The sequence below is a fragment of the Nocardioides sp. GCM10027114 genome (assembly GCF_042659625.1).
In the GTDB taxonomy this organism is placed as follows: Bacteria; Actinomycetota; Actinomycetes; order Propionibacteriales; family Nocardioidaceae; genus Nocardioides.
In genome coordinates, this window is the sequence record NZ_JBHSSS010000025.1 from 190,235 (window position 1) to 247,502 (window position 57,268).

At 73.2% G+C, this 57,268-nt stretch carries 49 protein-coding genes (1 of these 49 only partly in view); 30 read left to right on the forward strand and 19 right to left on the reverse strand.

Annotated elements, in window-relative coordinates; genetic code table 11:
• Positions 1-429 precede the first annotated feature (429 nt).
• The 10 genes from ACFP2E_RS14030 (at position 430) to ACFP2E_RS14075 (ending at position 11,772) form a co-directional block, all read left to right on the forward strand.
• Positions 430-1,686, forward strand: coding sequence for a DUF6986 family protein (locus ACFP2E_RS14030; protein ID WP_378524104.1), 1,257 nt, complete (start codon positions 430-432; stop codon positions 1,684-1,686).
• A 1-nt stretch (position 1,687) separates the two neighbouring features.
• Positions 1,688-2,578, forward strand: coding sequence for a factor-independent urate hydroxylase (pucL, locus tag ACFP2E_RS14035; RefSeq protein ID WP_378524105.1), 891 nt, complete (start codon positions 1,688-1,690; stop codon positions 2,576-2,578).
• A complete protein-coding gene (gene uraD, locus ACFP2E_RS14040) occupies positions 2,578-3,081 on the forward strand; it encodes a 2-oxo-4-hydroxy-4-carboxy-5-ureidoimidazoline decarboxylase (RefSeq protein WP_378524106.1) in 504 nt (167 codons plus the stop codon). The genes pucL and uraD overlap by 1 nt, the downstream gene beginning before the upstream one ends.
• Entirely contained in the window at positions 3,081-3,404 is a 324-nt protein-coding gene (uraH, locus tag ACFP2E_RS14045) for a hydroxyisourate hydrolase (RefSeq protein ID WP_378524107.1), read from the forward strand. Before uraD ends, uraH begins: the two co-directional genes overlap by 1 nt.
• Positions 3,394-4,761: an allantoinase AllB gene (gene allB / locus ACFP2E_RS14050; protein ID WP_378524108.1), complete on the forward strand. Its 1,368-nt coding sequence runs from the start codon at positions 3,394-3,396 to the stop codon at positions 4,759-4,761. Before uraH ends, allB begins: the two co-directional genes overlap by 11 nt.
• Positions 4,758-5,603, forward strand: coding sequence for a bifunctional allantoicase/(S)-ureidoglycine aminohydrolase (locus tag ACFP2E_RS14055; protein ID WP_378524109.1), 846 nt, complete (start codon positions 4,758-4,760; stop codon positions 5,601-5,603). Before allB ends, ACFP2E_RS14055 begins: the two co-directional genes overlap by 4 nt.
• 157 nt (positions 5,604-5,760) lie before the next feature.
• Positions 5,761-7,263 (forward strand): xanthine dehydrogenase small subunit, encoded by a 1,503-nt coding sequence (locus ACFP2E_RS14060; protein ID WP_378524110.1) that lies wholly within the window; start codon positions 5,761-5,763, stop codon positions 7,261-7,263.
• The gene (xdhB, locus tag ACFP2E_RS14065; RefSeq protein ID WP_378524111.1) at positions 7,260-9,653 is read left to right on the forward strand and encodes a xanthine dehydrogenase molybdopterin binding subunit; all 2,394 of its coding nucleotides are present in this window, start codon (positions 7,260-7,262) and stop codon (positions 9,651-9,653) included. The genes ACFP2E_RS14060 and xdhB overlap by 4 nt, the downstream gene beginning before the upstream one ends.
• Positions 9,650-10,477 (forward strand): xanthine dehydrogenase accessory protein XdhC, encoded by an 828-nt coding sequence (gene xdhC / locus ACFP2E_RS14070; RefSeq protein WP_378524112.1) that lies wholly within the window; start codon positions 9,650-9,652, stop codon positions 10,475-10,477. Before xdhB ends, xdhC begins: the two co-directional genes overlap by 4 nt.
• The gene (locus ACFP2E_RS14075) at positions 10,474-11,772 is read left to right on the forward strand and encodes a guanine deaminase (protein ID WP_378524113.1); all 1,299 of its coding nucleotides are present in this window, start codon (positions 10,474-10,476) and stop codon (positions 11,770-11,772) included. The genes xdhC and ACFP2E_RS14075 overlap by 4 nt, the downstream gene beginning before the upstream one ends.
• 147 nt (positions 11,773-11,919) lie before the next feature.
• On the opposite strand, the gene aceB is transcribed toward ACFP2E_RS14075, so the two are convergent.
• The 7 genes from aceB to ACFP2E_RS14110 all read right to left on the reverse strand — a co-directional run bounded on the left by aceB (position 11,920) and on the right by ACFP2E_RS14110 (position 21,941).
• A complete protein-coding gene (gene aceB / locus ACFP2E_RS14080; protein ID WP_378524114.1) occupies positions 11,920-13,518 on the reverse strand; it encodes a malate synthase A in 1,599 nt (532 codons plus the stop codon).
• 62 nt (positions 13,519-13,580) lie between these two features.
• Positions 13,581-13,865: a hypothetical protein gene (locus tag ACFP2E_RS14085; RefSeq protein WP_378524115.1), complete on the reverse strand. Its 285-nt coding sequence runs from the start codon at positions 13,863-13,865 to the stop codon at positions 13,581-13,583.
• A 139-nt stretch (positions 13,866-14,004) separates the two neighbouring features.
• The gene (locus tag ACFP2E_RS14090) at positions 14,005-16,575 is read right to left on the reverse strand and encodes a bifunctional FO biosynthesis protein CofGH (RefSeq protein WP_378524116.1); all 2,571 of its coding nucleotides are present in this window, start codon (positions 16,573-16,575) and stop codon (positions 14,005-14,007) included.
• A gap of 26 nt (positions 16,576-16,601) precedes the next feature.
• Entirely contained in the window at positions 16,602-18,728 is a 2,127-nt protein-coding gene (locus tag ACFP2E_RS14095) for an MMPL family transporter (protein ID WP_378524117.1), read from the reverse strand.
• A gap of 135 nt (positions 18,729-18,863) precedes the next feature.
• Positions 18,864-20,006 (reverse strand): acyl-CoA dehydrogenase family protein, encoded by a 1,143-nt coding sequence (locus ACFP2E_RS14100; RefSeq protein WP_378524118.1) that lies wholly within the window; start codon positions 20,004-20,006, stop codon positions 18,864-18,866.
• A 4-nt stretch (positions 20,007-20,010) separates the two neighbouring features.
• The gene (locus ACFP2E_RS14105; RefSeq protein WP_378524119.1) at positions 20,011-20,925 is read right to left on the reverse strand and encodes an oxygenase MpaB family protein; all 915 of its coding nucleotides are present in this window, start codon (positions 20,923-20,925) and stop codon (positions 20,011-20,013) included.
• A complete protein-coding gene (locus ACFP2E_RS14110) occupies positions 20,913-21,941 on the reverse strand; it encodes an LLM class F420-dependent oxidoreductase (protein ID WP_378524120.1) in 1,029 nt (342 codons plus the stop codon). The genes ACFP2E_RS14105 and ACFP2E_RS14110 overlap by 13 nt, the downstream gene beginning before the upstream one ends.
• A gap of 137 nt (positions 21,942-22,078) precedes the next feature.
• On the opposite strand from ACFP2E_RS14110, the gene npdG reads away from it, so the two are divergent.
• Entirely contained in the window at positions 22,079-22,765 is a 687-nt protein-coding gene (gene npdG / locus ACFP2E_RS14115; RefSeq protein WP_378524121.1) for an NADPH-dependent F420 reductase, read from the forward strand.
• Positions 22,766-23,408: 643 nt separating this feature from the next.
• Positions 23,409-24,809 (forward strand): DUF222 domain-containing protein, encoded by a 1,401-nt coding sequence (locus tag ACFP2E_RS14120; protein WP_378524122.1) that lies wholly within the window; start codon positions 23,409-23,411, stop codon positions 24,807-24,809.
• Positions 24,810-24,911: 102 nt separating this feature from the next.
• Here ACFP2E_RS14120 and ACFP2E_RS14125 read toward each other — a convergent pair whose 3' ends face one another.
• The 4 genes from ACFP2E_RS14125 to ACFP2E_RS14140 all read right to left on the reverse strand — a co-directional run bounded on the left by ACFP2E_RS14125 (position 24,912) and on the right by ACFP2E_RS14140 (position 26,991).
• Positions 24,912-25,565, reverse strand: a complete 654-nt coding sequence (locus tag ACFP2E_RS14125; protein WP_378524124.1) for a potassium channel family protein — start codon at positions 25,563-25,565, stop codon at positions 24,912-24,914.
• Between the two features lie 65 nt (positions 25,566-25,630).
• The gene (locus tag ACFP2E_RS14130) at positions 25,631-26,095 is read right to left on the reverse strand and encodes a DUF6328 family protein (RefSeq protein WP_378524125.1); all 465 of its coding nucleotides are present in this window, start codon (positions 26,093-26,095) and stop codon (positions 25,631-25,633) included.
• A gap of 30 nt (positions 26,096-26,125) precedes the next feature.
• The gene (locus tag ACFP2E_RS14135; protein ID WP_378524126.1) at positions 26,126-26,341 is read right to left on the reverse strand and encodes a hypothetical protein; all 216 of its coding nucleotides are present in this window, start codon (positions 26,339-26,341) and stop codon (positions 26,126-26,128) included.
• A 95-nt stretch (positions 26,342-26,436) separates the two neighbouring features.
• Positions 26,437-26,991, reverse strand: coding sequence for a YbaK/EbsC family protein (locus ACFP2E_RS14140; protein WP_378524127.1), 555 nt, complete (start codon positions 26,989-26,991; stop codon positions 26,437-26,439).
• Positions 26,992-27,145: 154 nt separating this feature from the next.
• Here ACFP2E_RS14140 and ACFP2E_RS14145 point away from each other — a divergent pair, with 154 nt between their 5' ends.
• Complete coding sequence (locus ACFP2E_RS14145) at positions 27,146-28,258, forward strand: glycerophosphodiester phosphodiesterase (RefSeq protein WP_378524128.1); 1,113 nt, start codon at positions 27,146-27,148, stop codon at positions 28,256-28,258.
• A gap of 4 nt (positions 28,259-28,262) precedes the next feature.
• Here ACFP2E_RS14145 and ACFP2E_RS14150 read toward each other — a convergent pair whose 3' ends face one another.
• Both ACFP2E_RS14150 and ACFP2E_RS14155 read right to left on the reverse strand, forming a co-directional pair.
• The gene (locus ACFP2E_RS14150; RefSeq protein ID WP_378524129.1) at positions 28,263-28,547 is read right to left on the reverse strand and encodes a hypothetical protein; all 285 of its coding nucleotides are present in this window, start codon (positions 28,545-28,547) and stop codon (positions 28,263-28,265) included.
• Between the two features lie 10 nt (positions 28,548-28,557).
• On the reverse strand, positions 28,558-29,808 hold the full coding sequence (locus tag ACFP2E_RS14155; protein WP_378524130.1) for a PspC domain-containing protein: 1,251 nt from the start codon (positions 29,806-29,808) through the stop codon (positions 28,558-28,560).
• A gap of 154 nt (positions 29,809-29,962) precedes the next feature.
• Between ACFP2E_RS14155 and ACFP2E_RS14160 the strand changes: the two genes are divergently transcribed.
• The 6 genes from ACFP2E_RS14160 to pcrA all read left to right on the forward strand — a co-directional run bounded on the left by ACFP2E_RS14160 (position 29,963) and on the right by pcrA (position 38,641).
• Positions 29,963-31,288: a PspC domain-containing protein gene (locus ACFP2E_RS14160; RefSeq protein WP_378524131.1), complete on the forward strand. Its 1,326-nt coding sequence runs from the start codon at positions 29,963-29,965 to the stop codon at positions 31,286-31,288.
• Complete coding sequence (locus ACFP2E_RS14165; protein WP_378524132.1) at positions 31,281-31,946, forward strand: LuxR C-terminal-related transcriptional regulator; 666 nt, start codon at positions 31,281-31,283, stop codon at positions 31,944-31,946. The genes ACFP2E_RS14160 and ACFP2E_RS14165 overlap by 8 nt, the downstream gene beginning before the upstream one ends.
• Before the next feature lie 107 nt (positions 31,947-32,053).
• Entirely contained in the window at positions 32,054-33,502 is a 1,449-nt protein-coding gene (locus tag ACFP2E_RS14170) for an APC family permease (RefSeq protein WP_378524133.1), read from the forward strand.
• Positions 33,503-33,545: 43 nt separating this feature from the next.
• Positions 33,546-33,905 carry a hypothetical protein gene (locus tag ACFP2E_RS14175; RefSeq protein WP_378524134.1) on the forward strand — a complete coding sequence of 120 codons (360 nt, stop codon included), beginning with the start codon at positions 33,546-33,548 and terminating at the stop codon, positions 33,903-33,905.
• Positions 33,906-34,080: 175 nt separating this feature from the next.
• Positions 34,081-36,135, forward strand: coding sequence for a choline BCCT transporter BetT (gene betT, locus ACFP2E_RS14180; RefSeq protein WP_378524135.1), 2,055 nt, complete (start codon positions 34,081-34,083; stop codon positions 36,133-36,135).
• A 40-nt stretch (positions 36,136-36,175) separates the two neighbouring features.
• A complete protein-coding gene (pcrA, locus tag ACFP2E_RS14185) occupies positions 36,176-38,641 on the forward strand; it encodes a DNA helicase PcrA (RefSeq protein WP_378524136.1) in 2,466 nt (821 codons plus the stop codon).
• A 176-nt stretch (positions 38,642-38,817) separates the two neighbouring features.
• On the opposite strand, the gene ACFP2E_RS14190 is transcribed toward pcrA, so the two are convergent.
• Positions 38,818-39,675, reverse strand: coding sequence for a M23 family metallopeptidase (locus tag ACFP2E_RS14190; RefSeq protein WP_378524137.1), 858 nt, complete (start codon positions 39,673-39,675; stop codon positions 38,818-38,820).
• 222 nt (positions 39,676-39,897) lie between these two features.
• Here ACFP2E_RS14190 and ACFP2E_RS14195 point away from each other — a divergent pair, with 222 nt between their 5' ends.
• The 3 genes from ACFP2E_RS14195 to sucD all read left to right on the forward strand — a co-directional run bounded on the left by ACFP2E_RS14195 (position 39,898) and on the right by sucD (position 42,575).
• A complete protein-coding gene (locus ACFP2E_RS14195) occupies positions 39,898-40,323 on the forward strand; it encodes a cobalamin B12-binding domain-containing protein (RefSeq protein ID WP_378524138.1) in 426 nt (141 codons plus the stop codon).
• A 189-nt stretch (positions 40,324-40,512) separates the two neighbouring features.
• The gene (gene sucC, locus ACFP2E_RS14200) at positions 40,513-41,679 is read left to right on the forward strand and encodes an ADP-forming succinate--CoA ligase subunit beta (RefSeq protein ID WP_378524139.1); all 1,167 of its coding nucleotides are present in this window, start codon (positions 40,513-40,515) and stop codon (positions 41,677-41,679) included.
• Between the two features lie 14 nt (positions 41,680-41,693).
• A complete protein-coding gene (sucD, locus tag ACFP2E_RS14205; RefSeq protein ID WP_378524140.1) occupies positions 41,694-42,575 on the forward strand; it encodes a succinate--CoA ligase subunit alpha in 882 nt (293 codons plus the stop codon).
• A 260-nt stretch (positions 42,576-42,835) separates the two neighbouring features.
• Here sucD and ACFP2E_RS14210 read toward each other — a convergent pair whose 3' ends face one another.
• Positions 42,836-44,683, reverse strand: coding sequence for a hypothetical protein (locus ACFP2E_RS14210; protein ID WP_378524141.1), 1,848 nt, complete (start codon positions 44,681-44,683; stop codon positions 42,836-42,838).
• A 150-nt stretch (positions 44,684-44,833) separates the two neighbouring features.
• On the opposite strand from ACFP2E_RS14210, the gene ACFP2E_RS14215 reads away from it, so the two are divergent.
• From ACFP2E_RS14215 to ACFP2E_RS14235, 5 genes are all read left to right on the forward strand, one after another.
• Complete coding sequence (locus ACFP2E_RS14215) at positions 44,834-46,117, forward strand: DUF6350 family protein (RefSeq protein ID WP_378524142.1); 1,284 nt, start codon at positions 44,834-44,836, stop codon at positions 46,115-46,117.
• 9 nt (positions 46,118-46,126) lie between these two features.
• Entirely contained in the window at positions 46,127-46,750 is a 624-nt protein-coding gene (gene purN / locus ACFP2E_RS14220; protein WP_378524143.1) for a phosphoribosylglycinamide formyltransferase, read from the forward strand.
• A 121-nt stretch (positions 46,751-46,871) separates the two neighbouring features.
• Positions 46,872-48,455 (forward strand): bifunctional phosphoribosylaminoimidazolecarboxamide formyltransferase/IMP cyclohydrolase, encoded by a 1,584-nt coding sequence (purH, locus tag ACFP2E_RS14225; RefSeq protein WP_378524144.1) that lies wholly within the window; start codon positions 46,872-46,874, stop codon positions 48,453-48,455.
• Positions 48,456-48,478: 23 nt separating this feature from the next.
• Positions 48,479-49,366 carry a bifunctional methylenetetrahydrofolate dehydrogenase/methenyltetrahydrofolate cyclohydrolase gene (locus ACFP2E_RS14230; protein WP_378524145.1) on the forward strand — a complete coding sequence of 296 codons (888 nt, stop codon included), beginning with the start codon at positions 48,479-48,481 and terminating at the stop codon, positions 49,364-49,366.
• A gap of 1 nt (position 49,367) precedes the next feature.
• On the forward strand, positions 49,368-49,778 hold the full coding sequence (locus ACFP2E_RS14235) for a DUF3017 domain-containing protein (RefSeq protein ID WP_378524146.1): 411 nt from the start codon (positions 49,368-49,370) through the stop codon (positions 49,776-49,778).
• Positions 49,779-49,793: 15 nt separating this feature from the next.
• Here ACFP2E_RS14235 and ACFP2E_RS14240 read toward each other — a convergent pair whose 3' ends face one another.
• From ACFP2E_RS14240 to ACFP2E_RS14250, 3 genes are all read right to left on the reverse strand, one after another.
• Positions 49,794-50,345: a TetR/AcrR family transcriptional regulator gene (locus ACFP2E_RS14240; RefSeq protein ID WP_378524147.1), complete on the reverse strand. Its 552-nt coding sequence runs from the start codon at positions 50,343-50,345 to the stop codon at positions 49,794-49,796.
• Between the two features lie 4 nt (positions 50,346-50,349).
• Positions 50,350-50,931 (reverse strand): sugar O-acetyltransferase, encoded by a 582-nt coding sequence (locus ACFP2E_RS14245; RefSeq protein ID WP_378524148.1) that lies wholly within the window; start codon positions 50,929-50,931, stop codon positions 50,350-50,352.
• Between the two features lie 124 nt (positions 50,932-51,055).
• Positions 51,056-52,033: a malate dehydrogenase gene (locus ACFP2E_RS14250; protein WP_378524149.1), complete on the reverse strand. Its 978-nt coding sequence runs from the start codon at positions 52,031-52,033 to the stop codon at positions 51,056-51,058.
• 114 nt (positions 52,034-52,147) lie between these two features.
• Between ACFP2E_RS14250 and ACFP2E_RS14255 the strand changes: the two genes are divergently transcribed.
• Both ACFP2E_RS14255 and ACFP2E_RS14260 read left to right on the forward strand, forming a co-directional pair.
• Complete coding sequence (locus tag ACFP2E_RS14255; protein WP_378524150.1) at positions 52,148-52,906, forward strand: hypothetical protein; 759 nt, start codon at positions 52,148-52,150, stop codon at positions 52,904-52,906.
• A 114-nt stretch (positions 52,907-53,020) separates the two neighbouring features.
• Complete coding sequence (locus ACFP2E_RS14260; RefSeq protein ID WP_378524151.1) at positions 53,021-55,237, forward strand: NADP-dependent isocitrate dehydrogenase; 2,217 nt, start codon at positions 53,021-53,023, stop codon at positions 55,235-55,237.
• Between the two features lie 136 nt (positions 55,238-55,373).
• On the opposite strand, the gene ACFP2E_RS14265 is transcribed toward ACFP2E_RS14260, so the two are convergent.
• Complete coding sequence (locus ACFP2E_RS14265; protein WP_378524152.1) at positions 55,374-56,030, reverse strand: DUF402 domain-containing protein; 657 nt, start codon at positions 56,028-56,030, stop codon at positions 55,374-55,376.
• Between the two features lie 92 nt (positions 56,031-56,122).
• Here ACFP2E_RS14265 and ACFP2E_RS14270 point away from each other — a divergent pair, with 92 nt between their 5' ends.
• Positions 56,123-57,268 carry the 5' portion of an MFS transporter gene (locus tag ACFP2E_RS14270; protein ID WP_378524153.1) on the forward strand. Its footprint extends 114 nt past the window's final position, so only the first 1,146 of its 1,260 coding nucleotides appear in the window; the start codon lies at positions 56,123-56,125; the stop codon falls past the right edge of the window.

A 57,268-nucleotide genomic window follows, 5' to 3' on the forward strand; every position in this document is an offset into this window, starting at 1 on the left:
ATGGGTACGGCGTACCCAGCGCGCCGGATCCACCGCACAGGCGTCCGGTTGCTGCCCTGCCTCGCTCACGGGGTTTCGAGGCTCGGCGCTGGCGCGCCTCGCACCTCAACCACCGGTGCCACGCGGCCACGAGCCGGTGGCCACGGCCTGGGGAACCGGTGGTCGAGTAGCGAGCGCAGCGAGCGTGTCGAGACCCGCGCACGAGTGCAGGGCGGTGACCCACGCCGGTCGAGCTCGTCGAGACCTCGCCGGGAACAGCGCGGTGGGTACGGCGTACCCAGCGCGCCGGATCCACCGCACAGGCGTCGGGTTGCTGCCCTGCCTCGCTCACGGGGTTTCGAGGCTCGGCGCTGGGGGGCCTCGCACCTCAACCACCGGCGGCGTGTCGCGTGGCGGGTGGGGGGTCGACAGGGCCACTAGGGTGCCGACATGGCGGACGTGGACCTCGCGGGGCTGACGCGCGACATCGACGCGCACCTCGAGGGCGCGGACGCCGACCTGGCGCGGCACTACCCCGGCGAGCGGGCCGGCCGGCAGCCGGTGCACACCGCCTACGTGCCGGCGGACCGGTTCACGGCCCGCACCGCCAAGTCTTACGGCGACGAGGCGCAGCGGGTCGTGCTCGAGCACGCGGGGCTGCTGCTCGAGCTGCTCGACGGTGACGACGACCTGCTCGACCGGCTTCTGGAGAAGCTGGGCAGCGAACCGGTCGAGGACGTGCGGATCGATTTCGAGGACGGCTACGGGACCAGGCCGGACGACGAGGAGGACGAGGCCGCGACAGCGGCGGCGACCGCCCTGCGCGCCGCGATCGCCGAGGGCACCGCGACCCCGTTCCACGGCATCCGCGTCAAGAGTCTCGAGCCCGCCACCCGCCACCGTGGGCTGCGCACCCTCGTCCGGTTCGTCGAGACGCTGACCGACGGCGGGCCGCTGCCGGACGGCTTCGTGGTGACCCTGCCCAAGGTGACCTCGGTGGAGCAGGTCGAGGCCATGGTGCTGGCGCTCGCCCACCTCGAGTCCGCGCTCTCCCTCGGCGACGGCGTCCTCCGCTTCGAGATCCAGGTCGAGACGCCGCAGTCGGTCCTCGGCGCTGACGGCACCGTCCCGGTGGCCCGCATGATCCGCGCCGCCGAGGGTCGCTGCACCGGCCTGCACTACGGCACCTACGACTACAGCGCCGCGTGCGCGATCGCCGCGCCCTTCCAGAGCCTCGAGCACCCCGCCGCCGACCACGCCAAGGCGGTGATGCAGGCCGCCGCGGCCGGTACCGGCGTACGCCTCTCCGACGGCTCCACGAACGTGCTTCCCGTCGGAGACACCGACGCGGTGCGACGTGGGTGGGAGACCCACCTGCGGCTGGTGCGCCGCTCGCTGGAGCGTGGCTTCTACCAGGGTTGGGACCTGCACCCCGCGCAGCTGCCGACCCGGTACGCCGCGACGTTCCGCTTCTACCGCGACGGGTTCGCCGACGCGGCGGAGCGGCTGAGCGCGTACTCCGCGGCCGATTCGGACAGGGCCGACGGTTCCGTGCTGGACGAGCCCGCCACCGCGCGTGCGCTGGCCGACTTCCTGCTGCGCGGCCTCGACTGCGGCGCGCTGGGGCAGGACGAGACCGCGGAGGCCACCGGCCTCGACGCCGACCGGCTCGCCGACCTGGCGCGCCGGCCCCGACGGGAGGAGTGACGTGGGCACGACGGGGGAGGCCCCCGGAGCCGTCCGGCTCGGGAGCAACCAGTACGGCAAGGCGGAGAACCGGGTGGTGCGGATCCACCGCGACACCCCGCGCCACGAGATCCGCGACCTCAATGTCTCGACGGCGCTGCGCGGCGACTTCACCGCCGCCCACGTCGACGGCGACCAGGCGCACGTCCTGCCGACCGACACCCAGAAGAACACCGCGTTCGCCTGGGCGAAGCGGCACGGCGTGAGCTCGCCCGAGGACTACGCCCTCGCGCTCGGCCGCCGTCTGCTCGAGGCGACCCCGGCCGCGACCGGGTGCCTGGTCACCGTCGAGGAGCAGGCGTGGGCCCGGATCGAGGTCGACGGCGCCGGCCACGACCACGCCTTCGTGCGTCGTGGCGAGGAGGTCCGCACCGTCGTCGCCGACGTGACCCGCGACGGCGCGACGGTCGAGTCCGGGCTGCGCGACCTGGTCGTGCTGAAGTCGACCGGCTCGGAGTTCAAGGGGTTCCTGCACGACGAGTACACCACGCTGCAGGACACCGACGACCGTGTCCTCGCGACCTCGCTCACCGCCCGCTGGCGGCACGCATCGGAGCCCGCCGCCGACGACCCGCCGTTCGACTGGGACGCGTCGTACGCCGATGTGCGGAGGCTGCTCGTCGAGGCCTTCGCGACGACGTACAGCCGGGCGCTGCAGGAGACGCTGTGGGCGATGGGGAAGGCGGTCCTGGAGGCCCACGACGGCCTGGCCGAGGTCTCCTTCGTGGCGCCCAACAAGCACCACCACCTCGTCGACCTGACGCCCTTCGGGCTCGACAACCCCGGCGAGGTGTTCATCGCCGCCGACCGCCCCTACGGCCTCATCGAGGCCACCGTCACCCGGGAGCCCTGATGGCCGCGCCGACGTCCGCCGCGCTGGAGGAGTTCAACGCGCTGCCCGAGGCCGAGGCGCGCGAGCGGCTCACCCGCTGCCTCGCCGTGCCGCGGTGGGTCGACTCCGTCGTCGCCGGCCGCCCGTACGCCGACCGCGAGGCGCTGCTGACCGTCGCGGAGACCGCCGCGACGCTCAGCGACGACGAGCTGCAGGAAGCGCTTGCCGGCCACCCGCGGATCGGGGAGCGCGCCGGGGCGGGCCACGACGCCGCCTTCTCGGAGCGTGAGCAGTCCGGGGTCGACCGGCAGGACGCCGACGTCGCGGCCCGGCTGGCCGCCGGCAACCGGGCCTACGAGGAGCGCTTCGACCGGGTCTTCCTGATCCGGGCCGCCGGCCGCGACGCGACCGAGATCCTGGCCGAGCTCGAGCGCCGGCTCGGCAACGACGACGACACCGAACGGACCGAGACCGAGGAGCAGCTGCGCCAGATCGCGCTGCTCCGGCTGGAGCAGCTGACCTGATGGCCACCCTGAGCACCCACGTCCTCGACACCAGTCGCGGCCGCCCGGCCGAGGGGGTCCGCGTCGAGCTCCTCTCCGCCGACGGCGAGGTCCTCGGCGCCGGGGTCACCGACGCCGACGGCCGGGTCGGCCGGCTCGGCCCGGACGACCTGGACCTCGGCGACTACGTCGTCCGCTTCGACACCGGCAGCTGGTTCGCCGGCCTCGGGGTCGACGCCTTCTACCCGGAGGTGCGGGTGGCGTTCGTGGTCGCCGCCGACGAGCACTTCCACGTGCCGCTGCTGCTCAACCCCTACGGCTACTCCACCTACCGTGGCAGCTGACCCGCCGTCCCGGGGCGCCCGGCCCGACCGGCTCGACGTGCTGCTGCGGGCACCGCGGGCGGTCGTCGGTGGCCGGGAGGAGCCGGTCGAGGTCGGCATCAAGGACGGCGTCGTCGTCGACCTCGCGCCGTACGGCGCCCGGGCCGACGCCGACCTGGTCGTCGACCTCGCCGACGACGAGGTGCTGCTGCCCGGCCTCGTCGACACCCACGTGCACGTCAACGAGCCCGGCCGCACCGAGTGGGAGGGGTTCGCCTCCGCCACTCGCGCGGCGGCGGCCGGCGGCGTCACCACGATCGTCGACATGCCCCTCAACAGCATCCCGGCCACGACGACCGTGGCGGCGCTGGAGGAGAAGCGGGCGGCCGCGCGCGACCAGGCCTTCGTCGACGTGGGCTTCTGGGGCGGCGCCGTGCCCGGCAACCTCGACGACCTCGGCCCGCTCCACGACGAGGGGGTCTTCGGCTTCAAGTGCTTCCTGCTCGACTCCGGGGTGCCGGAGTTCCCGCACCTCGAGCCGGCGGACTTCCGCGCAGCGATGGCCGAGACCGCGCGGCTCGGGGCGCTGATGATCGTGCACGCCGAGGACCCGACGTCGATCGGGCCGTGCGAGCACGGCACGGCGTACGCCGGCTTCCTGGCGTCCCGGCCGCCTGCGGCGGAGGAGCGCGCGATCGACCTGGTGATCGACGCGGCGCGGGCCACCGGCGCCCGTGCGCACGTGGTGCACCTCAGTGCGGCGGGTGCGATCCCCGGGCTGCGCGAGGCCCGCCGGGACGGGGTCGACGTGTCGGTCGAGACCTGCCCGCACTACCTCTACTTCGACGCCGGCGAGGTCCCCGACGGTGCCACCGAGCTCAAGTGCTGCCCGCCCATCCGCGACGCCGACAACCGGTCGGCCCTCTGGGACGGCCTGGCCGACGGCGACCTCGACCTGGTCGTCAGCGACCACTCGCCGTGCACGGCCGAGCTGAAGCGCCGCGACACCGGCGACTTCGCCGAGGCCTGGGGCGGCATCGCGTCGCTGCAGCTGTCGCTGCCGGTGGTGTGGACCGCCGCCCGCGAGCGCGGCCTCGGCCTCGCCGACGTCGTCCGCTGGATGGCCACCGCCCCCGCCCGCCGGGTGGGGCTCACGGACCGGGGCGAGATCGCGGTCGGCAGCGCCGCCGACCTGTGCGTGCTCGCCCCCGACGAGACCTTCGTGGTGGATCCCGCGCGGCTCCACCACAAGAACGCCCTCTCGGCCTACGCCGGGCGTACGCTCACCGGCACCGTGCGCCAGACCTGGCTGCGCGGCACACCCGTCGACCTGGCCGCCGCCCCGCGCGGCCGGCTGCTGAGGAGGGGGAGGCAGTGACCCCGGAGAGTCCGGAGAGCCCGCAGTACTGGACGCCCCGCGGCGGCCTGCCCGGCCAGACGGAGCTGACCACCGACCGCGCCGTCTTCACCGAGGCGTACGCCGTGCTGCCGCGCGGCACCATGCGCGACATCGTGACCAGCCGGCTGCCGCACTGGGACGACACCCGGCTGTGGGTGCTGGCGCGGCCGCTGTCGGGCTTCGCCGAGACCTTCTCGCAGTACGTCGTCGAGGTCGCCCCGGGCGGCGGCAGCGACCGCCCCGAGCCGGACCCGGACGCCGAGGCGGTGCTCTTCGTGGTCGACGGCCGGGTCTCACTGACCGTGGCCGGGTCGTCGTACGACCTGGAGCGCGGCGGCTACGCCTACCTCCCGCCCGGCGCCGGCTGGACGCTGCGCAACACCTCCGGAGCGACCGCGACCTTCCACTGGATCCGCAAGGCCTACGAGCGCGTCGACGGCGTCGAGCTGCCGGAGGCGTTCGTGACCCGCGAGCAGGACGTCGCGCTCCAGCCGATGCCCGACACCGACGGTGCCTGGGCCACGCAGCGGTTCGTCGACCCCGACGACGTCCGCCACGACATGCACGTCAACATCGTCACCTTCGAGCCGGGCGGGGCCATCCCGTTCCCGGAGACCCACGTCATGGAGCACGGCCTCTACGTGCTGGAGGGCAAAGCGGTCTACCTGCTCAACCGCGACTGGGTCGAGGTGCAGGCGGGCGACTTCATGTGGCTGCGCGCGTTCTGCCCGCAGGCCTGCTACGCCGGTGGCCCGGGTCGGTTCCGCTACCTGCTCTACAAGGACGTCCACCGCCACCCGCGGCTGCGCCTCCACCCCTGAGTCCGCCCGTTCGCGGCGGTGTCGACGGGGGACGGATGTGACCGCGGTCACGTAGAGTGGGAGCGCGGGCGTCGTTCGGCATGGACAACCGGCGGCCGCAGGGCTCTCGAAACCATGCACGCGGCAACGGCCGCGGACGACCACGCGCGGAGACGAGATGCCCGAGATCCCACAGATCGCACAGATCCCACAGATCACCGTCAACGGGACGCCCCGTGAGCTCGCCGGCGTGCCCGTGCACACCACCGCCCTCGACTTCCTCCGCGGGCTCGGGCTCACCGGCGCCAAGGAGGGCTGCGCCGAGGGGGAGTGCGGCGCCTGCTCGGTGCTGGTGGCCCGCCCCGACGTCGGCTCGGGCACGCCCGACGGTGAGGGCGGGGCGACGCGGTGGACCGCCGTCAACGCCTGCCTGGTGCCGGCCGCGGCCCTCGACGGGCAGGAGGTCGTCACTTCCGAGGGGCTCGGCACCCCCGACTCCCTGCACCCGGTCCAGCGCGAGCTCGCGGTCCGCGGCGGGTCGCAGTGCGGCTACTGCACCCCCGGCTTCGTCTGCTCGATGGCCGCGGAGTTCTACCGCGCCGGCCGGTCCGCGATGACCGACGGCCACCACGGGCATGTGCACGAGGACGCGGAGCACGGCCCCAACGGCTTCGACCTCCACGCCCTCAGCGGCAACCTCTGCCGCTGCACCGGCTACCGACCGATCCGCGACGCGGCCTGGGCGCTCGGCGACCCCGACCCGGCCGACCCGGTCGCCACCCGCCGCGCCGCTCCGCCCCCCGCCCCGGCCGCCACCCGGCTCGCCGACGACGACGGTGACTTCGTCCGGCCGACCGACCTTGCCGAGGCGCTGCGGCTGCTCGCCGACCACCCCGGCGCCACCGTCCTGGCCGGCGCCACAGACCTCGGCGTCGAGGTCAACCTGCGCGGCGCGCGACCGGCCTACGTCGTCGCGGTCGACCGGCTGCCCGAGCTGCGCGGGCTGACGACCGGCGACGGCCACGTCGAGATCGGCGCCGCGCTCACGCTGAGCGAGGCCGAGGAGCTGCTGGCGGGGTCGGTGCCGCTGCTCGACGAGGTGTGGCCGCAGTTCGCCTCCCGGCTGATCCGCAACGGCGCCACCATCGGCGGCAACCTCGCCACCGCCTCGCCGATCGGCGACCTGCCACCGGCGCTGCTCGCGCTGGACGCGACGCTGCTGCTGGCCTCCGCCGACGGCGAGCGCGAGGTCGCGCTCGAGGACTTCTGGACCGGCTACCGCGAGACCGTGCTCGGTCCCGGCGAGCTGATCCGCGCGGTCCGGCTCCCCGCCCGGACGCCCACCCTCACAGCGTTCCACAAGATCGCCAAGCGCCGGTACGACGACATCTCCAGCGTCGCCGTCGGCTTCGCCCTCGACCTCGACGGGGGCTCCGTCAGTCGGGCCCGGATCGGCCTCGGCGGCGTCGCCGCCACCCCTCTCCGCGCGCGGGCGACCGAGGCCGCGCTCGAGGGCCGGCCGTGGGCCGCGGAGACCGTCGACGAGGCAGCGGACGCGCTCGCCGGTGAGGGCACCCCCATGGACGACCACCGCGCCAGCGCCGCCTACCGCAGCGCGATGCTCGGGCAGGCGCTGCGCCGGCTCTGGTGGACCACGACCGGCGAGGAGGTGCCGGCATGACCAGCTCGACCGGCAGCCCGCTGTCCCGCCGCCCCGACGGCGCCGTCGTCGGCGAGGACCTGCCCCACGAGAGCGCCGCGCTCCACGTCACCGGCGCCGCGCTGTACACCGACGACCTCGTCGTGCGGACCCCGCGCGTCCTGCACGCCCACCCGGTCCAGGCGCCCCACGCCCACGCCCGGGTCACCCGGCTCCACGTCGACCCGGCCTACGCCGTGCCCGGCGTCGTGCGGGTGCTCACCGCCGACGACGTGCCCGGCGTCAACGACGCGGGCGTGAAGCACGACGAGCCGCTGTTCCCGTCCGAGGTGATGTACGTCGGTCACGCGGTCTGCTGGGTGTTCGGCGAGACCCTCGAGGCGGCCCGGCGCGGAGCCGCGGCCGTCGAGGTCGACTACGAGCCGCTGCCGGCGCTCGTCAGCGTCCGGGAGGCGATCGAGGCGGGCAGCTTCCAGGGCGGCCGGCCCACCGTCGAGCGCGGCGACGTCGAGGCGGCGCTCGCCGGCTCGACGCACGTCTTCAGCGGCGTCACCGAGATGGCCGGCCAGGAGCACTTCTACCTCGAGACCCACTGCTCGCTGGCGATGCTCGACGAGGCGGGCCAGGTGTTCGTGCAGTCCAGCACGCAGCACCCCTCCGAGACGCAGGAGATCGTGGCCCACGTCCTCGGGCTCCACAACCACGACGTGACCGTGCAGTGCCTGCGGATGGGCGGCGGCTTCGGCGGCAAGGAGATGCAGCCCCACGGGTACGCCGCGATCGCGGCGCTGGGCGCCACCCTGACCGGCCGCCCGGTGCGGCTGCGGCTGAGCCGGGCGCAGGACATGACCATGACCGGCAAGCGGCACGGCTTCCACGCCCAGTGGCGGGTCGGCTTCGACGACGACGGTCGGCTGCAGGCGCTCGACGCGACGCTCACCAGCGACGGCGGCTGGAGCCTCGACCTGTCCGAGCCGGTGCTCGCCCGGGCGCTGTGCCACGTCGACAACGCCTACTGGATCCCGCACGTCCGGGTGAACGGCCGCGTCGCGCGGACCAACAAGACCTCGCAGACCGCCTTCCGCGGCTTCGGCGGGCCGCAGGGGATGCTGGTGATCGAGGACGTGCTCGGACGCTGCGCCCCGCTTCTCGGCGTCGACCCGGTGGAGCTGCGCCGCCGCAACCTCTACGCCGACGGCCAGTCCACGCCGTACGGCCAGCCGGTGCGGCACCCCGAGCGCGCCGTCGCCGCGTGGGAGCAGGTCCTCGCCGAGGGGCGGGTCGCCGAGCGGCGCGCGGAGGTCGAGGCGTTCAACGCCGCCCACCCGCACATTAAGCGGGCGATCGCGGTGACGCCGGTGAAGTTCGGGATCTCCTTCAACTTCACCGCCTTCAACCAGGCCGGGGCGCTGGTGCACGTCTACAAGGACGGCTCGGTCCTCATCAACCACGGCGGCACCGAGATGGGGCAGGGCCTCCACACCAAGATGCTGCAGGTCGCGGCGACCGCGCTCGGCGTACCCCTCGCGCGGGTCCGGCTCGCGCCGACCCGGACCGACAAGGTGCCCAACACCTCCGCGACGGCGGCGAGCTCGGGGGCCGACCTCAACGGCGGCGCGGTCAAGCACGCCTGCGAGCAGATCCTGGAGCGACTGCGCGAGGTCGACGCCGGCCGCGGGCTGCCGTGGGAGGAGCTGGTCCGCGAGGCGTACTTCAGCCGCGTGCAGCTGTGGGCGGCCGGCTACTACCGCACCGAGGGGCTCCACTGGGACTCCACGGTGATGCACGGCCACCCGTTCAAGTACTTCGCCTACGGCGTCGCCGCGGCCGAGGTCGAGGTGGACGGCTTCACCGGTGCCTACACGCTGCGCCGCGTGGACATCGTCCACGACGTCGGCGACAGCCTCTCGCCGCTGGTCGACCTCGGCCAGATCGAGGGCGGCTTCGTGCAGGGCGCCGGCTGGCTGACGCTGGAGGACCTGCGCTGGGACGAGTCCGACGGCCCCGGCCGGGGCCGGCTCACCACCCAGGCCGCCAGCACCTACAAGCTCCCGAGCTTCAGCGAGATGCCGCCCGACTTCCGGGTCAGCCTGCTGCCGCGGGCGCACGAGGACGGCGCTGTCTACGGCTCCAAGGCGGTGGGGGAGCCGCCGCTGATGCTGGCCTTCTCGGTGCGTGAGGCGCTGCGCGAGGCGGCCGCCGCCTTCGGCCCGCCCGGCACCAGCGTCGACCTCGCCTCGCCCGCGACGCCCGAGGCGGTCTACTGGGCGCTCGACCGGGCCCGCCGCGGCGATCGCGCCGGCAGCCGGCACGGCCACGTCGCCGACGGCCTGCCCGGCCTCGTCCCCGACCAGCCGCCGGTCGACGCGGAGCGGCTCCACCCGCGCTCGGAGGAGGTGACACGGCGATGAGCTGGGTCGACGAGTTGGCCCGGCTGCGCCGGGAGCGGGTGCCCGGAGTGCTGGTCACCGTCGCGGGAGTGCGCGGCCACGCACCCCGCGACGCCGGCGCCAAGCTGGTCGTCACGGCCGAGGGGACCTGGGGCACCGTCGGCGGCGGCAACCTCGAGGAGACCGCGATCGCCCGGGCCCGCGCGCTGCTGGCCGGCGGGCTCGTCGACGGGCCCGAGACACTGACGGTCTCGCTGAGCGACAAGGCCCGCACCGAGCACGGTCGCCAGTGCTGCGGCGGCGAGGTGTCGCTGCTGCTGGAGCCGCTGCGGGTGGTGCCGTCGGTCGCCGTCTTCGGCGTCGGCCACGTCGGGCTGGAGCTGGCGCGGGTGCTGGCCCGCCACGACCTCGAGCTCCACCTCGTCGACTCGCGCGCCGACCAGCTCACGGATGAGCGGCTGGCCTGCCTCGCCGACGCGGTCGCCGGCGTGCACGTCCACCACGCGCCGCTGCCCGAGCTCGCGCTCGGCGCGGTGCCGGCCGGCACCCACGTGCTGGTGATGACCCACGACCACGCCGAGGACTTCGCGCTCTGCGACGCGGCGCTGCGCTGCGGCCACCTCGGCAGCGTCGGGCTGATCGGCTCGGCTGCGAAGTGGGCCCGCTTCCGCGGCGGGCTGCTGACCGAGGGCCACGACCCGGTCGCCGTCGACCGGGTCCGCTGCCCGATCGGCGACCCCGCGATCGTGGGCAAGGAGCCTGCGACGGTGGCGCTCTCGGTGGCGACTGCGCTGCTGCGCGAGACGGCCTACCGGACCGCGCGGACGAGCCCGGGGGGCCCGTGACCCTGGTCCGGGCGCGGGTGCTGGACACGCCCGACGACCCGTTCACCGGCGGGGTGCTGCGGCACGACGAGGACGCCGGGCTGCTGGTCCGTGACGGCGTCGTGGCCGGCCGCGGATCCTTCGCCTCGCTCCGCGCGGAGCACCCCGACGAGGAGGTCCTCGACCTCTCCGACGGGCTGCTGCTGCCCGGGTTCGTCGACACCCACGTCCACTACCCGCAGGTCCGGATCGTCGGGACCCTCGGGATGCCGCTGCTCGACTGGCTCGACCGCTGCGCGCTGCCGGAGGAGTGCCGGCTCGAGGACCCGGCGTACGCCGCCGTGATCGCGCGGGAGTTCGTCGCCGGGCTCGTCTCCGCCGGGACCACGGCCGCGCTGGTGTTCGGCTCCCACTTCGCGCCCGCCGTCGACGCGTTCTTCGAGGAGGCGACCCGGGTCGGGCTGCGGGTGACCGCCGGCCTGGTCGTCAGCGACCGGGCGCTGCCCGCGCCGCTGCTCACGACCCCCGAGCGAGCCTACGACGAGGCGCGCGGGCTCGCCGCCCGCTGGCACGGCCGCGGCCGCACCCGGTACGCCGTCACCCCGCGCTTCTCCTACTCCGCCAGCGAGGCGGTGCTCGAGGCGTGCGCGGCGGTGCTGAAGGACGAGCCCGGCACGTGGTTCACCAGTCACGTCAACGAGAACCCCCGCGAGGTGGCCGAGGTCGGCCGGCTCTTCGCCGAGGCCGCCCACTACGTCGGCACCTACGACTGCCACGGCCTGGTGGGGGAGCGCTCGGTGCTCGCCCACGACGTGCACCCCACCGATGACGAGCTCGCGGTGCTGGCCGGTCGCGGCGCCTCGGTCGCGCACTGCCCGACCAGCAACGCCGCCCTCGGCAGCGGGCTCTTCCCGCTGCGTCGTCACGTCGACCACGGCGTCCGGGTCGCGCTCGGCTCCGACGTCGGCGCCGGCACCGGCTTCTGCCTGCTCAAGGAGGGCCTGCAGGCGACCTTCACCCAGTCGCTGCTCGGCCGCGAGGGCCTGCCGCTGACCTCGACCCACCTGCTCCACCTCGCGACCCGCGCCGGCGCGCTCGCGCTGGGACTGGGCGACCAGGTCGGGGACCTCGGCGAGGGCCGCCAGTTCGACGCCGTCCGGGTGCGCCCGGCCCCCGGCACCCCGCTCGACCTCGCCCTGCGCCACGCCGACTCGCCCGAGCAGGCCCTGGCCCGGGTCTTTGCCCTCGGCACCCCCGCCGACCTCGCCGGCATCTGGATCGCCGGCCAGGAAGTCACGCGAGCTGCCGCCAGTTGACCCCGGAACCACGCCGAGCTGCCACCAGTTGACGCCCGTACGACGCCGAGCTGCCACCAGTTGCCCGGGAGCGTGACCGGAAGTCCCGAGTGGACCGGCAGAACTCGGGACTCGAGCGTCAGAAGTGTCGACTCAACGGTGTGCGGGTCAGTGGCCGGCGGCGAGGATCGAGCGGTAGGCGGGCAGGGTCAGGAAGTCGGGGAAGTCCTCGGCGAGGGCGGCCTGCTCGAAGAGCCGGCGCGCCTCGGCCAGCACCTCGGTGTCCCCGCCCGCGGCGGCCTCGACGAGCGCGGCGTGCTCCTCCTCGACGACCCGCTCGACGAGGTCGTGGGTGACGGTCTCGCCGGTGTCGAGGGTGGCGCCGCTGTTGATCCACTGCCACACCTGCGACCGCGAGATCTCGGCGGTGGCGGCGTCCTCCATGAGGTTGTCGATGCCGGCGGCGCCGTTGCCGGAGAGCCAGGCGGCGACGTACTGCATGCCGATCCGCACGTTGCCGCGCAGCCCCGCCTCGGTGCGCTCGCCGGGCGTCCGGTCGACGGCCAGCAGGTCGTCGGGCCCGACCGTGACGTCCTCGCGCAGGACGTCGAGCTGGTTCGGCCGCTCGCCCAGCACCTCGCCGAACACCTCCGCGCACAGCGGCACCAGGTCGGGGTGGGCGACCCACGACCCGTCGAACCCGGCCGCGGCCTCGCGCGTCTTGTCCTCGCGCACCTTCGCGAACGCCCGCTCGTTGACCTCCGGGTCGCGCCGGCTCGGGATGAACGCCGCCATCCCGCCGATCGCGAACGCTCCCCGCCGGTGGCAGGTGCGGACCAGCAGGTCGCTGTAGGCCCGCATCATCGGCGCCGCCATGGTGACCGCGTTGCGGTCCGGGAGGGTGTACGCCGACCCGGCGTCGCGGAAGTTCTTGATGATGCTGAACAGGTAGTCCCAGCGCCCCGCGTTGAGCCCGGCCACGTGGTCGCGCAGCTCGTTGAGGATCTCGTCCATCTCGAACGCCGCGGTGATCGTCTCGATGAGCACCGTGGCCCGGACCGTGCCGTGCGGGATGCCGAGCGCCTGCTGCGCGTGGGTGAAGACGTCGTTCCAGAGCTGCGCCTCGAGGTGCGACTCCATCTTCGGCAGGTAGAAGTACGGGCCGCTGCCGCGCGCCAGCACCTCGCGGGCGTTGTGGAAGAAGTAGAGGCCGAAGTCCACGAGCGCGGCGACGACCGGCGCGCCGTCGACGCGCAGGTGCTCCTCGTCGAAGTGCCAACCACGCGGCCGCGGCACGATCACCGGGATCCGGTCGGGGTCGGTGAGCGCGTAGTGCTTGCCCTCCGGGGTGGTCAGCTCGATGGTGCGGCGGACGGCGTCCATCAGGGTCACCTGGCCGCCGACGACGTTGCGCCAGTGCGGGGTGTTGGCGTCCTCGAGGTCGGCCAGCCACACCTTCGCGCCCGAGTTGAGCGCGTTGATGGCCATCTTCCGCTCGGTCGGGCCGGTGATCTCGACCCGGCGGTCCTGCAGGTCGGCGGGCACCGGCGCGACCGTCCAGTCGCCCTCGCGCACCTCGGCCGTGTCCGGCTGGAAGTCGAGCCCGTGCTTCGCGACCTGCTCGCGCCGCCGCTGCCGTGCGGCGAGCAGTGCGTCGCGCCGCTCGCCGAACCGGCGGTGCAGGTCGGCGACGAAGTCGAGTGCCTCCGGCGTCAGCACCTCCTCGGCGCGCTCGACCTCGGGACCGGTGACCTCGATGGCTGCCATGGTCGCACGCTAGCGCGGTCACCGATGGTCGGCGGAGCAGCCGGCGGGGACGCCGCGGGAGATCACGGCAGCGAGTCGAGCCCGGGGCGGGTCCACGCGTGGCTGGGCAGGTGGCTGGGCAGGGGGAGGTCCCCGCCGTGGAGCGCACATCGGGGGAGAGGCCCGTCCAACGCCTCGTTCCAGCGTGGGGGCTCGATGAAGCAAGGCCGGGTCTGCGGGTCGGACCGGTCGTGCGCGGCCCCGGCGAGGCCGGGGGCGCCGGCCGCGGGACCGACCAGCGTGGCGAGGCCACACGCCACCGCAGCCAACGGCGCGAGGGCGATCCGGGAATGCATTCGCAGATACATGGGACTCCTCCTCGGGTGTGCGTGCCCTCGGAGACGCCGGGCGACGGGTCCCCGTTGACAGGGGCGCCCAAAGGGCCCGAACTGGCGGCGGTGGTCTGGACCCGGAGGAAGGGGTGTCCTGGCCGAGCGACGAGCGGGTTCAGCGGCTGCGCGCAGGCACGTCGTACGTCGTGGTGCGCTCGCGCACCGGGCGGCCGATACCGCCGGCGATCCCGGTGAGCTCGGCGACCGTCTTCGCCGAGCCGTGCTCGGAGCCGGCCATCCGGCTGATCGTCTCCTCCATGAGCGTGCCGCCGAGGTCGTCCGCGCCGGCGCGCAGCATGGCGCGGGTGCCGTCGGCGCCGAGCTTGACCCAGCTCGTCTGCACGTGACGGATCCGGCCGTGGAGCAGGATGCGCGCGAGCGCGTGGACCGCGAGGTTGTCGCGGTGCGTCGGGCCCGGGCGGGCGACGCCGGCGAGGTAGATCGGCGCCGAGTGGTGCACGAACGGCAGCGGCACGAACTCCGTGAAGCCACCGGTCTCGTCCTGGATCCGGCTGAGCACCCGGAGGTGCTGGACCCAGTGGCGCGGGTGGTCGACGTGGCCGTACATCATCGTCGACGACGACGGGAGTCCGACGCGGTGCGCAGTGGTGATGACGTCGACCCACGCGGTGGCCGGCAGCTTGCCCTTGGTGAGGACCCACCGCACCTCGTCGTCGAGGATCTCCGCGGCCGTGCCGGGCACCGAACCGAGCCCGGCCTCGCGCGCCTTGATGAGGAAGTCCTCGACCGACAGCCCGGTGCGGGCGGCGCCGTTGACGACCTCCATCGGCGAGAACGCGTGCACGTGCATCTCCGGCACCCGCTGCTTCACCGCCGCGACCAGGTCGAAGTACGCCGTGCCGGGCAGCTCCGGGTCGATCCCGCCCTGCATGCAGACCTCGGTCGCGCCGAGCCGCCACGCCTCCTCGGCCCGGTCGGCCACCTGCTCCAGCGACAGCGAGTAGGCGTCGGCGTCGGTCCGCCGCTGGGCGAAGGCGCAGAACCGGCAGCCGACGTAGCAGACGTTGGTGAAGTTGATGTTCCGGTTGACGACGTAGGTGACCTCGTCGCCGACCGTGTCGCGGCGCAGGTCGTCGGCCAGCCGGCAGACCGCGGCCAGCAGGTCGCCCTCGGCCGTCACCAGCTCCAGTGCCTGCGCGTCGGTCAGCCCCGCGGGGTCGGCCTCCGCCGCCCGCAGCGCCGCGCCGCCCTCGGCGTGCAGCACCGCCGGGGCTCCCAGGGCTGAACCCGTCGCGCCCGCCGCCTCCCGCACCGCGTCCCAGTCGCCGTACACGTCGGCGAAGTCGCTGCGCCGGTCGTCGGTCCGGCCCTCGGTGTCGACCGCGGCGTGCAGGTCGGTGCGCCCACCCTGCCCGAGGCCGCCGTCCGGCTCCTGCCACGGCCGCCCCACCGGTCGTACGCCGTCGCGCGCGAGGCCGTCGTCGCCCGCGAGCGCCGCGACGTGGCCGGCCACCCGGGGGTCGAGCCAGGGCTCGCCGCGCAGCACGTACTCGGGGTGGACGGTCAGCCGCGGCCGCAGCGCCAGGCCCGCGGCGGCGGTGACCTCGCGGAGCCGGTCGAGCGAGGGCCAGGGCCGCTCGGGGTTGACGTGGTCAGGGGTGAGCGGCGAGACGCCGCCCCAGTCGTCGACGCCCGCCTCCAGCAGCAGCCGGCACTCCTCGGACCCCTCGGAGCTGTCGACGAGGTTGGGCGGCGCCTGCACGCGGGCGCGCGGCCCGAGCAGCAGTCGGGTGACCGCGATCGCGGCGCGGTACTCGTCGAGGCCGAGGTCGTCGACGTGGCGCATGGCCGTGTCGGGCTTGGCGCGGAAGTTCTGGACGATGACCTCCTGCAGCCCGCCGTACTGCCGGGCGACGGCGCGCAGTGCGTGGATCGTCTCGGCGCGCTCGGTGAGCGTCTCGCCGATGCCGACGAGCAGGCCGCTGGTGAAGGGGATCGCGAGCCGGCCGGCGTCCTCGAGCACGCGCAGCCGCACGGCCGGGTCCTTGTCGGGCGACCCGAAGTGCGCCAGCCCGCGGGTCTCGAACAGCCGCCGCGAGGTCGTCTCGAGCATCATCCCCATCGACGGGGAGACCGGCTTGAGCCGGTTCAGCTCCTCCCACGACATGACGCCGGGGTTGAGGTGGGGCAGCAGGCCGGTCTCCTCGAGCACCCGCACCGCCATCGCCCGCACGTAGGCGAGCGTCGAGTCGTAGCCCTGCTCGTCGAGCCACTCCCGCGCCTCCGGCCAGCGCTCCTCCGGCCGGTCACCGAGGGTGAAGAGCGCCTCGAGGCAGCCGACCTCGGCGCCGCGGCGGGCGACGTCGAGGATCTCGTCCGGGGAGAGGTACGGCGCCCGGCCGTCGCGGGCGGCCTGGCCCGGCGTCTCGACGAAGGTGCAGTAGTGGCAGCGGTCGCGGCACAGCCGCGTGACCGGGATGAAGACCTTGGGGGAGTACGTCACCACGCCGGGCCGCCCGGCGTCGACCAGGCCGGCGTCGCGGACCCGTGCGGCCGCGGCGCAGAGCCGGTCGAGCAGCTCGCCGCGGGCGGCCAGCAGCGCGGTCGCCTCGGCGAGGTCGAGGGACGCGCCCCGCTCCGCGCGGACCACGGCGCGGCGCACCTCGGCGGGCGTCACGGCGCCAGCGCTGCCGGGGCCGCCGTCACTACCGGGTCCGCTGTCCACCGCGACAGTCTCGCACCGGCGCCGCGTCAGACGCCCGCCGGTTCACGCTCCGGCTCCGCCGGCTCGACCTCCTGGTCGCCGCGGTCGAGGCCGCTCGGCCACCAGATCCTCCCCCCGAGGTCGAGGTTGATCGCGGTCACGAGCACCGAGCGCACGACCATGGTGTCGAGCAGGACGCCCAGCGCCACCGTCGTGCCCAGCTCGGCCAGGAACACCAGCGGCAGCGTGCCGAGCACCAGGAACGTCGCCGCCAGGACGATGCCGGCCGACGTGATCACGCCGCCGGTCGAGGCGAGGGCGACGAGCGACCCGCGCCGCGTGCCGAGCGTCTGGGTCTCCTCCCGCACCCGGGTCATCAGGAAGATGTTGTAGTCGATCCCCAGGGCGACCAGGAAGACGAACGCGAACAGCGGGAACGACGCGTCGGCGCCCTCGAACCCGAAGACGAACTCGAAGAGCAGCGTCGCGATCCCGAGCGCGGCACCGAAGGACAGGACCACCGTCGCGATCAGGATCAGCGGGGCCGTGAACGCCCGCAGCAGCATGACCAGGATCAGCAGCACCACGACCAGCACCGCCGGGATGATCACCTGGTTGTCGCGGGTGTTGGCGTCCTTGGTGTCGAGGTACACCGCGGAGAACCCGCCGACCAGCGCGTCGGCGCCGTCGACCGCCCGCACCGCCTCCCTCACGTCCTCGACCGCGGCGTAGGCGCTGTCCGCGAGCGGGTCGCCGGGGATCGCGGCGGTGATGTACGCGACGTCCCCCTGGACGACCGGCCCGGTCGGCGGCTCGACGCTGTCGACGCCGGCCACCGCAGCGGCCACCTCGTCGGCGTACGCCGCGTCGGCGACGACCTGCACCGGGTTCGAGGCGTCCGCGAGGCCGTGCTCGATGAGCACCTGCTGGCCGGTCACCGACTCGAAGTCGCGGGTGTACTGCTCGTCGGTGGCCAGGCCGCCGGCGTCGAGCCGGAAGAGGCCCAGGCACGCGGCGAGCAGCAGCCCCGTGGTGACGATCCAGACCGAGCGGGGCGCACGCGAGATGCGCTGGCCGAGCGCGGCCCACAGCCCCGCGGTGGTCGGCTCGGCGGACCCGAACGACGGACGCTTCGGCCAGAACACCCACCGGCCGGTGACCACGAGCAGCGCGGGCAGCAGGGTCACCATCACGACGTAGGTGACCCCGATGCCGATCGCCGCCACGGGGCCGAGGCCGGAGGTGGAGTTCATCTCGGCGAGCATCAGGCACAGCATCCCGACGGCGACGGTGGAGGCGCTGGCGAGGATCGCCGGGGCGGCGCGGTGCAGCGCGAAGCCCATCGCCTCGTGCCGGTCCGCGTGGCGGCGCAGCTCCTCGCGGTAGCGGGCCACGAGCAGCAGCGCGTAGTCCGTGCCGGCGCCGATGACCAGCACGCTGAGGATGGCCTGGCTCTGGTCGTTGACGGTGAGGCCGGCGTACCGGGCGAGGAAGTAGACGAGCGCCAGGCTCGTGGTCAGCGCGACGACCACCGAGACGATCGGGAGCAGCCACAGCACCGGGCTGCGGTAGGTCAGCAGCAGGATCACGATGACCACCGACAGTGCGGCGAACAGCAGCGTGCTGTCGATGCCGGCGAACGCCTCGGCCTGGTCGGCGGCCTGGCCGCCCGCGCCGGTGATGTAGACCGCGACCCCGTCGAGCGCGGCGATGTCCCGGAGCTCGTCGGCCGCCGCCGGCATCTCCTCCCACCCGTTGGGGCCGAAGTTGAGGGTGACGACGGTCTGTGCGACCTCGCCGTCCTCGGAGACCGCGGGTACGCCGGCCTGGGCGGCGACCGCCGGGCTGATCACCGGGCCCTCGACACCGTCGAGCCCGGCCATCTCCTGGGCGTGAGCCTCGATCTCGGCGAGCTGCGCGTCGCTGAGCGGACCCGACACGGACTCGTAGGCCACCACGGTCGGGATGGCATTGGGGTCGCGGAACGGCTCGAGCCGCTCCAGCGCGCGGGTCGACTCGGCGCTGCCGGGCAGCCACGAGACCGCCTCGTTGTTCTTGACCTCGTCGAGCTTGCCGGCGAAGACGCCCGCGCCCACGAAGACGGCGAGCCAGAAGCCGACGACGATCCACTTGGTGACGCGACCGGTCAGGCTGCCGGCGATATGACGGTGCATGGGCGGGACTCCAGGGGCGGACGGGGGCGGTCGGCGTGGGGGGCTCTCCCCATCCGACCCCGTTCGCGAGCGGAGTTCACGGGCCTTTCGGCCCCGGTCCAGACCGATCGGCCCGTGCAGCCTCGCCGGCGGGCCTCAGAGCCCGAGGCTGCGCCCGATGATCTCCTTCTGGATCTCGGTGGTCCCGCCGTAGATGGTCTGCACTCGGGAGTTCACGAACGCCTGGGCGATCGGGTACTCCAGCATGTAGCCGTAGCCGCCGTGCATCTGGACGCCCTGGTCGACCAGCTTCTTCTGCAGCTCGGTCGTCCACCACTTCGCCATCGACGCGGTCTTCGGGTCCAGTTGGCCGGCGACGTGGCGCTTGATGCAGTCGTCGACGAAGACCCGGGCGATGTGGGCCTCGGTGGCCATCTCGGCGATCAGGAACCGGTTGTGCTGGAACTTCCCGATCGGCTTGCCGAACGCCGTGCGCTCCTTCGCGTAGCCGAGCGTGATGTCGAGGATCGTCTCGCACGCGGTGGCCGCCGAGACCGCCATCGACAGGCGCTCCTGCGACAGGTTGGTCATGAGCTGGGCGAATCCGGCGCCCTCCTCGCCGAGGAGGTTCTCCTTCGGGACCCGCACGTCGGCGAACGACAGCTCGGCGGTGTCCTGCGCGTGCTGGCCCACCTTGTCGAGGTTGCGGCCGCGCTCGAAGCCCTCCATGCCGCGCTCGACGACGAGGAGCGAGATGCCCTGGTGGCCGGCGTCGGGGTCGGTGCGCGCGACGACGACGACGAGGTCGGCGAGGATGCCGTTGGAGATGAAGGTCTTCTGCCCGTTGAGCACGTAGTGGTCGCCCGCGTCCACCGCCGTGGTGCGGATGCCCTGGAGGTCCGAGCCGGCGCCCGGCTCGGTCATCGCGATGGCCGCGATGGTCTCGCCGCTGGCGAGGCCGGGGTACCAGCGCCGCTTCTGCTCCTCGGTCGCCCCGGCGGTGAAGTAGGGGACGATCATGTCGTTGAACAGCGGGAACGCCGCGCCGTAGACGCCGCGCCGGGCCATCTCCTCGCCGATCACCGCGTTGTAGCGGAAGTCGTCGGTACCGCCCCCGCCGTACTCCTCGTCGAGCTGGAGACCGAGCAGACCCTGCGTCCCGGCCTTGGCCCACACCTCGCGGTCGACGATGCCGTCCTTCTCCCACTGCGGGTGGAAGGGGACGACCTCCTTGTCGAGGAAGGTGCCGACGGCGTCGCGGAACGCCTCGTGCTCGTCGTCGAAGATGTCTCGCCTCATGCGGTCAGCTCCTGGTGCGGTGACGGGTCGTCGGGGTGTGGTTCAGCTCGTCGAGCATCGACAACGGGCCGAGGTCGGCCAGCCGGTAGCCGTGCGGGTAAGTGGTGGGTTTGTGGTGGTACGCCGTGCGGCGCGGGGGGAGGTGGCGCAGCAGCCGGGCGCGGGCCCGCAGCCCGGCGTCGACGGTGCGCACCCGCCAGCGTGGCTGCGGCGGCAGCCCGAGCGTGCGGCGCAGCGGCTCGTCCATCAGGGCGATAGCCATGGGGCGCACGAGCGGCCGCAGCGGTCGTGGCGCCGTCGCCCGGACGATCCGCAGCGACGCCTCCGCCAGCCTCGTCGCCTCGGGCGAGGGGGCGAAGCGCGCGGCCTCGTAGTCGTCGAGCAGCCGCGCGTAGCCGGCGTACGTCGCGGGGAGGTGCTTGAGCCCCATCAGCTCGCCGAAGCGGGTGGTGACGCGGGCGAGCGCGATGAGCTCGTGCGGGTGGAGCGGGCGCCAGCCGTAGCGCTCGATCCAGCGCACCGGCCCCACGATGGTCGTGGCCAGCACGTAGGCGAGCTCGTCGGCCGGGATGGCGTAGTGGCCGTGGATCCGGTTGAGCCGGCGCAGCGCGGCGTGCGCCCGCGGCGAGTCGGTGCCGTCGACGCTGAACTCCTCGCCGATGAGCAGGGTGTCGTCGTACCGCTTGACGCCGTGGTCCTCGAACTCGCGGGTGCGGTCGAGCAGCGCGGCGATCGACGGGACGCCGTAGTCGCGGAGGAAGGCGATCTCCGTGCCGCGCGCGACATCCCAGGGGAACTCGAGGCGGGTGGTCAGCCGGGCGATCTCGTCGTGGTCGGTCTCCGGGTCGAGCCGCTCGATCCGGCGGAGGTTGTCGAGACGGCTGGGCCTCGGGGGCCGCAGGCGGCTCAGGACACCCATTCCTTGACCTGCGCGACGGTGGCGGCGGGGTCGTCCGAGACGGGGGTGACCTGGAGGTTGGTGACGCCGGCCTCGCGGAAGGCCGCGATCCGTTCCTGGACGTACGACGCGGGGCCGATCAGGTTGCCGGCCTCGAGCCACTCCAGCGGCACCTTGGCCTCGGCGTCCCGCTTGTGGCCGTCGAGGTAGAGGTCCTGGATCTCCTTGGCCTCCTTCTCGTAGCCGTACTGGCAGGCGAGGTCGTTGTAGAAGTTCTTGCCACGGGCGCCCATGCCGCCGACGTAGAGCGCGTACATCGGCCGCGCGAAGTCGAGGAGACCCTTCACGTCGTCGCCGATCGCGAGCATGCCGCCGGCGGAGACCTCGAGCGGAGCGAGGCCCTCCGGGCGCTTGGCCCTGCCCTTGTCGAGGGACTCGCCCCAGACGTCGCGGGCCTTCTCGGGGTGGAAGAGGAACGGCAGCCAGCCGTCGGCGTACTCCGCAGCGCCCTGCACCGACTTCGGCCCGAGGGCCGCGACGAAGAGCGGGACCGCCTTGCGCTCGGGCTTGTTGAGCAGTTTCAGCGGCTTGCCGAGGCCGGTGCCCTGGTCGGCCGGTAGCGGCAGCTTGTAGATGCCGTCGTTGACCAGGGTCTCGCGGCGCAGGCCGCGCCGGAGGATGTCGACGATCTCGCGGGTCCGGGCCAGCGGCCGGTCGTAGGGCACGCCGTGGAAGCCTTCGATCACCTGCGGGCCGCTCGCGCCGAGGCCGATCACGGCGCGGCCGCCGGAGACGTTGTCGAGGCCGGCCGCGGTCTGCAGCAGCGCGCCCGGCGTGCGGGAGTAGATGTTGAGGATCCCGGCGCCGATCTCGACGGTCTCGGTCTTCGCGGCGAGGTAGCCCATCAGCGTGGGGGAGTCGAAGCCGTAGGGCTCGGCCACCCAGACGCCGTCGAGGCCCGCCTTCTCCAGCCCGGCCACCTGGTCGGCGGCCTCGCGGGGGTTCCCGGCGTAGAGGAGGGGCATCGAGAGCTTCACGTGGGGGTGTCCTTCCGGGCTCGACCGGCGGGCTCGCGCGTGCGCCGAGGGGTTTCCTCAACTGTGACAGGATCGCTGTCACAATGGCAAGGAACGTGGGGCAAGGAACGTTCCGCACGACGCGACGGGAGACCACGGTGACCGAGACGCAGGATGAGGCGCGCAGCTTCCGGGTGGCCGTCGTCGGCGGCACCGGGCCACAGGGCAAGGGGCTCGGCTACCGCTTCGCGCGCCACGGCCACACCGTCGTCCTGGGGTCGCGGTCGGCCGAGCGGGCACAGGAGGCCGCGGCGGAGGTGAACGCGCGGCTCTCGAACGGGGGAGTCGAGACCCTTGGCGCCACGAACGAGGCCGCCTGCGAGGGCGCCGACGTCGTGCTGCTCGCAATCCCGTACGACGGCCACGACGAGCTCGTCGCAACCCTGCCGCTGGCGGGAAAGACGGTGATCTCCTGCGTGAACCCGCTCGCCTTCGACAAGCGAGGCGCCCACGGCCGCGTGATCGACGGTGGCGAGGGCTCGGCGGCCGAGTCCGCCCAGCGGCTTGCTCCCGAGTCGGTGGTGGTCGGCGCCTTCCACCACGTCTCCGCGGTCTCGCTGTGGGGCGACGCGGACTACCTGGCGGACGAGGACGTCCTCGTCTGCGGCGACTCCGCCGAGGGCAAGGCGGTCGCCATCGAGCTCGCCCGGTCCGTCACCGGCCGGCCCGGTGTCGACGCCGGCAAGCTGCGCCTCGCCCGCCAGCTCGAGCCGCTCACCGCGGTCCTGATCTCGATCAACCGCAAGTACAGGATCCACTCCGGCATCCGCGTCGCCGGCCTCTGATTCGTCGCAGGCCTCTGATTCCCCGCCCCGGAGCGGGCGACCCCAGACAAGAACGGCGCCCGCCCTCGGGATGAGGGTCGGGCGCCGGTGCCCGGGGCAGCGGACCCGGGCAGCACCATCACGCTATCGACGCACACGCCCCTGCGGAGTCCCCAAAGTGGGGCAACTTCCCCGACTTCCGGACGCCGACCCAGCCCCGGTCATGCCAGTCGAGACCCGGTGAGGAACGCAGGGCGCCGAGGTACGCGGGTCGAGCCCGTCGAGACCCCGGCACCGGTGGTTGAGGTGCGAGCGGAGCGAGCCTCGAAACCCCCGCAGCGTGCGCAGGGCGCTGAGGTACGCCGGTCGAGCCCGTCGAGACCCCGGCACCGGTGGTTGAGGTGCGAGCGGAGCGAGCCTCGAAACCCCCGCAGCCGAGGCAGGGCGGCGATGTAGCCGGTCGAGCTCGTCGAGACGCGTTGCCTCGGTGGTCGGGGCCCTGCCTCCCTTCCGGGGCTTCGAGGCTCGGCGCCGGGGCGCCTCGCACCTCAACCACCGGCTCGGGTTGCGGTCTGCGATTTCTTTACCTTCTTCTTCCCTCAGATGGCCTCAACCACGGGCTTTTCGGGCCGGGACTGTCGGTGGTCGCTGCTTGAGTGGACCCATGACAGCGACCACGGTCTCCACTTCTCCGGGCGACAGTCCCGTCGAGGTGCTGGCCTTCGCCCGGGACCGCCGACAGGCAGCCCAGGTCGCGGAGGCCGAGCTGCTGGTCGCGGCCGTGGAGTGGGCAGTCCAGCACCCCGCCGAGTCGCTGGTCGAAGCGGCGGGGTTCGAGCTCGACGGGTCCGAGACCGCGGTCCCGATCGCCGGCGAGGGCACCCCGCTGATCACCGAGTTCTGCGTCGCCGAATGGGCCGCCTCGCTCGGCATGTCCACCGACTCCGGCCGCGCGTACCTCGGTGAGGCGGTCGAGCTCCGCTACCGCCTCCCGCGGCTCTACCGCCGCGTGGTACACGGGGACCTGCCGGCCTGGCGAGCCCGGCACATCGCCCGCCACACCATCGCCCTCAACGCGGCCGCAGCTGAGTTCGTGGACCGTCACGTCGCCCACGTCGCCCACAAGATCGGCCCCACCCGGTTGAACGACCTGGTCGACGAGGCGATCGCCCGCCACGATCCCGACCTCGCGGCCGAGCGCTTCAAGAACGCGATCGACCACCGCTCCTTCGACATCCACCTCGACCAGGCCACCCTCGACGGCACCGTCGACGTCCACGGCGTCCTCGACGCCGCCGACGCGATGGATCTCGAGCACGCGGTCGCCGACCTCGCCACCCAGCTCCGCCAACTCGGGTCCGACGAGTCCCTGGACGTGCGCCGGTCCAAGGCCGTCGGGGAGCTCGCCCGCGGTGCCCAGACGCTCGACCTCACCGGCGACGGCAGCGAGGCGGAGGGCGGAGACGAGCCGCGGCGGCTGCACCGACGCCCCACCCGTCGCCGCAGGATCAGCCTCGTGATCCACCTGTCCGAGGACGCCGTCACCGGCCTTGGCGGCTCAGCCCCGCTGGGCCGGGTCGAGGGCCTCCGCTGCCCGGTCACGACCGAGCAGATCCGGACCTGGCTCGCCGCCCCGGACGTCGACATCACCGTCAGGCCGGTGGTCGACCCGACCGGCTGCGCCCCGGTCGGCGCCTACGAGGTCCCGGACCGGCTGGCCGACCTGGTCGACGACCGCGACCACCACTGCGTCTTCCCCTGGTGCACCCGCAAGGCGAAGGCCTGCGACCACGACCACGTCATTCCCCACGGCCCGGGCGATCGGGGCGGCGGGCCGACGTGTCGGTGCAACCTCGCCGCCTTGTGCAGGAAGCACCACCGGCTCAAGACCCACGGCGGCTGGACCTACACCCACGTCGACGACGGCACCTTCCTCTGGCGCTCACCCCACGGCCACGCCTACCTCCGCGACGAGACCGGCACCCGCGACGTCACCCCCGACCCCGAAGCGTGCCGGCGACGGATCGTCGAGGCCCACCGACGGGGCGACCCGCCCGAGGAGTAGCTGCCCCGCCCCACACCCCGCCAGGCAACGCTCGGCGGGGACACGGGCGTGTCACCACCCCGCATGCCAGAGGGTCTCGACGGGCTGGACCACTGTGTGGGCTCAGCCGGCGTCGGGTGAGGGCTCCTCCTCGACGTTGTGGACCAGCCAGGCGGCCACGCTCGCGGTGATGACGCCGATGACGGCGATGCCGACGAGCATCAGCCCGGCGGCGACCAGCCGGCCCTCGAGGGTGACCGGGAAGTGGTCGCCGTAGCCGACGGTCGAGACGGTGGTCAGGGACCACCACAGCGCGTCGCCGAAGGTCGTGATGTTGGCGCCCTCGGCGCCGCGCTCTGCGTCGAGGACGGTGAGGGCACCGAGGCCGAGCGAGAAGACCGCGGTGCCGGCGACGTACGTCGTCACCCGCCCGCTGAGGCTGGCGACGGCGGTCCGGTTCAGCACCTTGACCAGGGCGATGAGCCGGAGCAGCCGCAGCGGTCGTAGCAGTGGCACCACCACGACGATGACGTCGTACCAGTGGCGCACGGCGTAGCGCAGCCGCGAGCCCTCGACCAGCAGCAGGCGCGCGACGAGGTCGACGGCGAACGCGAGCCACACGACCCCCTCGACACCGAGCAGCACCGCCTTCACGTCGGGGGAGAGGTCGGGGTCGAGGATCGGCCACGCGTAGGCGACCAGGAAGACCACCGCGAGCGCGGCCAGCGGCCACTCGGTACGACGCTCCCAGCGGTCGACGCGGGTCGGCTCGCTCATGCCGCGACAGTACGGACCCGGGTGGCCGGACCGGTGGCGGCGTGCCGGGCGGGTGTCAGCGGGCGTCAGGCCTGGTTGCGCAGCAGCCGGTGCGGGAGCGCCGCGAGAAGCGCGACCAGCACGACCGCGGTGGCGCCGGCGACCGCGGCCGCCCAGGTCCGGTCCAGCACCATGTCGAACACGAGCATCACGATGCCGGTGACCAGCGCGCCGAGGGTGAGCAGCCCGCAGGCGGCCATCCGGTGCGCCCAGGTGACCAGCCGCTCCTTGACCCGCTGCCCGGTGATCCGGCGGTGGATCGCGACCGGCGTGAGCACGAACGCCGTCGTCGCGACGGCCAGCAGCACCAACGCCAGGTAGAGCCCGGTCTGGAACGCGTCCAGGTCCTCGAACGCGGACTGGAAGGGCAGCGTCAGCAGGAACGCCGCCGTGAGCTGTGCCCCGGTCTGCATCACCCGGAGCTCCTGGAGGAGCTCGCCCCACTTGCGGTCGAGCCGCTCCTCGAAGGTCTCGTCACGCCCCTCGGCCATGCGGGGGTGATACCCACGCCGAGGTCGCGGTCAATCCTGCCGGGCCCCGGTGGTCTGTAGCAGTGACGCCTCGCTCGAGCTGCCGCCCCGCTGCCACAACGGGTCGTCGGTGGTCGGGCCGTCGCCGGCCGCGGCGAGGGCGGTGACGTTGACCGCCAGCGGGTAGGCGAGCAGCACGAAGAGCGTCACCGCGAGGTCGCGGCCGCGGGGGCGGGCGAGACGAACTGGCTGGGAGATCGAGCTCATGGGGCCTCCTGTGGACTCGAGGACGAGTCCACGCTTGCGGCGCCGGCTGTCGCTGTCGCATGCGGCACGTGGCCGCGAGGTGAACTCTGCGCGGCTCAGCCCGCCAGGCCGGGCACCACCTCGGCGCCGGGCAGCTCCGCCAGCAGCGCGCCGGGAAGCAGCAGCTTCGAGCGGCGTACGCCGGACCCGATGACCGCGACCTCGATGTCGACGGCGCGCGGGTCGACGAGCACCCGCCAGCCGTGGGGCAGCCCGACGGGCGTGATCCCGCCGTACTCCATCCCCGACTCCTCGACCGCCCGGTCCATCGGGAGGAAGGACGCCTTGCGCACGTCGAGCGTCCGCTTCACCAGATTGTTGACGTCGGCGCGGGTGTCGGCGCGCACCACGCACGCGGCGACCCGCTCCTCGCCGGCTCGGCGCCCGGAGACGACGACACAGTTGGCGCCTGTGTCCATGCCCAGGTAGTAGGCCTCGGCCAGCGCGGCCGTGTCGGCGAGCGCCGGGTCGATCTCCACCACGCCCACCCGGGCCGTGCCCGGCCACCCCGCGAGCGCCGCGGCCACCGGTGGGGCCAGCAGGTCGGGCCGGTCGAGCGCCGGCTGGGAGACGAGGGCACCGAGGCGGGGTGACGACTGGGGTGGCGACATGGCCTCATCCTCGTCACCTTCCGGTCACCGTCCGGAACCCGGGCCGTCACCCGGATCGGTTTCCGTGCGGCCCATGCACGACAACTCTCGGACTCCCCGCACGAACCGGACCTCCCGGAAGACCGTCCTCCGGACCCTCACAGCTGGAGCCCTCATGGCCGTCACCCCGCTCGCCGTCCCGGCGGCCCACGCCGACAGCGCGGCCCGCCCCGACTCCCGTGAGCGCCAGGCCGCTCACCGCCCGGCCGCCGACCCGGTCGTGGTCGGCCACCGCGGCGCCTCCGGCTATCGCCCCGAGCACACCCTCGCGGCGTACCGGCTCGCGATCCGTCAGGGCGCCGACTACATCGAGCCCGACCTGGTCTCCACCAGGGACGGCGTCCTCGTCGCCCGCCACGAGAACGAGATCAGCGGCACCACCGACGTCGACGACCGTCCCGAGTTCGCCGACCGGTTCACCACCAAGATCATCGACGGCCAGCCGGTGAGCGGCTGGTTCACCGAGGACTTCACCCTCGCGGAGCTCCGCACCCTCCGTGCCGAGGAGCGGCTGCCGGACGTCCGCCCCGACAACACCCGCTACGACGGCATGTTCCAGGTCCCGACGTTCGACGAGGTGCTCGAGCTCGCCCGCACCGAGTCGCGTCGCCACGGCCGCACCATCGGCGTCTACCCCGAGACCAAGCACCCGACCTACTTCGACGAGATCGGCCTCTCCCTCGAGGAGCCGCTGGTGGCCGCCCTCAAGCGCCACCACCTCGACCGCCCGGGTGCCAAGGTCCTCGTGCAGTCCTTCGAGACCCGCAACCTGCGCGACCTCGCGCGGATGACCAAGGTCCGCCTGGTGCAGCTCATCGACTCCACCGGCGCGCCGTACGACTTCGTCACCGAGGGCGACCCGCGCACCTACCGAGACCTGACCACCCCCGAGGGGCTGGCCTGGGTCGCGGAGTACGCCGACGCGGTCGGCGTCCACAAGGACCTCGTCCTGCCGCGCGACCCCGCGACCGGGGCGACCGGCGAGCCCTCGGACCTCGTCGACGACGCCCACGACGAGGACCTGATGGTCCACGTCTGGACCCTGCGCGCGGAGAACCGCTACATGGCGACGAACTTCCGTCGCGGCGATGACCCGAACGCGAAGGGCGACGCCCGCGCCGAGGCGCTGGCGTTCCTCGACGCCGGCGTGGACGGGCTGTTCTCCGACCACCCCGACACCGCGGTCGACGCCCTCGAGGAGTGGCTGGCGGAGGAGAAGGCCTCCTGACAGGTCAGTACGTCGTGCGCCGGGCCGTGCGGGTCGCCGCCGCCAAGCCGGCCACGCCGGCGAGGATGAAGGGGACCGGCAGCAGCCAGCGGATGTCGTCCCCGGTGACCAGGTCGGCCCGGACCAGGGCCCAGACGACCAGCAGGCCCCAGAACGCGACGCCCATCACGAGGTGGGCGACGTGGACCGGGTGCAGGCCCGCGGCCAGCGAGCCCGGTCCGGGGTCGGGGGCGTCCAGCGGACCCGGGGAACCGTAGTCCGGGTAGGTCTCGAACGAGTCGTTGCTCATCGGGTGCTCCTCACTTCGTCACGGCGCGGATCTCGCCGACGCCCAGCCGGACGTCGATGGTGATCTCGGGGACGTCGGGGCCGCCGTCGAGCGACCGCACGAGCTTGTTGTCGATGCCGCCGACCTCGTCCCCGAACAGGGTCACCTGGCCGGGGCCGCCGACCTCCGCGTCGACGACGACGTCGAGGTCGTCGGGCAGGACGAGGACGATCTGCCCGACCGACCCCTCGACCCGCAGCTCACGTCCGTCGAGCGCCTCGAGGTCCCGGACCCGGGTCAGGTCGAGCGTCAGGTCGCCGGCGTCGAACTCGTAGGTGTCGTCGACCGCGACCGACGATGCCGGCGCGTAGCTGTAGCTCTCACCCTCCCAGTCGTCCGCCGCGGTGGTCGCGCCGAGCACGGGAAGGGTCAGCAGCCCGAGCAGGATCAGCCCGCCCGCGCGGCCGAAGAAGGCACCGACCAGCAGCATCGTGGCGATGACCGCCAGGGCGAGCGCGGGGTACGCCGAGGCGGCGACGTCGATGCCGGCGATGTCCGCCGAGGCGAGCAGGCCCACGGCGATCGCGATGAGCGCCAGCGTGATCCAGAACAGCACCGGGCCCCGGCGCCGGGGGTCTCGCGGCGGTGCCGGCGGCACGTACGGCGCGGGCTGACCGGCCTGCCCGCCGCCGTACCCGGCCACGTAGCCCGCCTCGTAGCCGGCGCCGTAGACGCTCGCCTGGTCGCCCGGCTCGTCGATGGGGTGGCCGGCGGGCGGTGCGGTGGGGCCGGAGGTCGCGGGGCTCCCGTCGGTCGGCGCGGACCCGGCGGGCCGGTCGTTCCGCGTCATGAACCACAGCACCGCGGCGGCCACGACCACGACCGGCCAGGGGAACCAGAACACCCCGGTCGAGTCGCCGAGGAGGGCCAGCAGCGCCAGCGCACCCACCACCACCAGCGCGACGTTGCGGCTCCGCTCGTCGAGCGAGACGACCGCTTCGCCCGTGCGCTCGTCGGGGACGAGCAGCCAGGCCGCGCCGTAGACGAGCAGCCCGGCGCCACCGAAGAAGGCCAGCACCACCAGCACCACCCGGACGACGAGCGGGTCGATGTCGAGGTGGCGGGCGATCCCACCAGCGACACCGGCGATCCGGCGGTCGGTCGAGGAGCGTCGGAGCCGGCCGAGGTCGCGGACCTCGTCGCGGGTCACGCGCGGCCCCTGGTCGGGACCGGCGGTCGGACCCGGCCGGCCGGCGGTGGGGTCGGGGGTCTGGCTGGTCATGGCTCCAGCCTCGACGAACGGGCGCCGCCCCACCATCGGGGGAGACCCTGATCCACGCCCCATCCGGCCCCCGGAACGTCGCCACCGTCTCGGGGTCGGCTCGGGGTCTTACCTCATGGGGTGGGGGTCCGCGCTGTGGGACGCTGACGGTGTCATGACCAGCACCCCGTTCCCCGCCCGTCCGCGCGGCGTGCGCCGGGCCACCCGCGACACCCGTGAGCCCGTCCTCGGGGGAGTGGCCTCCGGCCTCGCGCGGCACCTCGGCGTGCCGGTGCTGTGGCTGCGCGCGACGTTCGTGGTGGCGACAGCGCTGGGCGGACTCGGGGTGGTGCTGTACGCCGCACTGTGGCTGATGCTGCCCGCCGACTCCCGGTTCGAGACCGCGGCGCCCGGCCTCGAGAGCGCCACCCGCGGCGGCCGTCGCCCGTCGCGGGTCCGGCGGTTGGGTGACGTGGGGCCCACCGCCGCGCTGGCGGCGCTCGCCGTGGGCGCGCTGCTGGTGGCGCAGGCGGTCGTCGGCCAGGGCGCGGTCTTCTGGCCGCTCTTCCTCGGCCTCGTCGGCCTGGCGCTGCTCTGGCGGCAGGCCGACGCCGCGCAGCGAGAGCGCTGGCTCGACACCACCGGCCGCATCGACCCGGCCCGCATCGTGCTCGGCGGGGGCGGCTGGGCGGCGTACGTCAGGCTGGCGGCGGGGCTGGCGCTGCTGGTCGTCGCCTTCGTCTTCTTCGCGCTGCGGGCCGGCTCGCTCGACCTGGCCGGCGAGGTCGTCGTGGCCGCGCTGCTGACCGTGGCCGGGCTCTCCCTGGTGGTGGGGCCGTGGGTGTTCCGCCTCGCCGCCGACCTGACGGACGAGCGGGCGGAGCGGGTCCGCACCCAGGAGCGCGCCGACGTCGCCGCCCACCTGCACGACTCCGTGCTGCAGACGCTCGCGCTGATCCAGAAGAACGCCCACGACGGTCCGGTCGTCGCTCGCCTGGCGCGCTCGCAGGAGCGGGACCTGCGCGCCTGGCTCTACTCGGGCGAGCGGACCGACGAGAGCACCGTCGCCAGCGCGCTGCGCGGCGTCGCGGCCCGGGTGGAGGACGACCACGGGGTCTCCGTCGAGGTGGTCACCGTCGGTGACCGTGCGTTCTCGGAGCCCCTGCGCCCGCTGGTCAGCGCGACCGGCGAGGCCGTCACCAACGCCGCCAAGCACGCCGGCACGCCCACCGTCGACGTGTACGCCGAGATCACCGACGCCGCGGTCGACGTCTTCGTGCGTGACCGGGGCCGCGGCTTCGACCCCGAGGCGGTGGCGGAGGACCGGCACGGCCTGCGCCACAGCATCCTCGACCGGATGCAGCGCCACGGCGGCACCGCCAGCGTGCGCTCCGCCTCCGGCGAGGGCACCGAGGTGCGGCTGCACCTGCCGCTCGCCCCAGAACAGCCCGGTCCCACGACCGGCACCCAGACCGGCACCCAGGAGGAGACCGATGCCTGACACCGCCGCCACTCCCGACCTGCCCGGGCGGACCCGCGTCGTGCTCGTCGACGACCACGGCATGTTCCGGGCCGGGGTCCGGGCCGAGCTCGGCGACGCCGTCGACGTCGTGGGGGAGGCCGCGGACGTCGACGAGGCGGTCGCGGTCGTCGATCGCACCGAGCCCGACGTCGTGCTGCTCGACGTGCACCTGCCCGGCGGCGGCGGCGCGGAGGTGATGCGGCGGGCACGCCCGGTAGGCGCCCAGTACCTCGCGCTCTCGGTCTCCGACGCCGCCGAGGACGTGATCGGCACGATCCGGGCGGGGGCGCGGGGTTACGTCACGAAGACCATCACCGGCCCCGAGCTCGTGGCCGCGATCCACCGGGTCGCCGACGGCGACGCGGTCTTCTCGCCGCGCCTCGCCGGCTTCGTCCTCGACGCGTTCGCCGGGTCGATCGACGTGGCGGCCGTCGACGAGGACCTCGACCGGCTCACCGAGCGGGAACGCGAGGTGATGCGGCTGATCGCGCGCGGCTACGCCTACAAGGAGGTGGCCCGCGAGCTGTTCATCTCGATCAAGACGGTCGAGACCCACATGTCGAGCGTGCTCCGCAAGCTGCAGCTCTCCTCGCGCCACGAGCTGGCGCGCTGGGCGTCGGACCGCCGCCTGCTGTGACTCGCGCCGCCCGCGGTTTACCGCGCGCGAACCGGGGGTAGGTGCCACCGGTCAACACCGACGCGGGGGCCGTGGCCGGCGCCCGCCCAGCGTGAAGCGAGGCACCCGTGGCCGCAGGACCCACCACCGCCCCCGACGCCCAGCGACCGCCGGAACCGGCCCCGCCCGGCGAGGGCGAGCTCAAGCGCTCCATCACCGGGCGGCAGCTGTTCTTCTACACCCTGGGTGACGTCCTGGGCTCGGGGATCTACGTCCTCATCGGGCTGGTCGCCGCTGCCGTCGGCGGCGCCTTCTGGATCGCCTTCGCCGTCGGTGTGACGATCGCGGCGATCACCGGGTCGGCGTACGCCGAGCTGGTCACGAAGTACCCCCGTGCGGCGGGCGCGGCGCTCTACGTCAACAAGGCGTTCGGGAGCCGCGTGCTCACCTTCCTGGTGACGGTCTCGTTCCTGGCCGCGAGCTTCGCGGCCGCCGGGTCCCTGGCGACCGGGTTCGCACAGTACTTCGGCGAGCTCGTCCCGGGCCTGCCGGCGCTCGTCGTGACGCTCGGCTTCATCGCCGTGCTGACGGTGGTCAACTTCATCGGCATCACCGAGTCGGTGGTCATCAACATGGCCATGGCGTTCGTGGAGATCGTCGGTCTGCTCATCATCATGACGATCGGCGTCGTGCACGTCGCCGGCGGCGGCGCCGACTTCGGCGTGCTCGCCGACTTCTCGGCCGAGGGCAACCCGGCGCTCGCCATCCTCGCCGGTGTCGCGCTCTCCTTCTTCGCGATGACCGGGTTCGAGAACACCGCCAACGTGGCCGAGGAGACCCTCGACCCGCAGCGTTCGTTCCCGCGCTCGCTGATCGGCGGCATGGCGGTCGCCGGCGTCATCTACGTCCTGGTGTCGATCTCCGCTGCCCTGACCGTCCCGGTCGACAGGCTCGGCTCCTCGGACGCTGCGCTGCTCGAGGTCGTCAAGACCGGCATCCTGCCGCTCTCCGGCGAGGTCATGACCACCGTCTTCGCCGTGATCGCGCTGATCGCGATCACCAACACCACGCTCGTCGTCGTGGTCACCCAGCCCCGCATCCTCTACGGCATGGCCAACGAGGACGTCGTGCCCGGAGTCTTCGCGAAGCTCCACCCGACCCGCCGCAGCCCTTGGGTGGGCCTGCTGTTCAGCGCGGCCGTGGTGTGCGCGCTGCTCGTCGTCGGAACGCTGATGTCGGAGGCGGGCGCCGGGCTCGACCTGGTCGCGCGCCTGGCGACGGTGACCGTGGTGTTCCTGCTCTTCATCTACGGCCTCGTCATCGTCGCCGCGCTGAAGCTGCGGGGCCAGGACGAGTCGGAGCACACCTTCCGGGCCAGCACCCCACTGCTGGTGGTGGGGCTCTTCGGCAATGCCGCCATCCTGACGTGGTCGATCTGGGACGACCCGACCTCGCTGCTGTGGTGCGCCGGCCTGGTCGGCGTCGGCGTCGTGCTCTTCGTGCTGGAGTTCCTCTTCGGGCGCCAGGACCGCCCGCAGGGGACCGGCCGTGGCGACCGCTCGCTGACCGCCCGCTGACCGCCCGCTGACCGCCCGCTGACCGCTCAGTAGGCTCCGCGCCATGGAGACGTTGCGCCTGGTCCTGCTGTTCCTGCACATCCTCGGCTTCGCGGCCCTCATCGGCGGCCTGCTGGTGCAGGCTCGGACGCCGGAGAAGTCGGTCAACGCCGCGATGCGCGACGGTGCCGGGACCGCGTTCCTCGCCGGACTGGCGCTGGTGGGCGTGCTCGAGGCCGGGGACACCGACGTCGACCACGCCAAGATCGGCGTCAAGCTGGTGGTCGGCCTCGTCGTCCTGGGCCTGGTGATGGCGAACGCGCGCAAGCCGCGCATCCCCGACGGCCTCTACTGGGGCCTGCTGGCGCTCAGCATCGCCAACGTCGCGGTCGCCGTCTTCTGGTCGCCGGTCCACGTGGCCTGACCCCTGGTCGCGCCCCTGGTCGCGGTGGCGCGCCATCGCGGATGAGGTGCCTGCCACAGAACGTGGCGAACGTGGCCCGGTCACGCCACGATGGGAAGAGGTGTCCGGCCGGCTCGGTGACGGCGCGGTGTGATGCACGGCGGCGCGAGACCGCCCGCCGGGGACGGAGAGAGCGATGACGCAGACCGCCAGTCCGAGTGGGAAGCCGCAGGAGGAAGTCCCGGTCGAGCCGCCACGGACCAGCGTCAACAAGCCGGTCTTCATCGGCAGCGCCCTCGGCACCGTCGCGGTGACGCTGTGGTGCGTGATCGCCCCGGAGAACGCCGAGTCGACCCTCGGCACGCTGGTCGGCTACGTCTCGGAGTGGTTCGGCTGGTACTACATCGCCCTCGCCACGGGCGTCCTGGTGTTCGTGCTCTACCTCGGGTTCTCGCGGCACGGCAACGTTCGGCTCGGCCCGGAGCACTCCCGGCCCGAGTTCAGCACGCTCGCCTGGGCGTCGATGCTCTTCGCCGCCGGCATCGGCACCGACCTGATGTTCTTCGCGGTGCAGGAGCCGGTGGTCCAGTACCTCACCCCGCCGTCCGGCCAGGGCGAGACCGTCGAGGCCGCCCGCGAGGCCACCGTGTGGACGCTGTTCCACTACGGCATCAGTGGCTGGGGCATGTACGCCCTGATGGGCATGGCGCTCGGCTACTTCGCCTACCGCATGAACCTGCCGCTGGCGGTGCGGTCGGCGCTCTACCCGCTGATCGGGCGACGTATCGACGGGCCCATCGGCCACACCGTCGACAGCGCCGCCGTGCTCGGCACCATCTTCGGCGTCGCCACCTCGCTCGGCATCGGCGTCGTCGGCCTCAACGTCGGACTCAACCGTCTCTTCGACGTCCCGCAGGGCCTGACCGCGCAGCTCGCGCTGCTGGTGCTCGCCGTCGTCATCGCCACCATCTCGGCGGTGAGCGGCATCGACAAGGGCATCAAGCGGCTCAGCCAGCTCAACGTGCTGCTCGCGATCGGGCTGGCGCTGTGGATCCTGCTCACCGGCAAGACCGCGTTCCTGCTCAACGCCGCCGTGCTCAACGTCGGCGACTTCGTCCGACTGTTCCCCGACATGACGATGCAGACCTTCGCCTACGAGGACACCGGCGACTGGCTCAGCTTCTGGACGCTGTTCTTCTGGGCCTGGTGGATCGCCTGGGCGTCCTTCGTCGGCCTGTTCCTGGCCCGTATCTCCCGCGGCCGCACCATCCGGCAGTTCGTCACCGGCACGATGATCATCCCGTTCAGCTACATCGTGATGTGGGTGTCGATCTTCGGGAACGCCGCGATCGACGAGGTCCGATCCGGCAACGACGCCTTCGCCGAGCTCGCCTCCACGGCGACGCCGGAGAACGGCTTCTACGCGCTGCTGCAGGAGTACCCCGCCTTCACGTTCGTCGCCGGGCTGGCGACCTTCGTGGGCCTGCTCTTCTACGTGACCTCCGCCGACTCCGGCGCGCTGGTGATGGCGAACCTGTCGTCGCGGATGCGGTCCGTCAACGACGACGCCGGCCGCCGGATCCGGATCTTCTGGGCGGTCGCCACCGGGTCGCTGACCCTCGCCGTGCTGAGCGTCGGCGGGATCACGGCCCTGCAGCTGGCCACGGTCATCATGGGCCTGCCGTTCGCGTTCGTGCTCGTGCTCGTCATGGTCGGCCTGCACCGGGCGCTACGGATCGAGGCCTACCGCGCCGAGTCCGCGCGGCAGAGCCTGCGCGGGATGCTCTCAGGGCGCAGCACGCACCGCGAGCCGCACCCGCCGCGCTCCTGGCGCCAGCGGGTCACCCGCGCGATGGACTTCCCGAGCCTCGCCCACGCCGAGGAGTTCCTGGCGAAGACCGCGCTCCCAGCGCTGGAGGAGGTCGCGGCCGAGCTGCGCGGCCAGGACCTCGACGCCACGGCCCGGGCGACCACCGAGGACGACACGCACTACGTCGAGCTCGTCGTCGCCATGGGCTCCGCCCACCCGTTCACCTACCAGATCCGGCCCGAGGTCGTGCCCATCCCGGCGTACAGCCGCCGGACGCCCCGCGGCGACGACGTCTACGCCCGGCTGGAGGTCCACCTCGCGCAGGGTGGCCAGGAGTACGACGTCATGGGCTACACCCACACCCAGCTCATCGACGACGTGCTCGACCAGTACGAGCGGCACCTCGAGTTCCTGCGCCTCTCGCAGGGCGCCCCGGGCTGACCCGCTGGAGGGGGTGGCGGCACGTAGGGTTGACCCCGAGATGAGCAACCCCTTCCCGATCCCCGGACTCGAGCACCTCACCCCCACGGACGACCCGTCGGCGACCCGCCCGCCGCGTCGCGGCCCGAGCGCCGAGGAGCTGCTCGAGGGCCTCAACGAGCCGCAGCGCGCGGCCGTCGTCCACGCCGGCCGGCCGCTGCTCGTGGTCGCCGGCGCCGGCTCGGGCAAGACCCGGGTGCTGACCCGCCGCATCGCCTGGCTGATCTCCGAGCGCAACGCCCACCCCGGGTCGATTCTCGCCATCACCTTCACCAACAAGGCCGCGGCCGAGATGAAGGAGCGCGTCGAGGAGCTGGTCGGCAAGCGCGCCCGCATCATGTGGGTCTCGACGTTCCACTCGGCCTGCGTGCGCATCCTCCGCAAGGAGGCCGACAAGCTCGGCATGAAGTCGAACTTCTCGATCTACGACGCGGCCGACTCCAAGCGGCTGATGACGCTGGTCCTCAAGGACCTCGAGCTCGACCCGAAGCGCTACCAGCCCAACGCGGTGCTCCACTGGGTCTCCAACCAGAAGAACGAGCTGCGCGACCCCGAGGAGGCGGCCAAGGACGCCCGCAACGGGATCGAGGAGGCCTATGCCACCGCGTACACCACCTACCAGCGGCGGCTGCGCGAGGCGAACGCGCTCGACTTCGACGACCTGATCATGTCGACGGTCCACCTCTTCCAGGCCTTCCCGGAGGTCCGGGAGACCTACCGGCGGCGGTTCCGGCACGTCCTCGTCGACGAGTACCAGGACACCAACCACGCGCAGTACGCCCTCATCCACCAGCTCTGCGCCGACACCCTCGAGGAGCCGCTGGGCGACGGCCTCGACGCCACCGGGGCGGCCGAGCGGGTCGAGCCCAGCGAGCTGATGGTGGTCGGCGACGCCGACCAGTCGATCTACGCCTTCCGCGGCGCCAACATCCGCAACATCCTCGACTTCGAGCAGGACTTCCCCGACGCCACCTCGATCCTGCTGGAGCAGAACTACCGCTCCACGCAGACCATCCTCACCGCCGCCAACGCCGTCATCGAGCGCAACCAGGGCCGCAAGCCCAAGCGGCTGTGGTCCGACGCCGGCGACGGCGCCCGGATCGTCGGCTACGTCGCCGACGACGAGCACGACGAGGCGCGGTTCGTCTCCGAGGAGATCGACCGGCTGACCGACTCGGGCGACGCCCGGCCCGCCGACGTCGCGGTCTTCTACCGCACCAACGCCCAGTCCCGCGTGTTCGAGGAGGTGTTCATCCGCGTCGGCATGCCCTACAAGGTCGTCGGCGGGGTGCGCTTCTACGAGCGGCGCGAGGTCCGCGACGCGCTGGCCTACCTCCGGATGCTGGTCAACCCGGCCGACGAGATCTCGCTGCGCCGGGTGCTCAACACCCCCAAGCGCGGCATCGGCGACCGGGCCGAGGCCTGCGTCCAGGCGCTGGCCGAGCGGGAGCGCACGACGTTCTGGGAGGCGCTGCGCCGGGCCGAGGACGCCCCGGGGCTGGCCACGCGCTCGCTGAGGGCCATCCAGGGCTTCGTGGCGATGGTCGAGGAGCTGCAGTCGATGGTGGACGCGGGGGAGCGCCCCGACGTCGTCCTGGAGTCGGTGCTGGCCCGCTCCGGCTACCTCGCCGAGCTCGAGGCCTCCGACGACCCGCAGGACGGCACCCGCCTGGAGAACCTCGCCGAGCTCGTCGCCGTGGCCCGCGAGTTCTCCGACGACCCGGTCGCCGGCCCGTCGGCCGACCCCTCCGACCCTGATGAGGGGGACGCCGGCACCGTCGCGCCCGGCCTCGGCGACTTCCTGGAGCGGGTGGCCCTCGTCGCCGACGCCGACCAGATCCCCGACGCCCCCGACGGCGACGACTCGGGCGTCGTCACCCTGATGACGCTCCACACCGCCAAGGGGCTGGAGTTCCCGGTCGTGTTCCTCACCGGTCTCGAGGACGGCGTCTTCCCCCACGCGCGCTCCCTCGGCGACCAGCCCGAGCTGGAGGAGGAGCGGCGGCTGGCGTACGTCGGCCTCACCCGCGCCCAGCAGCGGCTCTACGTCTCCCGTGCAGTGGTCCGCTCCGCCTGGGGCGCCCCCTCGCACAACCCGGCGTCGCGGTTCCTCGACGAGCTGCCCGTCGACCTCGTCGACTGGCGCCGCACCGAGGCCGCCCAGACCCGCTGGGGCCGGCCCGACGTCGCCTCCGGCTCACCCGCCGCGCGCCTGGGCAGCCCCACCGCCGCCGGCCGCCGCAACTTCTCCGTCGCCGCGGCCCGCGCCGACGCGGCCGCCAAGCAGAAGGCCGCCCGGCCCATCCCGTCGCTGGAGCCCGGCGACCGGGTCGTCCACGACTCCTTCGGCCTCGGCACCGTCGTCACCCTCGAGGGCGTCGCCGAGAAGGCCGTCGCGTCCATCGACTTCGGCTCCGAGGGCGTCAAGCGGCTGCTGCTGCGCTACGCCCCCGTCGAGAAGCTCTAGCCCCGGTCGGGCGAGCGCGCCCGCGTAGGGGAGACCCGCGCCACTAGGGCCCAGTTGTGCGCATCCGCAGGTCCGGGGTGGGTACGGGCCTGCCGTTGCGCACGCAGGCACCACGAGTCCCCGGGGAGCCGGGGATCGCGACCCGGGCGGGCCGCGAGGGTGAAGGACCAGTCAGATCAGGGGGTGACGCCGTGGACCTGGAACGCGGCGTACGGGTCGACCGGGTCGCCGGCACCGGGGCGCACCTCGAGGTGGAGGTGGGGGCCGGTGACGTTGCCGGTGGAGCCGACGTAGCCGATGACCTCGCCCGCGCGGACGGTCTGGCCCTCGGACACGGTGTAGGAGTCCTGGTGGGCGTACCACAGCTCGGTGCCGTCCTCGAGGGTGAGGACGGTCTTGTAGCCGTAGGCGCCGTCGTAGCCGACGGAGGTGATGGTGCCGTTGGCGATCGCCTTGAGCGGGGTGCCGCTGTCGGCGGCGAAGTCGAGGCCGGTGTGGTAGCTCGCCCACAGGCCGTACTCGCCGTACTCGGCGGTGAGCCGGTAGTTGTCGAGCGGGAGCACCCACTGGTTCAGCGCGATCTTCGCTGCCTGGGCCTCGGCCTTCTTGGCGAACTTGGCCAGGGCGGCGTCGCGCTGCCGTGCCTGCTGCTCGGCGGCCTCGAGGAGCTCTGCATTGGCGGCGTCGGCCAGGGCGTCGCGGCGCGAGTCACGCGTCACGGCGGCCTTGCGGTCGTCGAGGAGGCTGGCGGTCGAGACCGCGCCGGAGCCGTTCAGCGCGCTGGCAGCGCCCACGCGCGACACGGAGTCGGAGCCCATCAGCGCCGGCTCGGCAGCGGTGACGGCGCCACCCGCGGAGACGGCGAGCGCCGCGATGCCCATGACGATGGGCGCGGACGGCAGCCCGCGGAAGAGGGGTCCACGAGGAGCCTTGCTGGCCCGCCGCTTGCCGCTGCTCTGGGCCGGCTGGGCAGGCGTCTCCGAGGTGGAGGGTCGGCGGCTGCGGCCGCGACGATCCGCTCGGTGGTCACCCATGAACAAGTCTCCGGGGTCTCGGGGGGCTGACGATGAAGACGACGAGCGAAGACCATAACGGACAGGTCACGGCGGTCGTAATCGACGTCGGGGGGACGTGCTGAAGAGATCGGGGCCGATCTTGCACGAATCTCCTGCCTGACGTGCGAATTACCCACAATCGGCGCGTTCCTCACCTCTCCCGGTGCGTGGTACGGATCACGTCTCGGCTAGCCTGCTGGCATGACCTCCGGCCCCGCTCCTCGCATTCGCATCGTCGTCGGCAAGCCCGGTCTGGACGGCCACGACCGTGGCGCCAAGATCGTGGCCCGGGCCCTCCGCGACGCCGGCCACGAGGTCATCTACACCGGCCTCCACCAGACTCCGGAACAGATCGTGGAGACCGCGATCCAGGAGGACGCCGACCTCATCGGGCTGTCCGTCCTGTCGGGGGCCCACATGACCCTGTTCCGCACCCTCCTCGACCTGCTGGCGCAGCGCGATGCGTCCGACATCGTCGTCTTCGGCGGCGGGATCATCCCCGAGGAGGACATCCCGGTGCTGGAGGAGATGGGCGTCGCCAAGGTCTTCACCCCGGGCGCCGCGACCGGCGAGATCACCGGCTGGGTGGCCGAGCACTTCGGCGAGGACGCCGCCTCCCCGGCCTGAGTGGCCCGCCGGCCTGCGGGGCGACCCGTGCCCCTCCTGCAGTGCTATGACCTGCGCCACGTACGCCGCGTCGGGCGAGACCCGGCGTGGCCGTGCGCTGCTGCCCGGACTACTGTGCCCGAGGAACGAGCCGCGGCCGCGGCGTGACCGCGCCGGCTCTCGAACAGAACACAAAGGACTGGGTCGATCGTGGATCTGATGGAGTACCAGGCGAAGGAGCTCTTCGCCAAGCACGGCGTGACGACCACGCTGGGTGTCGTCGTCGAGACCGCCGAGGACGCCAAGGCCGCCGCCGAGCAGATGGGTGGCGTGACCGTCGTCAAGGCGCAGGTCAAGGCCGGCGGCCGCGGCAAGGCCGGCGGCGTGAAGCTGGCCAAGACCGCCGACGAGGCGTTCGAGTACGCGTCGAACATCCTGGGCATGGAGATCAAGGGCCTGACGGTCAACCGCGTGCTGGTCACGCCGGCGACGCCGCCGGAGGAGGAGTACTACTTCTCCTTCATGCTCGACCGCGCCAACCGCCAGTACCTCTGCATCGCGAGCGTCGAGGGTGGCGTCGAGATCGAGGAGGTCGCCAAGACCAACCCCGACGCCGTCAAGCAGATCGCCATCGACCCGGGCACCGGCGTCGACGAGGAGAAGGCCCGCGCGATCGCGACCGAGGCCAAGTTCCCCGAGGCCGTGTTCGAGCAGGCCGTGGACATGATCCAGGCGCTCTACAAGGTCTTCGTCGAGGAGGACGCCACGCTCGTCGAGGTCAACCCGCTCGCGCGGCTGGCCGACGACAAGCTCGAGGCCCTCGACGGCAAGGTCTCGCTCGACGAGAACGCCTCCGAGATCCGTCACCACGAGCACGAGAAGTTCGTCATCAAGGACGAGACCGACCCGCTCGAGGCGAAGGCAAAGGACAAGGGCCTGAACTACGTCAAGCTCGACGGCCAGGTCGGCATCATCGGCAACGGCGCGGGCCTGGTCATGTCCACCCTCGACGTGGTCGCGTACGCCGGCGAGGCGCACGGCGGCGTGAAGCCCGCCAACTTCCTCGACATCGGCGGCGGCGCCAACGCCCAGGTCATGGCCGACGGCCTGGACGTCATCGTCCACGACCCGCAGGTCAAGAGCGTCTTCGTCAACGTCTTCGGTGGCATCACCGCCTGCGACGAGGTCGCCAACGGCATCAAGGGTGCGCTGGAGATCCTCGGCGACGAGGCCTCCAAGCCGCTGGTCGTCCGTCTCGACGGCAACAACGTCGAGGCCGGGCGCGCCATCCTGGACGAGCTGAACCACCCGCTGGTGACGCTGGTCGACACGATGGACGGTGCGGCCGACAAGGCCGCCGAGCTGGCGAACGCCTGAGGAGCGAGAGAGACATGTCGATCTACCTGAACAAGGACTCGAAGATCATCGTCCAGGGCATGACGGGCGGGATGGGCTCCAAGCACACCACCCTCATGCTCGAGGCCGGCAGCAACATCGTCGGCGGCGTCAACGCCCGCAAGGCCGGCACCTCCGTCGAGCTGGCCGGTCAGGAGCTGCCGGTCTTCGGCACCGTCAAGGAGGCCATGGCCGAGACCGGCGCCGACGTGTCGGTCGTCTTCGTGCCGCCGGCCTTCACCAAGGACGCCTGCATCGAGGCCATCGACGCCGGCATCGGCCTGCTCGTGGTCATCACCGAGGGCGTGCCGGTGCAGGACACCGCCGAGGTGTGGTCCTACCTGCAGGGCAAGTCCACCCGCATGATCGGCCCCAACTGCCCGGGCATCATCACCCCGGAGGAGTCGCTGGCCGGCATCACGCCGCACACCATCGCGGGCAAGGGCCCGGTCGGCCTCGTGTCGAAGTCCGGCACGCTGACCTACCAGATGATGTACGAGCTGCGGGACTACGGCTTCTCGACCGCCATCGGCATCGGCGGCGACCCGATCATCGGGACCACCCACATCGACGCCCTCGAGGCGTTCGAGCAGGACCCCGAGACCAAGGCGATCGTGATGATCGGCGAGATCGGCGGTGACGCGGAGGAGCGCGCAGCGGCGTACATCAAGGACCACGTCACGAAGCCGGTCGTCGGCTACGTCGCCGGCTTCACCGCTCCCGAGGGCAAGACCATGGGCCACGCCGGCGCGATCGTGTCCGGCTCGTCCGGCACCGCCCAGGCCAAGAAGGAGGCCCTCGAGGCGGTCGGCGTGAAGGTCGGCAAGACCCCCTCGGAGACCGCCCAGCTCATGCGGGAGATCCTCGAGAAGCTCTGAGCGCGCCCCGCACGACGTGAAGAGGCCCCGCCGGGACGTGTCCCGGCGGGGCCTCTTCGTGTACGGCGACGGCCCGGGCAGGCCTGCCGCGCCACCGGTCTCTGCCGTGCGATGTCCGACCGGCGGGGCCCGGCGCCCGGGCCGTCGACCACGTCATCGACGGTAGGGGCCGCCGGCGGCGGCCAGCAGGGTCGAAGGTCACCCGGCCTTCCGGGGACGGGGGCCTCCCGGGGACGGGGCGTCCTGGGGCGTGGCGGGCGTCAGCGGGGCTTCGGCATCGCGGGCAGCCGGCCCGAGGCGCGCTGCACGAGGTCGATGAAGGCACCCGGCGCCATCGTGACGTCCCCGGCGGGGACGAACCCGACCTGGGTGACCGCGGTGCCCTGACGGGCCACACCCATCAGGTAGGAGACGGTCTGGTCGTCGCTGATCTCGGTCTTCACGTGCCACACGCTGAGGTCGGCGTCGGCACCCTCCGTGTGGGCCACGCGGGTGACGTCGGTCCCGAGGTCCTCCTCGCCGCAGCCGGCCATCTTGTCGCGGATGCCGGCCACGAAGGACCGTGCCTTGCCCGCGGGCAGCGTGCCCACGCTCTGGGTCAGGCCGAACTCGTCGGGGAGCTTGGCGTCGGGGATCACGAACGTCCGGGTGAGGTTGTTGCTGATGCCGCCGTCGCTGAAGCTCGTCTTGTCGCAGCCCGTCGCGGCGACGTTGCTGACCGCCTTGCGGGCCTCCGTGCCGACCCAAGGCTTGCCGACGTTGGCCACCGGCGGCAGGTCGACCTCGGAGAGCATCCCCGGGACGTTGCCGACCGGGACCGGCGGCCGCGACAGCACCTGCACCTCGGTGGTGCAGCGGCCGGCGTCGGGCTGGTCGCACAGGCCGTCGACGGCGCCGGCCAGCAGGCGTGCCGCGGAGGGCGGCTCGGGAGCCGCGTCGGGCGCGGTCCGTGACATGGTGACGGTGGTGATCAGGCCGGTGCGGGCCACCGCGGCGACGTACGTCGCGCCCGGGCCGTTCCAGTCGCGGAGCACCACGAGGGTGGCCTCGTCGCCGACGCCCTTCACCTCGCGGGTGGCGAGCAGCTGGACGCGGGGCTCGGCGCAGCCCGCGAACCAGTCGACCGCGTTGTCGAAGGCGCGCTCCGCGGCGCGCGGCTTCGCACTCAGCTCGGCGGTGTGCACCGCCCGGGTCTCGCCCTTGCCGCTGGGGGCGCGTCCCTCGAACGTTCGCACCCAGGTGGCGCGGCCGCGGGGGTCGGCGAAGCGGTCCTGCTGGCAGGGCATGACCAGCCCGTCGCCCTCGGTGTTGTCGGTGGTCCCGGCCTCGGCCCAGCCGCGGCCGGGCACCCGGTTGCCGACCTGCTGCGCGGTGAGCAGCGCGTCGGCGGTGAACTGCTCGGCGGGCTCCGGGGGCGGCTGGGCGGCGGGCTGGTCGTCGACGGCGGCGGCCACCTCGGCGGCCGTGCCCTCGAGGGTCGGGCGCACGCCCGACGCGTCCGTGACCAGGACGCCGCTGACGAGGACCGCGGCCATGCCGATGCCGGCGCCGACCAGGGTGTGGGTGCGGCGCCGCGCCTGGCCGGCCCGCCGGATGATCGTGGCGCGCGGCCACGACGCCTGGTCGGCGAGCTCGCGCAGCGGCTCGAAGAGGGACCGGATCTGGGTGGTCGCCACGTCGCGGTGGACGGCGAACTGGGCGCTGGCCGTCTGCAGCTCGCGCTCGGCCTCGGCACGGGGGAGGCCGACCTCGCGGGCGAGCCGCTCCATGCTGACCGTGGCGAGGTGGGTGAGCAGCAGCGCCTTGCGCTGGGCGACGGGCAGCTTGCCGAGCGCCTCGAGGGTCGCGCGGGCCTCGCCGTCGAGGTTCTTGTCGCGGTGCCAGATCCGGGCGGTGTGACGCCGCTGGGCGTGCGACCACGCGTGGGGGCGGACCCAGCTCTCCGGATCGGGGTGGTTCTGCACCTTGCGCCAGTGGTGCCACGCGGCCACGAACGCGTCGCGCACCGCCGACCGGCTGGCCGGCATGTCTCCGGTCAGGGCGTAGGTCTGGAGGAGGAGGCGAGCGCGGGCGTCCTTGTAGAAGGCGTCGAACTGCTCGGGATCCATGGCCCGTCCAAGGTACGGGAGCCGGGGGCGCCACGCACGCCGGCGGGCTCCCTCCCGACGAGGATCACACTGCGTCCGGTGGCCGGACGCGGCCCTCCCGGCGTGGGATCCGACGTACGCCGGTCCGGCCGGGCGAGGATGGTCCCCGTCATGACCTCCCTGCTCGCAGGCCCCGGCCGAGCCGGCGCCACCGCCGGCCCCGACGGCACCGCCGACCCGCGGCACCGACGACCCCTGCTGCTCGTGTCCCTGGGTGGGGGCGGCTTCGCCGCGCTGGCGCCGCTGACCGTGTGCCTCGGCGTCGCCGTCGTGGGCTGGTTCGTCACCGACGCCGGCAGCCACGGCGAGCCGCGCGACGCGCTGCGGGTGGGGGCCCTGGGCTGGCTGATGGCCCACGGGTCGGGCCTGCGGCTCGACGGGGTCGCCCTCGGCGTGCTGCCGCTGCTGCTCACCCTCGCCAGCGCCTGGGTGGCCTGGCGGACCGGGGTCAGGGTCGGGGACGCCGTCTCCGGGCACGGCCCCGACGCGGACGCCATCGCCGACGGCGAGCGCGACTGGACCGTGCCGGTCGGGGCGCTCGGCTTCGCGCTCGGCCACCTGGCGGTCACGGCCGCCGCCGTGCGGCTGGCGAGCACCCCCTCGGCCGGTGTGGACCCCCCGTCGGCCGTCCTGGGCTCGCTAGCCGTCGCGCTCCTCGTGGGGGCGCCGGCCCTCGCGGTGGGCTCCGGCCGGGCCGCGATCTGGGCGGCGGCGGTCCCCGCCCCGCTCCGGGCCGCGGGCCGCACCTGCCTCACGATCCTCCTCGGCCACCTCGGCCTCGCGCTGGTGGCCTTCCTCGCCGCCCTCGCCGTCGACGCCGCCACCGCCGCCAACGTGGTCTCCCAGCTCGGCATGGACGGCGGCGAGGTGCTGCTCTACCTGCTGCTGTCCGCGGCGCTGCTGCCGAACGCCGTGCTGCTCGGGTCGGCTTACCTCCTCGGCCCGGGCTTCGCGGTCGGCAGCGGCACCCTCGTGGCCGCCACCGGCGTGGTGCTCGGGCCGCTGCCGATGTTCCCGCTGCTCGCGGCGCTGCCCGACGACGGCGCCGCGCCGGGCTGGGTGCCGTGGCTGATGCTGCTGCCGCCGGTGGCCGCGGCCCTGCTCGCCGCGAGGGCGCACCGCTACCTCCCCACCAACCGGTGGGACCACGCCGCGCTGCGCGGCTGCGTCGGAGGCGTGCTGGCCGGGCTGGTCCTCGGCGCACTGATGACCCTCGCCGGCGGCGCGGTGGGCCCGGGCCGGATGCAGGTGGTCGGCCCGGCCGCCGGGGCCGTGCTGGTCCACGCCGTGACGGCCTTCGGCCTCGGCGGACTCCTCGGCGGGCTGGCCGCGACCTGGCGGCAGCGTCGGGCCGAGCGCCGGGCGAGCACCGTGACCGCCGGCCCGCGTCCGTAGACTCCCGCCGTGCCCACCCCTTCCGCGCCCGCGCGGCTCGTCGTCCTCGTCTCCGGCTCCGGGACCAACCTCCAGGCGCTCCTCGACGCGTGCGAGGACCCGGCGTACGGCGCCCAGGTGGTCGCCGTCGGCGCCGACCGCGACGACATCGAGGGCCTCGCCCGCGCCGACCGCGCCGGCATCCCCACCTTCGTGGTGAAGCTCCGCGGCTACGGGAGCCGGGACGACTGGGACCGCGCCCTCACCGACGCGGTGGCCGCGTTCGAGCCCGACCTCGTCGTGCTGGCCGGGTTCATGAAGCTGGTGAGCGAGGAGTTCCTGGCCCGCTTCGAGCAGCGGGTCGTCAACACCCACCCGGCCCTCTCGCCGTCCTTCCCGGGCACGGCCGGTCCCGCCGACGCGCTCGCCTACGGCGTGAGGGTCACCGGCTGCACCCTCTTCGTCGTCGACGGGGGCGTCGACACCGGTCCGATCGTGGCGCAGGAGCCGGTGCCGGTCCTCGACAGCGACGACGTCGAGTCGCTCCACGAGCGCATCAAGGTCGCCGAGCGGGCCATGCTCGTGGGCGCCGTCGGCCGGATGGCCCGCGAGGGGTTCCGCGTCGAGGGCCGGCTCGTGCGGTTCGGCGCCTGACCCGTCCGGCCCCTATGCTGGGCGCCACACGACTGGCGCAGGTGGGTCCAACCACCAGGGAGTGACGTCGAGCGCATCGAACGCCTGGGTGCCCTCATCGACCGATGAGGAGCCTGCCCAGATGACCGACCAGACCCGCCGGATCCCGATCGCCCGGGCGCTCGTGTCCGTCTACGACAAGACCGGCCTCGAGGACCTCGTCCGCGGCCTGCACGACGCGGGCGTCGCCCTGGTGTCCACCGGCGGGTCGGCCGCCCTCATCGACGAGCTCGGCCTCCCCGTCACCCGGGTCGAGGAGCTGACCGGCTTCCCGGAGTGCCTCGACGGCCGCGTGAAGACGCTGCACCCGCGGGTCCACGCCGGCATCCTCGCCGACCGCCGCCTCGACGACCACGTGTCCCAGCTCGAGGCCCTCGGCGTCGAGCCGTTCGACCTCGTGGTCTGCAACCTCTACCCGTTCGCCGACACGGTCGCCGCGGGCGCCGGCCAGGACGACTGCATCGAGAAGATCGACATCGGCGGCCCGTCGATGGTGCGCGCCGCCGCGAAGAACCACCCGAGCGTCGCGGTCGTGACCTCTCCGGAGCGCTACGCCGACGTCCTCGCCGCGGTCGCCACGGGCGGCTTCACCCTCGCCCAGCGCCAGCAGCTCGCCGCCGAGGCGTTCGTCCACACCGCGACGTACGACGTCCAGGTGGCGTCGTGGATGGGCAACGTCGTCAGCGACACCTCTGGCGGCAGCGGCTTCCCGGCCTGGCTCGGCGCGACCTGGGACCGCTCCGCGGTGCTCCGGTACGGCGAGAACCCGCACCAGCGCGCGGCGCTCTACACCTCGGGCTTCACGACGGCGCCCGGGCTGGCGCAGGCCGTGCAGCTGCACGGCAAGGAGATGTCCTACAACAACTACATCGACGCCGACGCGGCCCGTCGCGCGGCGTACGACCTCGACGGGACGGCGGTCGCGATCATCAAGCACGGCAACCCGTGCGGCATCGCGGTGGGCGCCGACGTCGCCGAGGCGCACCGCAAGGCGCACGAGTGCGACCCGGTCTCGGCCTTCGGCGGCGTCATCGCCACCAACGTCCCGGTCAGCCGCGAGATGGCCGAGCAGGTCGCCGAGATCTTCACCGAGGTCGTGGTCGCGCCCGGCTTCGAGGAGGGCGCCGTCGACGTGCTGGCGACGAAGAAGAACGTCCGGCTGCTCGAGTGCCCGCCGCTGGAGCGCGGCGGGGTCGAGATGCGACCGATCTCGGGCGGACTGCTGCTCCAGGCCCGCGACGCGGTCGACGCCGAGGTGGACGGGGGTGGCGACGACCCGTCGACGTGGACCCTCGCCGCCGGTGAGCCCGCCGACGAGGCCACGCTGGCCGACCTGGCGTTCGCCTGGCGGGCCTGCCGGTCGGTGAAGTCCAACGCGATCCTGCTCGCCTCGGACGGCGCCAGCGTGGGCGTCGGCATGGGGCAGGTCAACCGCGTCGACTCCTGCCGCCTCGCGGTCGAGCGGGCCGGCGACCGGGCGCGCGGCTCGGTCGCCGCCTCGGACGCGTTCTTCCCGTTCGAGGACGGGCCGCAGATCCTCATCGACGCCGGCGTCCGGGCGATCGTCCAGCCCGGCGGCTCGATCCGCGACGAGCTCACCATCGAGGCGGCGAAGGCTGCGGGCGTCACCATGTACTTCACCGGCACGCGTCACTTCTTCCACTGAGGGGTCCTGACAGGATGAGCCACATGAGCACCACCGCCCAGAAGCTCGACGGCAGCGCGACCGCCGCGGCGATCAAGGAGGAGCTCCGGGTCCGGGTGGCCGCCCTGCGCGAGCGGGGGGTCGTGCCGGGCCTCGGCACCGTGCTGGTCGGCGACGACCCGGGGTCCCGCTGGTACGTCAACGGCAAGCACAAGGACTGCGCCGAGGTCGGCATCGAGTCGATCCGCGTCGACCTGCCGGAGTCGGCCACGCAGGAGGAGATCGAGGAGGCAGTCGCCGGCCTCAACGCCGACCCCGGCTGCACCGGCTACATCGTCCAGCTCCCGCTGCCGAAGGGTCGCGACGAGAACCGCGTGCTCGGCCTGATCGACCCCGCCAAGGACGCCGACGGCCTGCACCCCACCAACCTCGGCTGGCTGGTGCTCGGCAAGGAGGCGCCGCTGCCCTGCACCCCCGCGGGCATCGTGGAGCTGCTGCGGCGCCACGACGTGCCGATCGCCGGCGCCGACGTCTGCGTGGTCGGCCGCGGGGTCACCGTGGGCCGGCCGCTGGGCCTGCTCCTCACCCGGCGCAGCGAGAACGCCACCGTCACGCTCTGCCACACCGGCACGGCCGACCTCGCCGCGCACGTCCGCCGCGCGGACGTCGTGGTGGCGGCCGCCGGTGTCCCCGGCATCATCTCCGGCGAGATGGTCAAGCCCGGTGCCGCCGTGCTCGACGTCGGGGTCTCTCGGGTCGACGGCAAGATCGCCGGCGACGTCGCGGACGACGTCTGGGACGTCGCCGCGTGGGTCTCCCCGAACCCGGGCGGCGTGGGGCCGATGACCCGCGCGATGCTGCTGTCGAACCTCGTCGGGATGGCCGAGAAGGCCGCCGCGGAGCGCGTCGGGGCCGGCGCGGGGGAGCGGTGACGTGGGTGAGCTGCAGGTGAGCGAGCCCGTCCAGCCCGCCGAGGAGGAGCCGGCCGACGAGTCCCCGGCCGACGAGTCCCCGGCCGACGAGTCCCCGGCCGACGAGTCCCCGGCCGAGGAGGCGCCCGAGCCCCGGCGCTACCCGTCGACGCTCGGTGGCGCGCTCTACCTCGTGGTGCTGGCCGCGACCGCGCTCGGGATCGGGCTCGCCTGGGTCGGCGACTGGCGGCTCGGCGTCACCTGGGTCGGTGCGTCGCTCATCGCCGCGGCGGTGATCCGGCTGGTGCTGCGGCAGCGCGACGCCGGCATGCTCGCGGTGCGGCACCGGGCGATCGACGTCCTGCTGCTGACCTCGGTCGGCGGGGTGCTGATCTTCCTCGCCGGATCCATCCCCAACCAGCCGATGCCCTGAGGGCCGTCGTCGGGTTCAGGCCGGCGGTCCGACCTGGCGCGCCACGGCCCGGCGTACGTCGTCCCGGCCGAGCGGCGCGGTGCTCAGCGTGTTGTGCATGACCATGCCCTCGATCAGGGCGTCCACGCCGCGCGCGGTGGCGGGGTCGAGGAAGCGGCCCAGCGTGGCCCGGCTCGCCTCCATCCAGCCCTGGGTGACGCTGCGCAGCGCCGGCCGGCGCAGTGCCGCGAGGTAGAGCTCGTAGGCCACCGCCCAGTCCGCGTCGTCGGCGCCCGCGTCGCCGCAGATGAGGTCGGTCAGGGCGTCGACGAGCGCCTCGCCGCCATCGACCCCTTCGAAGTGGGCCGCGTAGGCGACCGACATCCGGGCGGCGTGCCGCTCGAACGCCTGCTGGCACAGGTCGTCCAGCCCGGTGAAGTGGTAGGTCAGCGAGCCCAGCGGCACGTCCGCCACCGCCGCGATCCGCCGGTGGGTGGTGTTCACGAGGCCGTGCCCGGCGATCACCACCAGGGCGGCGTCGAGGATCCGCTCCCGTCGGTCCGGGTCGTGGCGGCGGGGACGGCTCACGCGCTCAGAGCGGCCGGACGACGCGGGCGGGGGAGCCGACCGCGACCACGTCGGCGGGGAGGTCGCGGGTCACGACGGACCCGGCGCCCACCACGGTGTTGGCGCCGATCGTGACCCCGGGGCAGACGATGACGCCGCCGCCGAGCCAGACGTTGTCGCCGATGACGATCGGCTCCGCCGACTCCCACTTGTCCCGGCGCGGCCCCGGCTCGAGCGGGTGGGTCGCGGTCAGCAGCTGCACGTTCGGCCCGATCTGGACGTCCTCGCCGATGGTCACCGTCGCCACGTCCAGCACGACCAGCCCGAAGTTGGCGAACGAGCGGGCCCCGAAGCGGGTCTGGTTGCCGTAGTCGCACCGGAACGGCGGGCGGATCTCGGCGCCCTCGCCGTACTCGCCGAGCAGCTCGGTGAACAGCGCACGGAGGGTGGCTCCGTCGGTGGGGTCGGTGGTGTTGATCCGGTGGAAGAGCCGTTGGGCGCGCGCCTGGTCGGCGGCGATCTGCGGGTCGTCGGCGACGTACAGCTCGCCCGCGAGCATCCGCTCGCGCATGCTCCGGGTGTCGGGTCCGGGGTGGGTCTCAGTCATGTGTACGAATGTACGCATCGGCCGGACCGTCGGTCCACCCGATAAATGCGCCGACCCGCCCGGTCTCGGCGGTCGAGCTCGTCGAGACCCGGGCGGGTCGGGGCTGAGGTACGGGCGGGTCGGCTCAGATCAGGCCGAGCTGCTTGACCTGGTCGCGCTCCGACTCGAGGCGGGCGACGGAGGCGGCGATCCGCTCCTTGCTGAAGTCATTGAGCTCGATGCCCTCGACGATGGAGTACTCGCCGTTCGACACGGTGCACGGGAACGACGAGACGACGCCCTCGGTCACGCCGTACGAGCCGTCGGACGGCACCGACATCGACACCCACTCGGAGGTGCCGTTCAGCCAGTCGCGCATGTGGTCGATGGTGGCGTTGGCGGCGGAGGCGGCCGAGGAGGCGCCCCGGGCCTTGATGATCGCGCCACCGCGGGTGGCGACGGTCGGGATGTACTCGTCGACGATCCAGTTCTCGTCGACCTGCTCGGCCGCCGACTTGCCGTTGACCTCGGTGTTGAAGAGGTCGGGGTACATCGAGTCGTCGTGGTTGCCCCAGATCGCGAGGTTCTTGATCTCGGTGACCGGCACGCCGAGCTTCTTGGCGAGCTGCGTCTTCGCGCGGTTGTGGTCGAGGCGGGTGAGCGCGTTGAAGCGCTCGCGCGGGATGTCGGGGGCGTTGCTCATCGCGATGAGCGCGTTGGTGTTGGCCGGGTTGCCGGTGACGAGCACCTTGACGTCGTCGGCGGCGTTGTCGTTGAGCGCATTGCCCTGGCCGGTGAAGATCTTGCCGTTGGCCTCGAGCAGGTCGGCGCGGTCCATGCCCTCCTTGCGCGGCATGGCCCCGACGAGCATCGCGGCGTTGACGCCGGAGAAGATCTCGTTGGGGTCGGCGCCGATCTCGACACCGGCGAGCAGCGGGAAGGCGCAGTCGTCGAGCTCCATCACGACGCCCTCGAGCGCCTTGAGGGCCGGCTCGATCTCCAGCAGCCGCAGCTCGATCGGGCGGTCGCCGAGCGCACCGGCGGCGAGACGGAAGAGAAGGCTGTAGCCGATCTGGCCGGCGGCGCCGGTGACGGCGACCTTGAGGGGAGAGCTCGAGCTCACGACGACTCCTGTGGCGTTGGGAGGGCTGATCTCCGGTCGACGCTAGCAGCGGCGCGCCGCGCGACCTCCGGGAGGTGTACCGGCGGGGGTGGGGGCATGCGACATGCTGTGGACATGAGCAGCCCGACCCGACGGCCGGTCACCACCGCCGCCGTCGCGGTCGTCGCGATCGTCGTGGCCGGTGCGCTGTCCGCGTGCGGCGGCGAGCCCGAGACCCGGGGGCCGTCCGGGGTCGACGGCCTGGTCATCCCGACGCCCGCCCCCGACCCGGCCGACTTCGTCGAGGGCATCGACAACCCGTGGCTGCCGCTGACGCCCGGCGCGTCCTGGGAGTACGACGTCACCGAGGGGCCGGGGTCGACCGTCACGGTCACCGTGACCGACCGGACCCGCGAGGTCGAGGGCGTGGCCACCACGGTGGTCGACGTGGTCACCGCCGACGAGGGCCGCGTCACCGAGGTGGCCCGCGAGCTGTACGCCCAGGACGCCGGGGGCAACGTGTGGCGGTTCGGCGAGCGCACCACCACCTACGACGGGCGCGGCCGCGTCGAGTCCCGCGAGGGCTGGGAGGCCGGCGCCGACGGCGCCCGGGCCGGCCTCGCCATGGCCGCCGACCCGCGGGTGGGGGACGGGTATCGCGAGGGGTACCTCCCCGGCGTGGCCGAGGACGTCGCCGAGGTGCTCGCGGTCGACCAGGCGCTGACCCTCGACGCCGGCTCCTGGAACCCCGTCGTGCTCACCGCGGACCGCTCCGAGCTGGAGCCCGGCGTGGTCGAGCAGCGCTACTTCGCCCGTGGGGTCGGGCTGGTGCTGGTGGACACCGTCGCCGGCGGCGACCGCCGGCTCGAGCTGGCGTCGTACTCCGCCTCCTAGCACCCCGCAGGCCCTCGGGCCGGCCTCGAGCAGGCATGGCGCGGCCCACAGCGACGGGCCGTGGGCTGGACCCGCGTTTGCCTGCCCCTCGGGCGCGCACTAGCGTCCGGAGCCGTGAGCGACTCCAAGATCATCTACACCCAGACCGACGAGGCCCCGCTGCTGGCCACCTACTCCTTCCTCCCGATCGTCGAGGCGTACGCCGCCAAGGCCGGGGTGGAGGTCGAGACCCGGGACATCTCGCTCGCGGGGCGCATCATCGCCCAGTTCCCCGAGCGGCTCACCGACGGGCAGCGCCTCGACGACGCCCTCGCCGAGCTCGGCGAGCTGGCCACGAAGCCCGAGGCCAACATCATCAAGCTGCCCAACATCTCCGCCTCCATCCCGCAGCTGAAGGCCGCGATCAAGGAGCTGCAGGAGCAGGGCTACGACCTGCCGAGCTACCCGGAGAACCCCAGCACCGACGAGGAGCGGGAGACCCGGGCGAAGTACGACAAGGTCAAGGGCTCCGCGGTCAACCCGGTGCTGCGCGAGGGCAACTCCGACCGCCGCGCGCCCGCGTCGGTGAAGAACTACGCCAAGGCGCACCCGCACCGCATGGGTGAGTGGACCTCGGAGTCGAAGACCAACGTCGCCACCATGGGTCACGACGACTTCCGCTCCAACGAGAAGTCCGTCGTCGTCGACGCCGACGACACCCTCCGCATCGAGCACGTCGCCGCCGATGGCACCGTCACCGTCCTCAAGGACGAGGTCAAGGTCCTCGCCGGCGAGGTCGTCGACTCGACCTTCATGGACGTCGCCGCGCTGCGCCGCTTCCTCACCGAGCAGATCGCCCGCGCCAAGGCCGAGGACGTGCTGTTCTCGGTCCACCTCAAGGCGACGATGATGAAGGTCTCCGACCCGATCATCTTCGGCCACGTGGTGCAGGCGTTCTTCCCGACGCTCTTCGAGCAGTACGGCGAGCAGCTGGCCGCCGCGGGCATCTCGCCCAACGACGGGCTCGGCGCGCTGATGTCCGCCGTCGCCGACCTGCCCGACGGCGAGGCCGTCAAGGGCGCCGTCGAGGCCGGCCTGGCCGAGGGCCCGCGGATGGCGATGGTCGACTCCGACCGCGGCATCACCAACCTCCACGTCCCCTCCGACGTCATCATCGACGCCTCGATGCCGGCGATGATCCGCGGCGGCGGCCACATGTGGGGCCCCGACGGCGAGGAGCACGACACCCTCGCGGTCATCCCGGACTCCTCCTACGCGGGCGTCTACCAGGCGGTCATCGACGACTGCCGCGCCCACGGCGCCCTCGACCCCGCCACGATGGGCTCGGTGCCCAACGTCGGCCTGATGGCGAAGGCGGCCGAGGAGTACGGCTCCCACGACAAGACCTTCGAGGTCCCGGCGGCCGGCACGGTCCGCGTCGTCGCCTCCAGCGGCGACACGCTGCTCGAGCACGACGTGCAGCCGGGCGACATCTGGCGCGCCTGCCAGACCAAGGACGCCTCGATCCGCGACTGGGTCAAGCTGGCCGTCACCCGCGCCCGCGCCACCGGCGCCCCGGCCGTGTTCTGGCTCGACGAGACCCGCGCCCACGACGCCAACCTCATCGAGAAGGTCCGCACCTACCTCGCCGAGCACGACACCGACGGGCTCACCATCGAGATCATGGCGCCGGCCGAGGCGACGGCGTACTCCCTCGAGCGGATCCGCAAGGGCGAGGACACCATCTCGGTCACCGGCAACGTGCTGCGCGACTACAACACCGACCTGTTCCCGATCCTCGAGGTCGGCACCTCCGCCAAGATGCTGTCGGTCGTGCCGCTGATGAACGGCGGCGGTCTCTTCGAGACCGGTGCCGGCGGGTCCGCACCCAAGCACGTGCAGCAGCTCGTCAAGGAGAACTACCTGCGCTGGGACAGCCTGGGCGAGTTCTTCGCGCTGGTGCCGTCGCTGGAGCTGTACGCCGAGCAGGCCGGCAAGCCGGGCGCCAAGGTGCTCGCGGCCGCCCTCGACCGCGCGACGGAGACCTTCCTCAACGAGGACAAGTCCCCGACCCGCCGGATCGGCGGCATCGACAACCGCGGCTCGCACTTCTACCTCGCCCTCTACTGGGCGCAGGAGATGGCGAACCAGACCGAGGACGCCGACCTCGCGGCCGCGTTCAAGGGCCTTGCCGAGACCCTCAGCGCGCAGGAGGAGACGATCGTCGCCGAGCTCAACGCGGTCCAGGGCGAGCCGGCCGACATCGGTGGCTACTTCCGCCCCGACGCGGAGAAGGCCGCCGCGGTGATGCGTCCGTCGAAGACCTTCAACGAGGCGCTCGCGTCGCTCTGATCAACACGCGCGCACACGCACGACGGACGACGAGCCGGGCCCGGGGACCTCTTCCCGGGCCCGGCTCCGTCTCTGTCCTGCCGCGGACGTCATACGAACTGGTGCCTATAACGACCGGAACGTATGACGTCCGGCGTCAAGTGGGGGAGTGCGCCGGGAGGTCGGGCAGCGCCGGGAGCGGCCAGTGCGGGTCGGGCCGGAAGGTCTGCCACCCGTCGCGGAAGGGCCGGCCCCAGGCAGCGACGACCGCCTCGATCTCGTCGGCCACGGCCGTGATGCCCGTGGCCTCCTCGGCGGAGTAGCGGCCCTGGGCGACGGCGAGGGCGAGCTCGTCCTCGTCCTTGCGGTGGACGCTGCGGTCCGGCTCGACCCACACGTCGAGCACGTTGTCGCGCGAGTAGACCGTGTCGGCGTCGCGGACGTGCGGGTCCTCGATGTTGGCGTACCACCCCTCGAAGCGCCCGGTCGCGGCCTCGAAGAAGTGCATGACCGACCATGCCCGGCCGGTCGGCGCGACGCGGAGCACGTGGTAGTCGGTCCACACCTCCTCGGCCTGCACCACCTCGGCGGTGAACATCGTCGCGCGGTCGGACCGCCGCGGGCGCCCGTCGGCGCGCGCCTTGCGCAGCACCGGCGTGCCGGCCGCCAGCCACGTCACCAGCCCGTCGGCGTCATCGCGGACCACGCGGACGCGCTCGGCGAAGTGGGGGCCGGCCGGGTCGCCCCAGCGGTACGTGATGAGGGTCCCGGGGCTCCAGTACGGCGGCGTCCCCGAGCGTCGACGACCGGTCATGGCGCCGGACCCTACGCGACCCGGCTCACGCTCTCGACGGGTAACCGCGAGGAATAGGTCGCCGCGGGGCCGTCGTTGGAGCATGGGTGACGATGTCAACCACCGCCGAGCCCACCACCGACTCACATTCCGGGCGGCCCACCACTCCCAGCTCAGGGCAGCCCACCGCCACGCACTTCACCCTGGCGGTGATCGCGCTCGCCATGGGCGGCTTCGCGATCGGGACCACCGAGTTCGTGACGATGGGCCTGCTGCCGGAGATGGCGGAGGGTGTCGGCGTCTCGATCCCGACCGCCGGCCACCTGATCTCGGCGTACGCCGTGGGCGTGGTCGTCGGCGCGCCGGTGCTCGCGTTCTTCGGGGCGCGACTGCCGCGGCGTGGTCTGCTGCTGGCGCTCGTCGCGGGCCTCGCGGTCTTCAACGCCGCCACCGCGGTGGCGGCGAGCTATGAGCTCCTCGGCACCGCCCGCTTCCTCGCCGGCCTGCCGCACGGCGCCTACTTCGGGGTGGCGTCGCTGGTGGCCGCCAGCATGGCACCGGCCGGTCGCAAGGGCCGGGCCGTGGCCGCGGTGATGCTCGGGCTCTCGTTCGCCAACGTGGTCGGCGTCCCGGCCGCGACGTGGCTCGGCCAGAACGTGGGTTGGCGATCCGCCTACTGGGCGGTGGCCGCGCTGGCCGTGCTGACGTTCGCGCTGATCGTCGCGTTCGTGCCGTCGTACCCGGGCAACCCCGAGGCGACGGGGCGTCGGGAGCTCGCCGCCTTCGCGAAGCCGCAGGTGTGGCTCACGCTGCTCGCGGGCGCGATCGGGTTCGGCGGGCTGTTCGCCGTCTTCTCCTACATCGCCCCGACCGTCACCCAGGTCGGTGGCCTGCCGAGGTCGGCGGTGCCGGTCTTCCTGCTGGTGCTCGGCCTCGGCATGGTCGTCGGCACGTGGGTGGCCGGTCACCTGGCGGACTGGTCGATCCTGCGCTCGCTGCTCGGTTCCTCGATCGGGCTCGTCGGGATCCTGCTGCTGTTCGCCCTGCTGGCCCCCTACGGCTGGTGGAACCTCGCCCCGGCCTTCCTGCTCACCGTCATCGCCTCGGTCCTGGTGGTGAACCTGCAGCTGCGGCTCATGGACGTCGCCGGAGACGCCCAGACCCTCGGTGCGGCGATGAACCACGCCTCGCTCAACGTCGGCAACGCCCTGGGCGCCTGGGTCGGCGGCCTGGTCATCCTCGGTGGCTTCGGCTACCGC

Coding starts and splice junctions, on each gene's coding strand:
- ACFP2E_RS14030 (WP_378524104.1), top strand. CDS start 430: ATGGCGGACGTGGACCTCGCGGGGCTGACGCGCGACATCGACGCGCAC.
- uraD (WP_378524106.1), top strand. CDS start 2,578: ATGGCCGCGCCGACGTCCGCCGCGCTGGAGGAGTTCAACGCGCTGCCC.
- uraH (WP_378524107.1), top strand. CDS start 3,081: ATGGCCACCCTGAGCACCCACGTCCTCGACACCAGTCGCGGCCGCCCG.
- ACFP2E_RS14060 (WP_378524110.1), top strand. CDS start 5,761: ATGCCCGAGATCCCACAGATCGCACAGATCCCACAGATCACCGTCAAC.
- xdhB (WP_378524111.1), top strand. CDS start 7,260: ATGACCAGCTCGACCGGCAGCCCGCTGTCCCGCCGCCCCGACGGCGCC.
- xdhC (WP_378524112.1), top strand. CDS start 9,650: ATGAGCTGGGTCGACGAGTTGGCCCGGCTGCGCCGGGAGCGGGTGCCC.
- aceB (WP_378524114.1), bottom strand. CDS start 13,518: ATGGCAGCCATCGAGGTCACCGGTCCCGAGGTCGAGCGCGCCGAGGAG.
- ACFP2E_RS14085 (WP_378524115.1), bottom strand. CDS start 13,865: ATGTATCTGCGAATGCATTCCCGGATCGCCCTCGCGCCGTTGGCTGCG.
- ACFP2E_RS14095 (WP_378524117.1), bottom strand. CDS start 18,728: ATGCACCGTCATATCGCCGGCAGCCTGACCGGTCGCGTCACCAAGTGG.
- ACFP2E_RS14100 (WP_378524118.1), bottom strand. CDS start 20,006: ATGAGGCGAGACATCTTCGACGACGAGCACGAGGCGTTCCGCGACGCC.
- ACFP2E_RS14105 (WP_378524119.1), bottom strand. CDS start 20,925: ATGGGTGTCCTGAGCCGCCTGCGGCCCCCGAGGCCCAGCCGTCTCGAC.
- ACFP2E_RS14120 (WP_378524122.1), top strand. CDS start 23,409: ATGACAGCGACCACGGTCTCCACTTCTCCGGGCGACAGTCCCGTCGAG.
- ACFP2E_RS14125 (WP_378524124.1), bottom strand. CDS start 25,565: ATGAGCGAGCCGACCCGCGTCGACCGCTGGGAGCGTCGTACCGAGTGG.
- ACFP2E_RS14130 (WP_378524125.1), bottom strand. CDS start 26,095: ATGGCCGAGGGGCGTGACGAGACCTTCGAGGAGCGGCTCGACCGCAAG.
- ACFP2E_RS14135 (WP_378524126.1), bottom strand. CDS start 26,341: ATGAGCTCGATCTCCCAGCCAGTTCGTCTCGCCCGCCCCCGCGGCCGC.
- ACFP2E_RS14140 (WP_378524127.1), bottom strand. CDS start 26,991: ATGTCGCCACCCCAGTCGTCACCCCGCCTCGGTGCCCTCGTCTCCCAG.
- ACFP2E_RS14145 (WP_378524128.1), top strand. CDS start 27,146: ATGGCCGTCACCCCGCTCGCCGTCCCGGCGGCCCACGCCGACAGCGCG.
- ACFP2E_RS14150 (WP_378524129.1), bottom strand. CDS start 28,547: ATGAGCAACGACTCGTTCGAGACCTACCCGGACTACGGTTCCCCGGGT.
- ACFP2E_RS14155 (WP_378524130.1), bottom strand. CDS start 29,808: ATGACCAGCCAGACCCCCGACCCCACCGCCGGCCGGCCGGGTCCGACC.
- ACFP2E_RS14160 (WP_378524131.1), top strand. CDS start 29,963: ATGACCAGCACCCCGTTCCCCGCCCGTCCGCGCGGCGTGCGCCGGGCC.
- ACFP2E_RS14165 (WP_378524132.1), top strand. CDS start 31,281: ATGCCTGACACCGCCGCCACTCCCGACCTGCCCGGGCGGACCCGCGTC.
- ACFP2E_RS14175 (WP_378524134.1), top strand. CDS start 33,546: ATGGAGACGTTGCGCCTGGTCCTGCTGTTCCTGCACATCCTCGGCTTC.
- betT (WP_378524135.1), top strand. CDS start 34,081: ATGACGCAGACCGCCAGTCCGAGTGGGAAGCCGCAGGAGGAAGTCCCG.
- pcrA (WP_378524136.1), top strand. CDS start 36,176: ATGAGCAACCCCTTCCCGATCCCCGGACTCGAGCACCTCACCCCCACG.
- ACFP2E_RS14190 (WP_378524137.1), bottom strand. CDS start 39,675: ATGGGTGACCACCGAGCGGATCGTCGCGGCCGCAGCCGCCGACCCTCC.
- ACFP2E_RS14195 (WP_378524138.1), top strand. CDS start 39,898: ATGACCTCCGGCCCCGCTCCTCGCATTCGCATCGTCGTCGGCAAGCCC.
- sucD (WP_378524140.1), top strand. CDS start 41,694: ATGTCGATCTACCTGAACAAGGACTCGAAGATCATCGTCCAGGGCATG.
- ACFP2E_RS14210 (WP_378524141.1), bottom strand. CDS start 44,683: ATGGATCCCGAGCAGTTCGACGCCTTCTACAAGGACGCCCGCGCTCGC.
- ACFP2E_RS14215 (WP_378524142.1), top strand. CDS start 44,834: ATGACCTCCCTGCTCGCAGGCCCCGGCCGAGCCGGCGCCACCGCCGGC.
- purH (WP_378524144.1), top strand. CDS start 46,872: ATGACCGACCAGACCCGCCGGATCCCGATCGCCCGGGCGCTCGTGTCC.
- ACFP2E_RS14230 (WP_378524145.1), top strand. CDS start 48,479: ATGAGCACCACCGCCCAGAAGCTCGACGGCAGCGCGACCGCCGCGGCG.
- ACFP2E_RS14245 (WP_378524148.1), bottom strand. CDS start 50,931: ATGACTGAGACCCACCCCGGACCCGACACCCGGAGCATGCGCGAGCGG.
- ACFP2E_RS14255 (WP_378524150.1), top strand. CDS start 52,148: ATGAGCAGCCCGACCCGACGGCCGGTCACCACCGCCGCCGTCGCGGTC.
- ACFP2E_RS14265 (WP_378524152.1), bottom strand. CDS start 56,030: ATGACCGGTCGTCGACGCTCGGGGACGCCGCCGTACTGGAGCCCCGGG.